We start from the raw sequence: 53,134 nt of genomic DNA, 5'->3' as shown, positions 1-53,134 counted from the left end.
GAATATGGCGTTTATCTGAACAGTCAAGCTGTCTCACTGGCATTTCGCTGAGCTCGCCGGCTCCCGGAACAGCGTCTCGATCAGCGGACATTCCCGCCGATTGCCTTCTGTGCATTGGGCCACCACGTCCTTCAGCACTCGCTCCATGCGTTTCAGGTCGGCGATCTTTTCACGCACGTCGTCGAGATGCGCGGCGGCAACGGCGCTTGCCTCGGCGCAGGGCTGGTCGCGCTCGTCGACGAGGCGCAGCAGTTCACGGACTTCATCGAGGGAGAAGCCGAGCTCGCGCGCCCGCAAGACGAAGCGAAGCCGTCGCTCGTGGGTGCTGTCGTAGCTGCGATAGCCGCTCGCCGTGCGCGGCGGCTCCGGCAGGAGGCCGACCTTCTCGTAATAGCGGACCGTCTCCAGATTGCACCCTGTGCGCTGTGCGAGTTCGGCGCGCTTGAGGCCTTTCACGCCAGCGTGATCGCGCATCCAAAAATACCCCTTGACCCTGTAGTTGCTACAGACCGCACATTAGCGCCTGGATAGGTTTTCGACAAGAAGAGCGAGGTCGAACATGAATGCATCCCGACACGGACCAGCAGACGTTGCACCGACTGCGGCAAACCTGACGACGCCAGAGCGAAGCGAGGCCGGGCGACAGCGCCTGGTCGCCGTCGGCGGCATACTCGGCGCCATCGCCGCCTCGTCCTGTTGCATCATTCCGCTCGTCCTGTTCAGCCTCGGCATCGGCGGCGCCTGGATCGGCAATCTGACGGCGCTTGCGCCCTACAAGCCACTGTTTGTCGCCGCAACGGCGGGCATGCTCGGCTACGGCTTCTACCTTGTCTACTGGAAGCCGCGACAGGCCTGTGCCGATGGGGCTGCCTGCACGCGCGCCGTCCCCAGCCGCCTCGTTCAGATCGCGCTCTGGTTCGCGACCGTACTCGTCGCCGCTGCTTTCGCCTTCGACTACGTCGCGCCGCTGCTGCTTTCCGCCTGACACCAAGAGGAGACTACCCCATGAGGAAGAGTTTGAGCGCTTTCACTTTGATCGCGTCGGTGATGACTGCGCCTGCCGCCTTCGCCGCCGAACGCACTGTGACGTTTGCCGTCGACAACATGACCTGCGCCTCGTGCCCCTACATCGTGAAGACCACGATGGCGGCAATCCCCGGTGTCGCGAAGGTGACCGTCTCCTTCGAGGCGAAGTCCGCGACCGTGACCTTCGACGACGCTAAGACGAGCACCGATGCCATCGCAGCCGCCAGCATGAATGCTGGTTATCCGGCCCACCCGACGCAGCAAGGCAGCTAGATGACTGATCGCGCCGTAATCCGCGCAGGTGCCGTTGGCGCCGTCCTCGCCGCGATCTGCTGCGCGGCGCCGCTCCTCGCCGTCGGCCTGTCTCTGGCGGGTCTTGGCACGTGGCTGACAGGTGTGGGTGCAGTGGTGCTTCCCCTGATCGTCGCGGGCTTCGGCTTCGGCGCGTGGGGGCCCCATCATCGCCGGGCAAGAGCCACGGCCTATGAGACGAAGATTCGCAAGGAAGGCGTGAAGCCATGAACGATTGCTGTGCAACCTCCTCCCGGGACAACCCGGCCGTTTCTCAGCCCGCGACACTGGCGAGCTTTGCCGTTCGACCGGGCGTAACGTTTCCGGATTGGTCGGCGGTCACGTCGCCTGTGGTCAAGAACGCTCTGCAGGCGATGGTCGGGTCCGACCACGTGCTCAATCGCTGGAGCGGTTACGATCCCGCCACCGACAGGGTGCGTGTTGCGTTGCTCCGACTCTACGCCGACCACGGGGGTGCCCCGACCATAAGCGCGCTTGCGGAGCGTACAAAACTCAGTGAGATGGTCATCCGGCCACTGCTCGACGAGCTCCGCCGGCGCGACCTCGTCGTTCTCGATGGCGAGCTGATCGTCGGCGCCTATCCGTTCAGCGATCATAACACCGGCCATCGGGTCACTCTGGACGGACGCACGCTGAATGCAATGTGCGCGGTCGACGCGCTGGGCATCGGTGCCATGACCGATCGCGACACCGCGATCGCCTCGCCCTGCGGCCATTGCGGCGCACTGATCCGGATCACCACGCAGGACCGAGGGCGGGCACTCGCCGACGTCGAGCCACAGTCGGCCGTCATGTGGCAGAGCGTCCGTTATGAAGGCGGCTGCGCCGCGAGCTCGCTCTGCGCGACGACCGCTTTTTTCTGCTCGGACGAGCATCTTTCCGCCTGGCGCGACGAACGTTCCACCGACGAGCCAGGTTTCCGGCTGTCGATCGAGGAAGGACTGGAAGCCGGCCGTGCTCTGTTCGGGCCGAGCCTCGCTGGTCTCGATGTGGCGTCGAAGAGCCTGGTGGTCGCCAACCGACCCTTGCGCACAAACGGTCGCAATGGAGGCGCTTACGATCTCGTCGTCATCGGCGCCGGCTCGGCCGGCTTCTCGGCCTCGATCACGGCCGCCGATCAGGGCGCACAGGTGGCGCTCATCGGCAGTGGCACCATCGGCGGCACCTGCGTCAATGTCGGCTGCGTGCCGTCGAAGACCCTGATCCGCGCGGCCGAGACGCTTCATAACGCTCGCGTGGCGGCACGTTTTGCCGGCATTACTGCTGAAGCCGAACTGACAGACTGGCGCGGAACCGTTCGTCAGAAGGACACGCTCGTGTCTGGGCTGCGCCAGGCCAAATACGCGGACCTGCTCCCCGCGTACAATGGTATCGCCTATCGCGACGGGCCGGCTCGCCTCCTCGACGGCGGTGTCGAAGTTGACGGCGCGCGTATTGCCGCTGGCAAGATCATTATCGCAACCGGCGCGCGGCCGGCAGTTCCTGCTATTCCTGGCCTCGAGACCGTACCGTATCTCACCAGTACGACGGCGCTCGACCTCGAGGAACTGCCGCGATCGCTGCTGGTGATCGGCGGCGGTTATATCGGCGCGGAGCTCGCCCAGATGTTCGCCCGTGCCGGCGTCAAGGTGACCCTCGTCTGCCGGTCCCGACTGCTCCCCGAGGCCGAGCCCGAGATCGGCGCGGCGCTCACGGGGTATTTCGAGGATGAAGGCATCACCGTTATCTCCGGCATCGCTTACCGCGCGATCCGCAAAACCGAGGGCCGAGCGTCACTGACCGTCACGCGTGACGGTCACGATGTCCAGATCGACGCCGATCAGGTGCTGATCACCACGGGCCGCACGCCCAACATCGAAGGCCTTGGGCTGGCCGAGCACGGGATCACCGTCTCGGCGAAGGGCGGCATCGTGGTCGACGACCGCATGCGCACGACCAAGGCTGGCGTCTATGCCGCCGGCGACGTCACCGGCCGCGACCAGTTCGTCTACATGGCCGCCTATGGCGCCAAGCTCGCCGCCAAGAACGCCCTCAATGGCGACAGCCTGCGCTACGATAACAGCGCCATGCCCGCTATCGTCTTCACCGATCCGCAGGTCGCAAGCGTAGGTCTCACCGAGGCGGCGGCGCGTGCGGCCGGGCATGAGATCCGCGTTTCGACGATCGGTCTCGATCAGGTGCCGCGCGCACTCGCCGCCCGCGACACTCGTGGGCTTATCAAGCTCGTGGCCGATGCTGCTGGCGGTCGTTTGCTCGGCGCCCACATCCTCGCGCCGGAAGGTGCCGACAGCATTCAGACCGCGGCTCTCGCGATCCGCCAGGGTCTCACCGTCGATGACCTCGCGGACACGATCTTTCCTTACCTCACCACGGTCGAGGGGCTGAAGCTCGCAGCACTTTCGTTCGGCAAGGACATCGCCAAACTCTCCTGCTGCGCCGGGTGAGCACAATCGGCGTCAAGGGCGTTTCCTGCCGATGATCGGTATGACGTCGGCGGTGCGGTTATCGCGCCGCCGTTCCATAAGCTGGCACAGCGCGCGGACTTGACGATGCTGGGCGAGCACGGTTTCGACGGCGCGCCGCTCCTGTTCGGCCCGGGCCGTCCCCGCCGGCCGATCCGTCGCGTTGCGCCGGGCTCTCGACTCGGCAACTGCATGGCGGAAGGCTTCCAGCACCTCGGAAGCGCGGTTCGCGGTCGCGCGACTGACACCTGCCTCGATGGCCAGATTCACAACCGTCAGCCTGCCATCAGCCACGCGGGGGCACCCATAAAGGAGGCGCGCCATCGCCTCACGAAGCGCCTGTTCCGTGGCTGCACTGACCGGCTTCATGATGTGCGTTCCTTCAACGGCGCGATGAGCCTGCGTTTTCTGTCGTTGTCCAGGCGCAGCGCTTCGCGTTGCAGCGGGGAGAGACGCTTGTCGGCGAGAAGATCCTCCGCCTGTGCAATGGAGGCTTCCCATGGCGGGAGATGTCGCTCGACGAGGCAGGCGTTGGGACATCGGTCGGGCGCGCATCGCGACAGGACCGGCACCGAGGCTGAAGGTTTCTCAGACTCCCGCAGGCAGAGCGCCGTCAATGGGTCGAAGAAGCAGTCGTTCAGATATCCGACATGCAGCGTGCGCGCCAGATGCGCCAGCATCGCCTTCAGGCGCTTGCGATCGGCCAGTTGCCCCGGAAGCGGGCCGAGTTCGCGGCCGACCCGCTCCAGTTCCACGCCGACGCGCTTACCGGCGGGTCCGCCTGGACCGTGACCGCGTCGATGGTTTTCGAAGTAGTCGATGATGTCGTCGAGTTGTCCGAGCGCCAGTTCCTGTTCGACCTCCTGCCTGAAGCCGGATGCGGACGAGCCGGCATAGCCGTTGAACATGGCCACGGAGGCGTGCTTGTACTGGATTTTGCCGGCGACAACCCCGAAGGGCCGGTTCGCGATGTACCAGGCCAGCGTTCGCCTGAACTGACGGGTGTTGAAGCGCCAGACGTCTTCTCCCACTCGGGGGATCACAGGACTATCGTCCGCGCCATATCGCTCATCGAGATGTTCTCGGAATTGGTTGATCTTCTTGGCGATGAGTATCGGCGTCTCGGCATTGTTCGTCTCGCGGTCGTCAAGGGCAAGCCATAGCCGCTCTGTCCCCGCATTCCGGCGGAATCGTTCCGAAAGACGCTCGGCAACCCGGATCGCCTGGACGGCGGCCTCGATGGTGATCCATTCGACCTGTTCGCCGCGAGCGCCGCGATCCTTCCAGGTCACGCCCTCGATCGCCAGCCTTTCTGTTCGCCCGTCCCGGTCGAGATTCCGTTTCAGGCAGCCGGATCGCAGCGACTGCACCTCACCGTCGCGCATGCCCGTCAGATAGCAACACACGATATAGGCGGCCGTCTGCAGGTGCCGTTCTTCCCGCGCCAGGCTGATGGCATCGAAGCGCTCCCGCCACGGTCGCCCCGTGTCGGGATCCGGGGAGATCGGCGTGTCCATCCCGCCCACCTCGAACCCAAGCTCGTCGACAGCATCATGAACCATCGACAACAGGGCCGGATCTTTGTGGACGGTGGTGAGATGCAGCCCGCATTGCATCGTCAGGAGCTTCAGATTGATGACCTCGCCATCAAACCTGCCGCCCCGCGACAATCTGCCGGTCAGCCCCCCGATCGAAAGAGGTCTTTCCCAGACAGGAATGCCTCTTCCTTCCTCGCGACGCTTGTCGATCCAGGAGGCCAGCATTACCGCGGGCCGCGTGTGGCGGGCGCGCGAGCGTGCTGCGAACCGGCTGTTCAGTGCATCGGCTTCAGCCCGGGCAGTGAAGATGTCGTCGCAGAGGTGCTCGACATATTTCAAGGCCCATCGCAGCATTGCGCCGATGACCGGCTCCGGGATGCGCGCGGTCCGGTTTTCCGAACAGCGCGTTCCCTGGCCGGTTGCCCGATAGACCGGTCGGCCGCGCCACGGGGTGAAGGTGATGCCACCGCACGTCAGATAGGGCGCCAGGCGATGAAGCTGGACGATGGGCCTGAGGCACACACCCACGCGCCCCGGCGTGATCGGCCGCGCCCGGTGATGGGTCGCGTATGCATCGATCAAATCCTGATCGACGTTTGCCAGATCGAGCTTGCCGATCCGCGAGCGCACGAAGTCCAGGAACCGGCGCAGCGTCGCAAGCGCAGTATGGCCGGAGACTGGCCGCAACCGCGGCTCACCGTCGGCGCGCCGTTCATTCATCCAGGCATAGATGTATTCCTTCGCAAGCAACCGCTCTGCCGCGCAGGGGATCACGCCGAAGTCGACCGTTCGAAAGGCCTTTCTGGCCATGTTGAACATCGCCGGCGCCATATCCCAGACATCATCGCCGAACCGCGAGAGCGCCGCTCGGTCGGTACCATCCCTGAGAGGCATCGAAGCCAAAACGATGTCGTCATCGACCCTGAGGCGTGAGACGGCACGCTCATCGTTCAAAGGAGAGGTAGTGGTCATGAGCCGTAAGCCTCCGGCGGAAGATAGAGCAACCGCGCCGAGGATTCTGCCGCCTCAACCCGTGCGCCTCCGACGACGGAGGACGGGAACATCGGCAGAATTTGCTCCGTGATCCTGCGGTATGGCCGATCGAATTTCTCGTTCCAGTCGCCAGAAGGCAACGCCTCCCGCAGCTCGTCCATGAACGCCTGGAACGCGATCAGCGCCGGTAGTTTCCGTGCGGTAATGACCGCGTTGGAGCATTCCAGGCACCCCCAGAACGGCGTCGGACAGGCTTCGCCTTCCCGACCGAAAGGGCTGACGCGGAAGTTGCTGCACGCCGCCAGCCAAAGATCCTGCTCTCCGTCCAGGAGCGGGCCGATCTTTTCCGACGGCACCGGCAGCCCGGTCGCGTCGGCTGAGGTTCGCAGCCGGGCTTCATCCGCGGGCACAACGATCCAAGGTCGCAGAGCCGGCGCCATCGCGTCGGTCAGTGCCTCGACTATCGTCTGCTCATGCAGATGCCGAAGGGCGGGGATGTCGGCATAATGGTTGGCCGCCACCGCTACCGTGTGGCCGACGGCAAAGTTCTCCAACTGCCCTCCGGTCCGCTTATACCAGTCAGCCTTCTGGGTCTTGCGCAGCCTGGAGAGATTGAGCGCCAGCGATTTTCCGGCGTCATCGACGATTCCGTACTTCTCGACAAACGCGGCCACGCAGGTCCCCAGCTTTTTCGGCGACGACAGGCGCCCCGGCTTCCAGGTGATCCAGAGCTTGCTCGATCCAGTGTGCTGCCGAGCCTTTTCCGTCAGCTTGATCGCCAGCCGCAGGACGGCTCCGGGCGTCTCCCGTCCGCCATCGCGGACACGCAAGCGCTTCCACTGGGCATGATGCGCGCGCCGCTTTCGATACTCGATCTCGACATAACCCCGGTTGGGATTGCGCAAGCAGTCAGCCTCAAGCCCACGCAGCGCTTCGATCTCCATGCCGGTCGTCAAGGACAGCCAGACGAGGAAGCCGACGACATCGTACCGGGTCAGATGGAAGCCGGCATGCAGTTCCTCGACCGGAGGCGGCTCGAGCCCGCATCTATGAGCGTGGTAGCGCAGATTGTCGAACAGCGCGCCTTCCCCGGCGACTACTCCCGCCGTCACAATCTGTTCGACCACTAGGTCATAGCGACGGCGCAATTCTGGATCACGGCCTACATCCAGAAGTGGGGGAGGCAGAGCCTCGCCCGTCGCTATCCGGTCGCGAGCCTCGATGATCTGGCGCATCGCTGCCTGCAGCAACGTCGAGGCAATCCTCCCACTGTAGGCATCGCGCGGCTTTGAGACGCCGTGCTCGCCGTGACCGATGTATTTCAGGCGCAACAGTGTTTCGGGCGGAAGCCTTTCAGGATTGAGCTCGGCGGCGACGCGCAGCACCCCGATCAGAGCACCGAGCACATTGCGCTGATTGGGTCGCTCGCCGCCGTTCTGCTCCAGCCAGTCCTCATAGGCATTGATTACCGCCGGAGTTAAGTCGTCGAGACGACGAGGTTTTACCGACGCCCCTTCCAGGAACAGCCAGAACCGCCGCAGACGGCGGATAAAGGTGCCTGCGGTTTTCCAGAGTGGTGCCGGCCCCATCCGGTGGAGATACTCCTGCAGGAATGGCGCAACCTCATGGGTCAGCGCCGTCAGCGGCCAGGAAGACAGATTGACGTCGATCCTCCCGGCATCTTCCGTCCGAAGGACGAAGACGAGCGGATTTTGCGGATTTTCCTCTTGAGTGTCGAACAATTCGATTCCAACTGGGAAGGTGGCACGACGACCGCGTTTCATCACAGGGGTCCACCAGCATTAACGCGCAGTTCCCAGGCCTCGACCGCAGCGTCGATCATTTCCTGGCTTTCTTCCATGCAATCCAGGTAGATGTGAGTGCTTTCGATGCGGCTATGGCCCAGCAAACGCTGCAACTTCAGAAGAGGATCGCCAATCAAGCGGCGGTACGCCGCGCCGATATGGGATCGGCGTTCGTCGAGTACCCATCCGATCTGTTCACGCACGAGCAGCGACAGCATATGAACCGCAAAGGTGTGGCGCATCATGTGCGGAGTGACGTCGAGGTCGATCCCGAACCGCCTGCACCGTACGCTTGCCCTCCGGAAGACCACCTCCCAAGCGGCCGGGGGCATGGGCCGCGCCCCTTCCGCCAGCCAAAGACACAATGGTTCGGATGTTTCCGCCCATACCAAGCGGCTGCGTTCGCGCGGCGCCAGCACGTCGACACTGGCTCGAACTGTGTCCTTTTCCAGAAGGAGCCTTCCCCGATCGTGGCTGACGACACGGATCGGATGTTCGATTGACCTATTGCGCGGTTGCGAAAGGCGCATGAGGACATTGGTCCGTTCCAACGCCGCGTATTCATGCAGACGCTTCAGCACGCGCTCGGGCAAGCGGATCTCGCGCCCCTTGCTACCCTTGGCAATGGCCGGCGCCAGTCGGAAAGATCGGCTCCTCAATGCACCGACCGGCTCCGTCCTCGGGAACTCGATCCAGAGCAGACTTGCCGCTTCCTGGAGCCGCAGGCCCGTCGTGACGAGCAATTCGGCGAACAACGCATTGCGCTCGCTGTTGCGGCCCTGCCAGGTGGGATCCTCGCTCCCGTCTGGAAGACGACCACGCAAGCCGATCTCGCGAAACAGGAGATACCGATCCAGGGAAAGGAACCGGATATCGCGTGTCCGTGCGCCGCGCTCGGTGGCAACATTGGCAGCGACCGCTATGGCCCCGCCGCCGTTCGTCCGTCGCCATGATTGCCGATAGGTGAAAGGCGATTTGGCGATCATTCCCTCTTCAAGAGCCCATCGGTAAAGCTTGTCGAGCGCTGCTACCGACCGGTTCCAGCTCGCGGCCGAGATGCGCGCCGGAGGAAGCGCCAGACGTCGCGCCGCATGGAAGGCTGCGACATCGTGCCGATCAGCCGCCCAGAGGGCTCTGTTGTCTCGGCGCTCGGCAAGAAAGCGCATCCAGATCAGGATATCCCAACCATAGGCGCGCAAGCTGTTGGGCGAACGAACCCCCAACGTGGGGCAAGCTCGAAAGAACCGGTTCAGGTCGTGATCGTAGCTGTCGTCATCGCCAAGAATGAACGGCATGCCGTCCACGAGGTTCAGCTTCTCGGCGGCTGCGACTTCATCCACCGACAGCCTGTGGACGACGCCATCAACCGTAACAGACTGCCGCAGCGTCGAAAGATCCGTGAAGAAGAGCTGGGGCATCCTGTTCTCCTCGGCCGCGATTTTCCCGCCGGGACGGGCTCGAGCCCGTCCCGGCGGGAAAATCGCATCGCCTCACCTCAAGCGAAGGGGAATGTCGTCAACGTTGATCGTGTGCTGCGAACGTCACAGCGGTAAGACAGAACACAGAGTCAGGATAATGGCGTCCTTCCCTCTGACGAGATCGACGCAGAGCTCAGCGAAATGCCAGTGAGACAGCTTGACTGTTCAGATAAACGCCATATTCACCGTCGACCTCGAAGACGGTGACCGGCACCATCAGGTCGCGGGAAAGCTGGAAGGCGTGGGCCTGTGCAAGAGAGAGATCGTGCGACATCTGTGAGGCTCCATCTCAGAGCGGGCCAATTCCCGCTTGATGGCTCCTCCAAGGGCCCGAGGACGGGCGCGATCACCGCGACGGCAAAGCCTTAAGCGGCCGCAGCTGGCTAGCGGACCCCTTGGGGGTTGATCGTGGAAGATCCGGAACCGGGCCAGGACGCCATCACCAACAAGTGGGATTGGAATGCTCTCCATGCGGGCCTCTCTGCGAGCCGGCGATTTCATGTCGCACCTCTACCGCGCTGGCCACCGTGCAGTGGCAGGACGTTAACCGGTCTGGACGCGCGCGGCCGGGAACAGTCGTGACCTCGCGGATCCAATCCGTAAACCGTCATCAACACACGAGATTGACTCTGGTCTGCGTCCATTGGACAAGAATGCACGGTTGGAGAGGAAAACAACTCATGGCTGACGAAAACACTACAGAGATCCTAGAGACGACGACGCCGGCCGAGATCGCGCCGGCCAAAAAACGCCGGGGGCCGCAGCCCAAGAAGGTTGTTCTCGAAGCAACCTCGGAGGAACCCGAGGCGACTGCTGTCCCGAAGACCAGGGGGCGCAAAAAACGGACGGCGGACAATACCTCAGAGCAGTCGCAGACAGCGACCAAGACCAAGGCAAAGAACCTCGCCAAGAAACCCGTGAGCGCAACGGCGACAAAGCAATCGGTGGAAAAGCCTGCTCCAGCCCTCGACGAGTTCGCAGATCTTCTGCAGCTTGAAGAAGAGAACGCGCGGCTCCGCAAGGCCTTGGCCGAAAAGCTCAGGGCTGAGAATGCTGATCTGCGCAAGCGGCTTGGTCTTGATTGATAATTCGGCGATGGACCGATCGAATTGCGCGATCGGTCCTCGTCATCGCATTCGTGCTGGTCGATCCAGGAACCAGCAAGGATGCCAGAGCGATTGCTCGGGGTGACGCCACACGATGAAATCACCATGGAAGTATCTGGTTGAACTGGCGTCTCTGGGGCGAGCGGCAAAGGAGCCAGACCGCGCGCCGGAATCCCCGACCGACCAGCCGCGTACGCCACCAGTTGCGCCGGCAGATGCCCCATCGGCACAAAGTCTCCCGGACATCGACACTGCAGAGCCCATGGCGGAAGTGTCGAACGAGACGGCTGCCAATCTCGATTTAGCAATTACAGACTCCGTTTCTGCGCCCGTAGACCAAAGCAGAGAGGCGGGGCCCGTTTCGATTGATCGGTCAACCGATACGTTGCTTCCGGATCGCGCACGTTCCACCCAACCACGTCGCTCTAACGGGCAAATTCGGACTAAATCCAAAAGGGTCAAGAACCTTGTTGTTGAAGGCGACGTCCCGTTCGCGGGCGTGAACTCCGCAGTCCAGCCACCGCCCATGACCTTCCTCAAAGAGGTTACCGCGCTGGATCAGGAAATCATGCAGCTGAGGCATCAGCTTGCGGCAAAGTTGCGATTGCAGAACAGGCAGCTCAAGAAGATGCTCGATCGCTATGACGCATAATGGGCGCTCGCGCTCTTGAACACGGGATACCTGACGATCTCCCCGAATACGAAGATGAGCAACGCCAGGCGACGACCCTCGGCGAGAGTGTAAGCAACTGCAATGAACATTTGCGCGCTTTGCCAAGTACGCTTCATTTAGGCAGCGCAGTTAGTTCGCGGCCGCCAAGCGACAAATACCCAACGCGACGTCGAACGACTTTTCGAACGCGGGTACCGGCAGGAATTCGTAGCGCGAATGGAAGTTGCAGGCGCCAGTAAAGAAGTTCGGCGTCGGGATGCCGCGTGCCGCGAGCACCGCACCATCGGTACCACCCCGCATCGGGATCAGCTTCTTTTCGATCCCAAGCTCGTTCATGGCCTGGAACAGCAGAGTGACGGCCCGATCGTCGCGCGCGAGGCTGGTGGTGATGTTTCGATAGGTGTCGGTGATCTGATAGCGAATGTTACCGGTGGGATAATTTGAGCGGATGCGCTCCGCTCCCTCGGCGATCCCTCGCTTGCGCTGATCAAAGCCCTCGGTGTCGAAGTCGCGGATCAGGCAGGTCAGTGTCGCCTCGCTGTCATTGGCGACGAGATCCTTGAACCAGAAGAAGCCCTGGCGACCGGCGGTGTGTTCAGGCGTGTCGTTGCGCTCGAAGTGCGAGACGAAATCGAGGGCCATCGACAGCGGATTGACCAGCGTTCCCTTGGCCGACATCGGATGGGCGCTGACACCGGTAAAGACGATCTCCGCGCAGGCAGCGTTGAATGTCTCGAGCACCACTTCGCCGAGTTCGCAACAGTCGATCGTATAAGCAAAATCACAAGGAAATCGCGCAAGATCAAGCGCCTTGGCACCACGCAGGCCGATCTCCTCGTCGGGCACGAAGGCGACGAAGACGTCGCCATGCGCTTGGCTGTCCAGCCGACCAAGCAACGTCATGATCACGGCAATGGCCGCTTTGTTGTCAGCGCCAAGCACACTGGTGCCGTCACTGACAATGATGTCTTCGCCCTCCCAGGAACGAATCTCGGGATGCTCGACGACACGGACCCAGATGTCCTCCTTGGCATTGAGGCAAAGATCCTTGCCATCGAAGCGCAGGATCTGCGGGCGGATGACGGGCGACAGTCCGACATCGACGGTGTCGAGATGGGCGATAAAGCCGATCGAAGGAGCGTCGGGCCGACTACCGCGTTTGACACCTGTGACGATGGCATGGGCATCAACGAGAACGTCCTGCAAGCCAAGAGCCCGCATCTCGTCGACAAGCAGGGCGGCGAGTGCCGCCTGTCCCGGCGACGAGGGCAGGGATTGTTCACGGCCATTGCTTTGGCTCTCGATCGCAGCATAGCGGAAGAAGCGGCTGATGAGCTCTTTACGGACGTCCATGGTTATTCCTCGTGCGCAAGATGCGGGCCGTGTCGGCCCGCCTTGTTGTGGCGATGAGCCGGTACAACACCGACTAGACGCAGATGCTGCCGACACCTTCCGAGATCTGGATCTCAGTGCCGAGCCCGGCCGACTGCTCCGCGAGCCGGGCCAAGATGCGCTCGGCGCTTGTCCCCGTCGCCAGATGCGGTGCCAAACGACGTTCAAGCACGCCGTCCTCTAGTGCCGCGTCGCCGCCGATGACCACCGGATGCAGTCTGATCTCGACGAGACGGTTGTCGGCATCGAAGGTCGTGGCCGCCACCACGCTTTCCCAGACCTCCGGCGCCGTCCAGGTCGACTTCTCTGAGCGCACATGGAAGATGAAGTTGCCGAGGCTGTAGAAGATCGGCCGGCCCCGGTAGATCTCGATCGGCTGCAGCACCGGCGCACCGTGGCTGACGAACATCGACGCCCCGGCGTCGATGCAGGCCTTGGCGACACCGCTCACCCAGTCCGGAACCTGATACCAGTCGGATGCCCAATGATGATGATGCAGATAGGCGACCACCAGCGATCTATCCTTCGCCGCATTCGCGATGGCGGCAAGGTTCCTGTGAAGATCCGCCTCATTGATGCTGACGCTGCGTCCGCATTTGTCGGAGCGCTTGAACACAGCGCGGGCAAGGGCGACCTCCGTGTCTGGGTCCAGATGCGGGCGATCATCTGGTTGGCTGTCATTGGCAAGATCGATCGCGGTATAACCAACCCGGTCACGGATCGCTTCCAGCTGTTCGAACGTTTTGCCATCCACCTCGATCCTCTGGCTGATACCGAGCCGGTTGACGCCCGGACGTGCTGGACGATTGTTCTCACCATCCGCGGCATACATGAAGTCGGGACCGGGACCGCCGTCCATCGCAACGACGGCAACCGGCCGGCCCGCGATCGTCGCACGGCTCGCCCGCGAGACTTCTTGCTGATCGCGACCAAGACCGGCATGAAGGAAGCCGCGTTTTTCGACCTCTTCCAGCGTCGAGAGCACGCCGGAGGGACCGAGGTCGAACGCATGGTTGTTCGAAAGCGACAGCGCCTCAATGCCGATGTCCTGGAGGCAATCGAGCACGAGCGGATCGCTGCAGCCAAAGAACGAACCTTTGAGCGGCCAGCCGCCGTAACGTCCAAGGATGGTGCTTTCGAAATTGGTGAATGCGAGGTCGGCCTCACGAAGCACAGACTGAACCTTGCGGAAGGCCGGAACGGTGATGTCGCGGATGTCGTGCTTGATCAGCGATTGGCCAGTCAGGGCAAAAGTGAAGTGTTCTTTCATGGAAGGACTTTCTGGGGCGATGCGCGCCAGCCGTTTTGGATGTCTGATGGTTGCGCGTTGGATCCGCGCGTCGAGAGCTGCCACGCACCTCAGCATGTGAAGCGCTGAGGGCGAGCGGCAATCAGGGTGCGTGTGTAGGCATTGTCGGAGCGTGAGAAGATGAAGTCCGAGGGCCCAAAATCCTCGATCCGACCGTTCCTGAAGATATAGACGGCGCTGCACATGGCCTGGACGATGGCGAGATCATGGGAGATAAACACCATGGTCATATCTCGCTCAGCGATGGTCTCCTTCAATAGCGTGACGATCTCGGCCTGCACCGAGACATCGAGGGCCGAGGTCGGCTCATCGGCGACGATGATCTGAGGGTTTGCAAGAAGCGCCCGGGCGATACAGACGCGCTGTTTCTGGCCGCCGGAGAGCTGATGCGGATGGCGGGAAAGCAGGCTGCGGGCAAGCCCCAGCCGATCCATCATCGCGCCCGCCGCGTCGGCCGACCTGTCCCGGGAGCCCACCCCAGCGCCAAAGTGGATGCTTTCCTCAAGCGTCTCTGCGATGGTCAAACGCGGGTTCAGCGAGACGGACGGATCCTGGAAGATCATCTGCACCCGGCCGAGTAGGCCGCTGCGCCGACCGCTTGTCGCAGCTTCGAAAGAATGACCGCCGATCGTGATCCGGCCTTCATGCGCCGTGTCGAGACCGGCAAGGATGCGGCCGAAGGTTGTCTTGCCGCTGCCGCTCTCGCCGACGATCCCAGTAATCGTCCCGCGCGGCAGGCGGATGCCGATATCGCGCAGACCAAAGCTTGGCCGTTTCGGCCCCCAAAGAGATCCCAAACCGAACCCGCGTGGTGAGAACTCCTTGGCGATGCCTTCGGCCACAAGAAGTGGACGCCCCGCGTTGCCGGCGGCACGAGAACCGCCCTGATCATCAGCGTCTCCCGCCCTGTCTTCAGAATTCGCCACCTTTTCCGGTATGCGAAGCCGTGGAACGGCTGCCAGCAGCTTCTTCGTGTAGTCGTGGTTCGGCCGATCGAGGATGGCAGCGGTTTGATCCGATTCCACCACCTGGCCATTCTTCATAACGAGTACCCGGTCGGTGATCTCGGAGATCACCCCCATGTCGTGGGTAACGAGGATAGCGGAAACACCGGTCTCATTGACGAGGGTCCTAAGGAGTTCAAGGACCTGCTTCTGCACGGTGGCATCGAGTGCCGAGGTCGGCTCGTCGGCAACGATGATGTCGGGCGAGCCAGCAAGCGCGATAGCGATCACGATGCGCTGCCTTTGGCCGCCGGAGAACTGATGCGGGTAGTTTCGGTATCGCTGCTCAGGCTCGGGAATGCCGACACGAGCAAGCAGATCGACTGCCCGGGCGCGGGCTTCACGTCTCGAAAGCGATGGGTCGAGCGTCAGGCAGGTTTCCTCAACCTGACCTCCGATGCTCATCAACGGATCAAGGGAAGCGGTGTGATCCTGAAAAATCGCCGAGATTCGCGTTCCCCGTAACCCCTCGCGCTCCTCGGTCGTCATCGCGTCCAGGACCTTGCCGTCGAAGGTGATAGCTCCCGATGTCTGTTGGAACTCCGGCGCAAGCAGGCCGAGGATGGCGTTGCCGACGGTCGACTTGCCAGCACCTGACTCGCCGATGATGCCGAGGATCTCACCACGCCAGAGGCCGAAGCTGATGTCGCTCAGGATCGTCGTCGGCCCAGCCCTCGAAACATACCGCAGGCTGAAGTTCTCGACCCGCAGCAAGGGCGGCTGTGAGGCCAAGGCGGCCGGTGACTGCCTGGGGGATGTCGTCAGGTGATCTACTGTCATCGCGTCTGGTTCCTTGGATCGAGGCTGCGGCGGACGTCCTCGCCGACGAGATTGATGGATGCGATCAGGCCGAACAGGGCGAGGCCGGGAAACAGGCTGATCCAGTACTGACCGGTCATCAGGTACTGAAAGCCGTTGGCAACGGCGGAGCCGAGCGACGGCTTGTCGATCGGAACGCCAAGGCCGAGGAAGGACAGCGTCGCCTCCAGCGCCACGGCATGGCCGACCTCGATCGGGATCAGGGTGATCGCCGGCGCGATACTGTTTGGCAGCAGGTGACGAAAAAGGATCCGGAATGTCGGCAGCCGCATCAGCCGGGCGGCATCCATGTAGGGCTTCTTGACCTCGCTGAGTGCGACGCTCCGGGCGATACGCGCATAGGTGGCCCATTGCACAATGACCAGCGCCAGGATGATCCGGTCGATGCCAGGTCCAAGCGTGACGATAGCAATCAGCGCAATCAGGATGGTCGGCAGGCTGAGCTGCAGGTCGACGAGCCGCATGATCACGACATCGACCCATTTGCCGAAGTAGGCGGCACTGACACCGGCGGTCAGCCCGATCAGGGCGGCGATCGCGCTGCTGACGATCGACACCACCAGGCTGATGCGCAGGCCATAGAGGATAGTGCTGAAGATATCGCGGCCGAGACCGTCGGTTCCAAGCAGATAGAGATATCCTCCGCTGCCCATTGTTCCCGGTGGCGAGGACGCCTCCCAACCGAAGATCTGCAGCGGATCGTAGGGGTTCTGTGGCGCGATCAGGGGAGCGGCAATGGCAACCAGGATGTAGCTGGCCAGCAGCAGCTTGGACGCGGTCAGCACCGGTCCGTATCGACGCTTCTTAAAGGCGCTCAAGATTTGGGCTTTCATGACGGATCACTTTCATGAGGACAGGCGCACGCGCGGATCGAGCACGGCGTAGAAGAGGTCGACGAGGGCGTTGAGCACGACGAAGACGACAGCAATGAATGTCAGCGTCGCCATCACCACCGGACGGTCGAGCAGCTGGATCGAGTCGATAAGAAGCTTGCCGACTCCCGGCCACGAGAAGATCGATTCCACCACCACGGCAAAGGCAAGCATGCCGCCGAACTGCAGGCCGATGATCGTCACGATCGGCACGCTGATATTCGGAAGCGTGTGGCGGAGGAGGATGCGCCGCGAAGACAGCCCTTTGGCGCGGCAAAACCGGGTGAAATCCTGGCTCTCGACCTCAATCGTGCCCGACCGCGACAGCCGCGCAATCAGCGCGATATTCGGGATCGCAAGCGCCAAGGCCGGGAGCACGAGGTGCCACAATCCGTTGGCCGTGAGCCAACTCCAGTCCTCACCGAGGAGGCGCACGGTCGAGCCGCGGCCACCAGACGGGAACCAGCCGGTCAGGATGGCGCCGACGAGGATCAGCATCATCGCCAGCCAGAAGGACGGGATGCTGAGTGCCGAGACGCTACCGTTCAACAGAATCCGATCAAACACTGTACCGCTCCGGCGGCCGGCGAGAAGTCCAAGCGCCGTCCCGAGGGGTGCCGCGATCAGCATGGCGATCGAAGCAAGTTCCAGCGTCGCCGGCAGCTTGCGCATTACCAGTTCGAACGCCGGCTGATGATAGATGTAGGAGGTGCCGAAGTTGCCGCTGACGACATTGCCGACGAAGACGAGGTACTGGCGCCAGATCGGCTGATCGAGACCGAGCGCGATCGTGGCTAGCCGAATGTCCTCAGGCGTGGCGGTTTCGATGTTGACGACGTTGAAGACCGGATTGCCGACGCTGTGGATGCCAATAAAACCGATCAGCGACATGGCGATGAGAAGGAGGAAGGCCTGACACAGCCTTCCGAATGCGACCGAGATCATGCCCATGAGCACTTACTCCTTCGAAGCCAAGGTCTGCATCGCCGTCGTCCAGCCGCGCGGATGCATGACGTAGGATCCAACGCGCGGGCCGTAACCGACGATGTGGTGGAAGTGGTAGAGCGGGATGATTGGCTGGTCGGCCATGACAAGCTCGGTGGCTTCGGCAAGTGCCGCGTTGCGCTCCGGGCCGACCGCAATGCTCTCGGCCTCAGCCAACTTGGCATCGAAGGGAACGTTCTGATAGTTGCCGAAATTCAGCGCACCGGTCCCGCGTTCCTTGTTCGGCGAGGCGAGCAGTGCGCGAAGGATAATGTCGACGGCCTCGCCGGAGGTGCCGCCATACCAGATGGCATAGTCACCGGCGGCCCGTTTGGTGTTGAACACCGAGAACGGTGCGGCCGATGGCTGGGCGGTGACGCCGATGCGGGCCCAGCTTTGCGCGATCGCCTGCAGGCTCTCGGCATCACCGGGGTAACGGCCGGCCGGACCGGCAAGCACCAGGTTGAAGCCTTGAGGATATCCGGCCTTGGCCATTAGAGCCTTTGCCCGCTCGAAGTCGGGTCCCTCGGGCAAGAGCTTGGCCGAGGTGCCGGGGAGGCCGGTCGGGAATACCTGTGATGCGGCCGTGCCGTAGCCGGCAAGGATGTTGTCGACGAGAATTCCGCGGTCGGTTGCGAGCGCCAGCGCCCGCCGGACCAGCGGGTTCTTGAACGGATTGGCGATCGGCGCGCCCGATTTGTCCGTCACTCCAGGAAGAATGTCCCGGTCCACATCGACCTGAACGAAATTGATGCGAGCGGCACCGATACTGGCGATCCAGGCACCACGGTCCTTTAACCCGTCGACATCGCGGGCCGGAATGGCGTCGGCAACATCGACCTCGCCGGTGCGAAGCGCCGCCACCCGCGCAGCCGGGTTCTCGATCACGCGGAAGGCAACCTTCAGCCAGGCTGGCTTGCCGCCCCAATAGGCGTCGTTGCGGGTGAGTCTGAGATTCTCACCGGAGCTCCAGCTTTCGAAGCGATAGGGACCAGTACCCATAGGCGCAGACCCGGCATTGAGCTTCTCCGTGGTCTCGAAGCCTTCCGCCGGCTTGTTCATCATGAAGATCGAGGAGAAAGAAAGTGGCAGGTTCGCAGCTCCGCCGTTTGTCTCGATGACAACCGTGAGGGGATCAACAACCGAGATCGCCTTGATGCCGCTCACCGACGAGCGGAAGCCACCGCTCGGTGGCTTCAGGAAATCCCGGATGCGCTCGATCGAATAGACGACGTCGTCCGCATCAAACACCGAGCCGTCATGAAAACGGATCCCGTCGCGGAGCTTGAATTCCCATTTTGTGTTGGAGAGCGCCCGCCAGGAGATAGCAAGACCGGGCTTCAGCTCGAGTCCTTCGTCCTGATAGACGAGCCGCTCGTAGATATGAGAGAGCAGCGAGGTGTTCTCGTTGAGATTGGCGTAATGCGGATCGAGCGTCATCAGCTTGTAAGACGTGGCGATGCGCAGTTCACCTTCTTCCTGCGCCAGGGCCGTCACGGGCAGCGCGCTCCAAAGCGGGACCGAAAGCAGAAGCGCCGGCAGGAGGCGCGAGTAAAGGTGTCTTCCCAGTTTCATGTGCGGTTCCTTCTTGTTTTTTTGACAGAGTCAGGGGGTCGCGCCGGAAGGCTCCGGCGCGGGGAAATCAACCGTTATTCCAGGCGGAGTTGCTCAGCTGTTTTGCAACGTTGCCCGGGGTTCGCACGAAGCAAGGCGGCCCGGAGGATCAACAGCCGCGTCGATCGCGATGAGATTGGCCATCGCCGCGCGTATTTGTGGCCATGGATCGTCCATACAGGTGGGGGAGGGCTGACCTCGATGCAGGATCGCGTCGACTTGGGCAATGATTCCTGCGATCGACACCGCTGATGTCTGCCATAAGGCCTGTGCGGCCAGTTCCTCTGCCAGCGCGGCCTGATCCTCTGCTTCGAGAGCCTCGTTGTAGGCGCGGGAGCCGTCATGCTGTTCTGAAGCGGACAGGCCATCCGAGAAGAGTGAGGTTTCGAGCTGCTGCTGATGCACAGTCGATTCGCTCAGACGGTCCCAGGCGGAACGCCAATGATGCCAGGCCACAAGCGCGGGATCGTCGGCGCAATGGCTAAACCCTGGATTCTGAAGGGTCGCAACCTCTGGATATGTGGGAAACGACGCCGCCACCAAAGAATGAAAATCTCCTCGGGTGACCGGAGACAAAGTTCTGCTATTGTCGGAATCAGCCATGATCCGAGCTCCCTATAGCTTGGTTGTGGTAAGGCTGCATTCGGTGTTCGCGCACCGGATGTAGCCGTCAGTTCCCATGATGCAACGATCGAGGCGAACTGCAGTCTGAAGTAACGCCTAGGTAGCACACGAGTCCGACTTGATCAATTCGAAATCACATGATGCCAATGAAATCACCGGCGCACAGATACGAGCTGCGCGAGCACTCCTCCGTTGGAGCGCAAAAGAGCTCGCGAAAGCGGCTGGGGTTGGCGTTGCAACCGTAAGCCGTGCAGAGGTTGAAGACGGAACCACATCACTTACGAATGCCAACTTGACGGCTATTCGGCGGGCTTTTGAGGTCGCCGGCATCGAGTTTATCGACGAGAATGGCGGTGGAGTGGGAGTTCGTTTCAAAAAGTAGTCACGGAAATCGGGCAAGCATATGCGCCGCGCCGCACAATGGGACTCGAGCGAAAGCCGGTGGCCGTTCGTTTTAATTCAACAGTGAACAATCGCGTGCGGGGACTATGAATTTTCACAGCCTCTGTCATGAATATGCTGTCTGTGAATTCGAACGCTCAGACGCCGGGTCTCTTCTTGCTCACGCGGGAAGAGACCTTTTCTTTTAGAGCGCCCTGTTCACAACTTGTGCAGCCACACTCACCAGGAGCGCAGCGAGGGTAACCGCGGCGCCGTAGCGCGCAAATTTTATGCGGCGCCGTCGAGCGCCAGTCCAGTCATATCCCATCGGTCACCTCCCTGCGACGTGCTGGTCCCCTTCGGCTGCAGACCGCTGGACAAAATCGCCGCTCATTGCGGGTGCCTCATTCCCTTTCAGACAGGATAATGCGCAGCGCCCGAATGACGTCGGCCGCATCGATCAACGCATCCCTGATGTCTTCAGTGGATAGATCTCGCGCGCGGGCAGAGGCTATTCCCAAATCCATCAACACGTCATTGGCGCGCCTGCTTTCTCCGACTTCCGCCTGTTCGCGCATTTCCCGGATTGTATCGACCGATCGGTCGAGGAGCCGGCTTACTTCCGAAGGCGTTAGTCTCTCGACTTCGTTGGCGGCTCTGATCAGTTCTGAGATGAACGCGTTTGTGTGAGACATTCTGGCCTGTGTAAACAATAGTCCTTGCATTTGAGCGCGCGTCTGTTTCGCACGTCAACTCTTCCCTCGAAAGCAACGTCCCGCAATCGGCTCGGCTTCCCGAGGCTCGCTCCATTTCCAGTCTGGGCCGGGCTTATTGCGATAACTCTCGATGGCCTAAAAAAGAAGCCCTGCCATTGAGGCAGGGCTAGGATTGCATCCAGATGGCTCACTGGACGCGGGGAAACCTGCATCGATCATTAGAGAATGCTACCGAACAAGGGACACGGAAGGGAAGGTCTGATTTCTCGATTCCGGTACGGTTCGGTAAATAATCTGACGTGGTCCGAACGGGGGCGCCAAGCGCCGAACCATGATTAGCTCATCGCGCATCCCATCATGGCCGAGGAACCCGTCTGGGATACAGCCGACCTCGACAAATCCATGGCGTTCATAAAAGCGTATAGCTGCCGAATTTTCCGCGCTCACGGCAAGCTCAAGCTGAATAACTCCGTGAGCGAGTGCGTGGTCTACGACCTCCTGCAAGAGGTTCGCGGCAATCCCAGTGCCGCGTTTACCCTTCCTGACATAAACACTGACAAGCTTTGCACGGTGGGCCATTTTTCTTGCATGCTCAAACCTGAGCCCCATCATGCCGACGGGCTGCCCACCAAGAAATGCGGCGAACACCGGCTGGCTCAAATGTTGACGCCATTGGCGGTCGGAGAGCCGAGCCCAATCCGCAAACACGCTCGCATACGAAAATGGTTCGTGAGAAAGCGCCTCCAGGCGTAAGCGCCGAAACAGATCGACGTCCTTGACTGACAGTCGCCTGACGACCAATTCATCTGCAATCGGCATATTGACCTCCACGATAGCGCAAGAAACGGTATGCCGCGGACGCTGTTCGAACGAGCTGTCGCCTCAATGAACCTCTCTTAAGTGCACTGTCACTCACGAACGCGACCACTGCCATTCGGGAGATCCAGCGGAGATGAACCCACCGTCCATCTGCTCGGAAAGACGTGCCCAGGCCGGGTCCATCGTAAAGCTCGCGAGATCGCCGACCGCCTGCACCAAAGGCATCTCAGCATAACGCGACAGGAGCGTTTCGACCCTGCCGGAATCCCGAATCTCGGCCAACGGGTCGCCGCGAGCAGGCTTCAAAACGCGATGGCCCCAAAGTCCGGGTCGCGCGTCGCGGCGCAGTTCAGCCAAAAGCCCTGACTGACCTGATTGCGCGAATCCTAAGGCTGCAAGATAGCGCATGAGGGGGTAGTAGATGACCTGGCGGCATCCTCCAAGAACTCGTACGCCGGGCAAGATCGAGGTCACCAGAAACACGGTGTAGAGGCTTGGCACCAGTTCGCGTTGCCGAAGAGCACCTGCGATACTTTCGCGCCGATACGCAATTTCGAAGTTCGACGAGTTGCTCGCCCTAAGCACCTTACCCTGCAGGCGAAGCGGAACAATTCTGCCTCTTTCCATTCCCCAGAAGAAATCGGTCGTTCGACGAATCCATCCCAACCAAGACCCCGCATTGAACTGATCAATAGCGTTTAGGAAGCTCTCGGCCAGCGCAGCGTTTCCAATGAACGCGGTCGAAAACCACGAGCCGGCATCATCGAGATGATCTGCAACCAGATCCGCTATGTCGAAATCATCAAGCTGAAGCAGATTGACGGAAAAGGGGAGGTTACGGCGCCACAGCATCTGATTGGCCTGCCTGATCGCATCGGCAGCTGTCTCAAATTCATCTGAAGGCAACGCAGCGAGGAGATCCGCGGCAAAGCTGTTTTGGGTCGGCTCGCCTCGGGAGTTTGAAAGGGCAAAGCGAATGGGACCGTTTGATCCGCGGATGCTGAACGAGTCCATTCGACTTCGGGGGAGCCCAAAGACGTTCAGGGGCTCACCCGCCAACCAAAGCCAGCCGGGGCCCTTCTTTGCCTTTTCAGCGAAACTGACAGTCGACGCGTGGTACGTGATGTACCACTCCCGCTGTTGCACCTTGAGACCCAGCAGACTGAACACATGCGTGTAGAAGGCGTCCGGCTCGATGAGCAAAAGGCAATGCGGGCCCGTCTGAAGGGTAGGCGACCTCCACATTTGATTACCGGCGCTTCGGGCTTCTCCAACACCGAAGCCGGACCTGAGAGCAGTCCGCTCGATACATCTGCACAGCAGTGTCATAGCATGGTGACGCACGGAACATCCCGCGTGAAACTCCCCAGCATCGAAGGCCGCTGCCGCGTAATCCTTCAGCGGCCGCTCCCAGTATGGGACGAGATGCGGCATCAGCTCGGACAATACCCGGCGCACGTCAGCTACACTGCAGTATCGGCCATCGGGTAGGGGATCCGTCATCTTAAGATGCCAACCGTCTTGGCGCGATTGGCGTCATCGTGTTCGCACTGCGCCAGCTGAGATCAGGAGCCAATGGCTCGACGTCGGTATCGACAATTGCGACCGGCAAACGCTCATAGCAGTAACCAGGAGGGATCGCTGGTTTCAGCATCAACGAAAGAAGCTCCAGTATAGCCGCCCGTGAGTTGGACGAGACGATGGTGTAGAAGTTGCCGCTGTTCCAGGTGAGCACCGAATAGCGAAAAAACATTCTGAGAGCGGAAACCGTTGTCAAAAGATCGACCTGCAGGCCCGTCATGGTGTTCAAGACCTCGTCCTTTTTCTTTGATATGTCACCAGTCGAAAAGTATCGGGTCTTGAAGAGCTCGTCTTTTTGGCGCTCGCGTTCCTCGTATACGTCGCGTTCCACATGCGCGAGCTTCTGGACCTGGACGAGGATACCACCCGGGCGGATGCGGGGTGCGACGAAGTCCAACTGCTTGATGCGGTCGCGATCGTACATCTGGAACGTCGTGTCCTCGAAAAGAACATCAAATCCGTCCCTGAACGCGAAAAGTTCCGAGTCGCTCGCGTATCTCTCATCGGTGAGCTCAAAGAATGGGCCATGGAAGAAGTGTGCGTGTTCACTTCCGCGGTTTTCATCGAACGACAACCGATTGGCCGCCGTTGGGCTGCAGCAGAGCGCCTCAATGCGACCATTGCCCAAGGTCGCGAGCGTACGCGCGAGGCATCCGGTTCCCGTCCCAAGTGTATAGATTGTCGTGCGCGCGGCGCTTCGCGCCCAGATCCGCAGAGCAAAGGAGAGTATGGCGGCCCCGAGGCGGCTTTCCTCTTCCAGCCTGTAGGGGATGCTAGCGAAGTAATGGCTGTCGAAGTGCCCCCAAAGGCGTCGATGCGTATCCGATAGAACCGTAGCCTCCAGGTCGAAGTCGAGCAGGCTCAAGTCAAGTTTTGGTTCGGCAAGGTCTGGCGCTCCGGACGCGCCGCTGGCGGTTTTTTCGAAGAAGCCCGCAAACGATGTGAGCCGCGGCGCTTTGCGCCAATGTTCAATTGTTGGCCGATCCACCATAGCCATCTCCCATTGCCGCGGCGTAGATCAACAATTCGCTTAAACCGAAACGCTTGTTCCGTTGCCGCTCATGAGTTTCTATTTGTGAACCTGGGCGAGGGGACCGGCAATCTACCGAAATCGTTAGGCTAAACCTTCGGGGCTTGCAGAGATGTCTGGGTGAAGAGGAGCCGCATTCGGTCAGAGTTTGATCAACTCCAGGAAGCTCGCTTTGGCAACAGCGTGATGGCTTGTTAAGGCACCAAGCTTGAGCCTTGCGGTACGAAGATACAGCTTGACTGCACTCTCTGAGATTCCGAGATCCGCTGCTATTTGTTTGGAGATGCGCCCACTCGCGAGCAGTTGGAGACACTGACTTTCCCGCCCGGAGAGCTTGCTGATACGGTGGGACGTCCGAAAATCGAGAGCAAACACCGCCTCATGCATGTAGTGGGAGAGGATCTGCATCTCGTGGACGTTTGAATCGCGCAGGCGCGTCCATTCCCTTCTCGGAAGGGTGGAAGTCACGGAGAAGAGACTGCGTTCGCCATTCGCGCCTCGGATCGGGATCGTCAAACCTTGGGAGCCAACCCCATAAAGGCGCGCTTCTTTAAGCAATCTGCGAACCGGCTTCGACCGCCAATCGAGTGCAGACCAATCCACCGGAAGAAAGCCCCGCCGCACCACGTCGATAACCGGGTCTATGCCGAAGTAGCCCCTTTCGAGATAGGCCGAGGTCCACGAATCTGGATAGGTCGTGCAGAAATACGGATACGTGCTCGAGACTGCTCCCGCGCAGACCACGAGGAACGTCATGTGCATCACGGCGTATCTCGCGCAAAGTTTTTCCAATGCGAGGCAAAGTTCTTCGCGATGCTTCACAGCCTGCAACGTTCTCAAGGACGAAGACAGTCTGTGATGGTCGACTATGGGAAGAAGAGTTCGCTTGTCCGCCATCGTCTGTTTTGCCTTGAATCCAAAGCCCAGATCCTAGCGGCAGTATTTCGGCGGCGGAATTGTTGGAATAACCAATGCGTCCACGAACCCAGACGCTAAATCGCGTAATTGGGGCGCTACCACTCCGCCCGCTGCGGTCGGAGTTATAAAGTCAAAGCAACAAGGTAAATTGCGATTGTCAGGCCACGTTCGCGGGTGATCTCAACAAGAGATATCACCCTTATTCAATCGCCTTCTGCTGTCCCGCCGCGTATCTGTCGGACAACCTGACATTCATCGCCATAGTATTCTATCACGATTTCAAGGCAGCGCACACGCTCGGCCATGATGGCTTCGGCTATCATCGTAGTCGGGTCTTTTGGCCGCGCAGGAGATGTTCGGCCGACAGCCTCCAGGCAGCAAGCGTTACATCATCCTGCGTCATGGCTCCGACGGTCCAGCTCCCATTTCATCCGACAATCGATCTTCAATCCGCTCGTCGACAACATAGGCACCCCCAGCGGGAAAACCATCGCAAAGAGGAACGCTAGCCATCGCCTTAATTTGGTGAGCGAGCTCAGCAAGCCTTTGAACAATGTCTTCCAGTTCAGAGGGTGAATGACTTTCCCCAGACGTGTCCGCGATACGATCGTCCAAACAGCCGCCGCCTCTCATAATCTGACGAGTATATTTCTAGAATCAAATATACCACAACATCGCAAGGGTCCCGTCAGGCGTACACAGCTTGCGGCTTGCTCTGTCCTGCCGACAGCCACGAGGGGTTGAACGATTGCTGCCCAAATGCCACACTCCGCGGCACTTTGTTGCTTCGTCTGCTCTACATTTGAAATAATTGACAACGAAAAAGCCAATGCCATTGGTCATCTTGTTAGCGCATGCTAATTCGCAGACATGCCGAGATCTGATCAAGATAATGTCGCGAGCGCCGCAGAGCTCATCGCGCAGTTCAAAATTGCACAGCATCAAATGTTTGGACTCGTCGACGAATATGAGACGGAACAATTTCATTCGGTCGAGAAGGATACAACTCGCCTATTGGCGTCGATCGCGCGATTTGAACCCGTCGATGCCAAAGAGTTTCGGACACTCGCTCGGTTCTATCTCGATCTCCTCGAAGATGAGGACGGCGGCTACAACAAACACCTCCATGATTGCTTACGCCAACTAATCGATCGTCATGTCACTAGGTACGTGGACAGCGAGACGGGCGAGGGGGGCTGATCTGACGACATCAGGAGGCACAGACGCGACAGCTGTCGTCGAAAGTACGGACTGGCCCTGTAAAGCAGTCTTCGTGAACCAGTGGACACTCGATGGACGACGATAAAAAACGAACCTTCTTTGTGGAACTAGTCGATGCTGGTGCCACAGATTCAGGAATTTTCACTTGGGATATAGCCCAGGATCTCGTCTATGCAGACTCTGCGCTAGCCGAGCTTTTCGGACTGGCTGCCGAGGAGACGAAGCGCGGATTGCCACTCAAACTCTACCTTGAGCGTGTGCATCCGGACGACAAAGCCTACGTTGCCAGACAAATGACCGAAACCATCATCGGCGAACGCGCCCAGCAGTCGAGTTTCCGGGTAAGAACACGAAGTGGTCGGTATGTGTCGATAGTTGCGTTTGGTCGGTGTTTCCGCGATCGCAAGGACACACCAGTGCTCTATTCAGGCATTGTTGTTCTTGAAAGCGCTTCCTCGGCAAACGAGCTTAGAAGGCACTGACCTAAATGCTCATTGTTCCTGCCAGCTGACAGGGCAACCAACGAAACGGGGTCAAAACCGAGCGAGCATTTTTCTAAGCTGCGCATTCTGTGCGTGAATCTCGGCTGCCAAGAGTTCTCGAAGACGCTTGTTTTCCGCGTCAAGCGTGGCCAGCTCTTCCGTCGCGACTTTCCAATGCGCCATTGCACGGACGCGGTGAATGTGAGTGGCCAGGGCGGATCGTTTGTGATGCGGGGTGACGAAGAGATTTCGGAGCGCCGAGAAGATCGAGATGAACCGCTGCAGGCTGCAGGCTGATCGGAAACCCAGCATGGTGCGTTCTCGTTTTCTGAGCGGCAGATGAGAATTTTCCGCTCGATTGTTGAGACCCTTGTGGGCCCGGTGCTCGACAGCCGGCATAACGTCACGCTTGGCCGCGCCATACGAACGGAGCTTGTCGGTGATGATCCGCTTGGGCGGCATGCCTGCTTTCTTCAGTAGCCTGATCAGCAATTGCTTCGCGGCTTTCGTATCGCGCCGGCTTTGAACGATCTCGTCGAGAACATAACCGTCCTGGTCAACGGCACGCCAAAGCCAGTATTTGCGGCCAGCGACGGAAACCACCACCTCGTCCAGATGCCAGACGTCGCGGTGCGACGGCCGCCGGCGACGGATTTGCTTCGCGTAGGCCGGTCCGAATTTCCGACCCCATCGCCGGATCGTTTCATACGAGACGACGATCCCGCGCTCCAGTAGCAATTCCTCGACCATGCGCAGGCTCAGCGGGAACCGAAAGCACAACCAGACCGCATGGGCGATGATCTGTTGCGGGAAACGGTGACGCTTGTAGCTAATGGTTGAATTCTTCATCCCACCATCTCTACGTCCCACTCACTGACAGCAGGTTTATGTGACAACACCGTTCGTCAATATCACCACCGACTCGAAGCGCTATAGAGGCACGGCGCTCAGCGCGCACGGCTAGGCCGACGGCCACGATCTGGCGGACTAGACGTTTCAGAGGCAAACGGCGGCTTCATAAAGGTTTCACTACTGAACTGGCCGACGTCTGGTAAAGTACCCTTGTTTAACTGGGATGGTTTGATGGCAACGGGCGACCGGCAGACGCATTGGCAAGGCGTATACACTACCAAGTCTGATATCGAAGTCAGTTGGTACGAGGACACTCCGGAGCTATCGCTGACCCTGCTGCGGGAGGCTGGACTTACCCAGGGAATGTCAGTAATCGACATTGGCGGTGGTGCGTCGAGGTTGGTAGATGCGCTGGTGGCCGCCGGTCAGGCCCACGTTAGCGTCCTTGATCTTTCTAGCGCAGCGCTCGGCAGAGCAAAGTCTCGGCTGGCAGACACGGCTCATGTGCAATGGATTGTATCGGATGTGACCTCATGGACACCGGACCGGGAGTATGATCTCTGGCACGACCGGGCAGCTTTTCATTTCCTGACAACGGTCGTCGATCAGCAAGCCTATGTTCGCGTGATTGCACGAGCCCTCAGAGAGGTTGGCAAAGCTGTGATCGGCACCTTCGCTTTGGATGGCCCGGAAAAATGCAGCGGTCTTCCTGTTACCCGATATGATGCGGAGAGCTTGCAAGCTGTTCTTGGCGAACAGTTTAGGCTCGTTGCGACGCGGCGACATGAACACGTAACCCCATGGGGAACAGTGCAGAAATTCCAATTCAGCACTTTTGAAAAGGTCGGAGATCCAGGCACACCGCCACCGGCTTTAATCCCATAAGCTCGTTCGTTTCAGCAACGTTCCCGCCGATCCAACGGCAGTACGGGTCCTGTGGGTAGAGCTCGGCTCCAATTTCCGAGGCGATCTCCCGGCTTGTCGACCGGTCACGGGCGGCACCTGCGCTCCCAACGACGTGTGGACTCGGTGCGATCACGTTGGTCAATGCGTGACGATCAGAGAGCCGCCCCGCACGGCCCCTTTCGTTTGATGTTTCGAGTGCTTGCAGTAGGTGCTCGGCGACGTCCAGCCACCGCAGCCAGAGTGCCCAGGTTCCTTCTTGTCGTCTTGCGCGGTGGCCATGGGCGAACTCTCCGGCTGGTCTCTGCGAGCTACGGCTTGCAAAGGCGGGAAGATCAAGGCGCTATCCGATCCTGATCCTATGGTCGTCAAGGAAGGCGTAGGGCGGGATTGGAAGGTTGCGCGGTGCGGGGCCTTTTCGGACCGGTCCCGAAGCATCGTAGATCGATCCGTGACAGGGACAGAACCAGCCGCCGTAGGGACCGCGCGGATCGCTGTCTTTCTGGCCAAGCGGGATACAGCCAAGGTGGGTATGGGCAATGTCACGGTTGAGGCCTGGCGGTTGAGAGTAAGCTAAGGTTTGTGAAAGATGTTCGGTTCCGTCATTCACGTCGGATCGTAGACGCCTGAGAACTCCGGATCGGCATAATATCGAAGCTTTATGACCCAGGCGGGCCGCTGCCCCTGCCGGAGCGGGATTATCCTGTCTTTAGGTGGCCGCATGATTTCATCGGTATTGATCAGATCACGAGCCGAGATTTACTCGGACGACGAGTTTTTCGCTTCGCTCCAGGACCTGGTGGCATACTGCGCATCGGTCTTGCCTATCGAGCGCGTGATCAGGTGGGCGGTTTCGAAATCGTCACGAACCATTGCCCCCTCCGAAGCGTCCTTTACACCGAAGACATTGATGCCGAACGCGATCTTTCTGACTTTTGGGAACGCATGCAGAACTCACGTCGCCTAAGCTTCGACGCCGTGATTTGTCGATTGGTAGAACACTGCCTTTCCTGTCTTCACGCCGGCGGCCGAGTTACGGACGTTCGGCCTGGCGCTTCGTGCGCCGTTTCAATTCGGTCGATAGGGTCGTGCGGTGATAGGGCGACAGTTTGCGCCATGCCTTGATTTCATCGGTCGTCCGGCCGCAGCCCAGGCACCACTTGTTGCGCGGGTCGAAGCGACAGACATCGGTGCAGGGCGAATCGTTCTTCATGACAACCTTATTTGAGATAGGCGCGGACGACGTCGATTAGCTCGGCCGCGCCTTCATCTCGTTCTTTCTGGGTGAGCCCCTCAGCGGCAAGGTGCATACGGATGTGGTCTTCAATCACCTCGCCCATGAGGCCGTTCATCGCACCCCTTGCTCCGGCGATCGACTGCATGACCTCGACGCAGCCCTTCTCCTCATCGAGCATCCGCTCGATGCCTTCCATCTGCCCGCGAATTCGGCGCACGCGGTTGATCAGCTTTTGCTTCGCGCGAATGGTGTGGGTCATGCGGGTGCTCCTCGGATGCGGCGGTTGACAGTTAGGCCGCGCGGGCTTCGACCTCCACCGTCACATGCGACAAATCATGGATGGCGGCAAGCTTTGAGCGGTAGTAAGACGGCGTTTGGGGGTGATCGGCGACAATCGAGACGATCGCGCCATGGTGGCCAGGTCCGAGCTGCCAGATGTGAAGATCAACGATCTCCGCACCATCCTTGACGATGATCTCCTGAATTTCCTCCGGCAGGTCGTCGCCCTGGGGAATGTAGTCGAGAAGCACGCCGCCTGCGTCGCGGATCAACCCCCACGACCAGCGGGCGATCACGATGGCTCCAACGATGCCGATTGCCGGATCGAGCCAGAGCCAGCCGTAGAGGCTGCCGAAGACCAGCGCGCCGATCGCCAGAACGGAGGTCAGGGCATCGGCCAGCACATGGACATAGGCGGCGCGAAGGTTCTGATCCTTCCCGGCCGCGTGCGCGTGGCCGTGGTCATGCCCGTGATGGTGGTCGTCCTTGAGAAGCCACGCGCAGACAAGGTTCACGATCAGGCCGACGACAGCCACCAATATGGCTTCCTTGAAATTGATTGCGACGGGTGATTGGAAGCGCAGGAAACTTTCCCAGCCGATCAACAGCGCTATCAGCGCCAGCACCACGGCACTCGCAAAGCCTGCGAGGTCTCCGAGCTTGCCGGTGCCAAAGGAAAAGCGGCGGTTACCGGCGTGCTTGCGGGCGTAGAGATAGGCCAGCGCAGCGATGAGGAGGGCAGCGGAATGGGTGGACATATGCCAGCCGTCCGCCGTGAGAACCATCGACCCGAACATATTACCGGCGACGATCTCCACCACCATCATGGTCGCGGTGATCGCGATCACCAGCCACGTGCGCCGCTCGTTCCGCTCGTGGTCGTCGCCCAAGAAAAAATGCTCATGGGCGGCGTCGAGTGAACGGCCGTGGTTGTGGTCGTGTGGGTGGGTGTGGTTGTGCGCATGCCCGTGGTCATGATCGTGGGATAAATTCATCGCCGAAACTCCATTCTATTACTATAGTGGGGTATACTATAGTGTTAAGTTAGGCAACACGCTCCCATGAATGTTTCAGGCCACGAAAGTCACGGATCTGTCCGACGTTTGAGTACATGGTAATCACGCGGCGAGAATGGATGTTTCGCGCCGTAGCGGCCTGAGATCGAGGCCGTATTTCGTATCCTGACCTTCCTAAGAAAGAGACAGAACATGTTCAATTCACAAGCACCGTCGCTCGACGATCTCCCGACCTCGGCCCAGCTTTTTCGCTCGACCGTTTTTGCCGCACTGGCGGCCGGAGCGATCCTGATTACCGTCGTCCTGCCGTCCGAGTATGCCATCGACCCGACCGGGGCGGGCTCCGCGCTGGGCCTCACAGAAATGGGCGAGATCAAGACCCAGCTTGCCGAGGAGGCCGAGCGCGACAGGCAGCTTGGCCAAGACAACGCCATCTCACCGGCATCTGACGCTGTTCCTCAGCAAGGTTCAAGCCTGTTCGAGCGCATTGTCCGCGAGTTCGGGATTTCGAGCGCTTACGCTCAAGAAGTCCGCCAGGACGAATTGTCTGTAACTCTTCAGCCGGGTGAAGGCGCGGAGGTCAAGCTCGTGATGTTGGAGGGCGCGAAAGCCAACTATGCATGGACCGCCAACGGCTCGCAGGTTAACTTCGATACTCACGGAGACGGCGGCGGCGAAAACATCAGCTACGAAAAGGGGCGTGGCGCGGCTGAGGACAGCGGCGTGCTGGAAGCGGCGTTCGATGGCAATCATGGTTGGTTCTGGCGAAATCGCACCAGCGCACCCGTTACCGTCACCTTGAAGACCGACGGAGCCTACTCCGAGATCAAGCGCATGATGTAAGCGAGACAAGCCCGTTGCCAGCGAGATGCTGGCAACGGGCGCCTGCCAAGGATAGGTCGGGCGCTGGATTCTGAGGAACTAAAACTGGAGGCCGACAACGCGCTAACGTCGAGCCGCTTGCATTGCTCCGAGGGCAGGACCCTTTGCATCAATGGATGCAACAGAGCGCACTGAAGCACCAAGCTGCATACTGGACGAAGTTGCAGGCATATGCAGGCGATGAATCTCCATTGATCAGACTGCCGCCGGGCCCGAACTTGCGGTCCACGGGCGCATCAATTTCTCATCAAGCGGTAGAATCATGACCAACACGGATCCTGTCGGTCGGTATTCGAACGATAGGGTACCGCCGAAACTCTCCACACGCTGCCGCAGCCCCTCTATTCCCATCCCTCCTACCGTTTTACCAGGTGGGGAAAGCCCGTTTTGATGGCCCTTGTCGTGTACTCGTACGAAGAGTGAGCCCTCTACAAAACGGCATTCGACTTTCTGGCCATTTGAATCCGCATGCTTGTAGGCGTTGTTCAGACCCTCCTGCAGAAAGCGGAAGACGCAGGTCTTGATGGGCGTGGGAAGCCTGAGGTCGACGCGGACGATGTCCACCGCTACGATCGTGCCCGTTCTCGCTTCGTGCAGGCGGATTGCGCGGCCAATCACCTGTTCCAGGTCAAGGCGCTCGATGTCGGGAAGCAGGAGAGCCTTGGCGATCATCCGGATTTCGCCCAAGGCGTCATCCAGAGTTTTTCCAATGATCTGAAGGGTGGATTCGCGATCTGCCTTCGTCTTCGATCTCCTCGCGGCGTCAATTTGCAGGACGGCAAAACCAATCAACTGGGCCGGACCATCGTGGAGATCAGCGCCGATCTGCCGGGCCAGCTTTTCGTTCGAATCCGTCAATCTCACGGTGGCGAGGCGAGCTCTGTCGCTGAGGACGCGGACCTGGTCAGAAACCCGTTCTGCCTCTGCTGCCCGTTGAAGCAGCTTGTTTCGCTGGATTTCAATGGTCATGCTACCGCGCCGAACGATGCCGAAGAGACAGAGCAGGATCAAGGCAGACGCGCCTGCGACGATCAGCCAACTGCTGAGACGTACCTCAAACATTTCCTGCTTCAGCGGGCCGCTCTCCTCCTGGATCTCTGCTACTGCGACGATCGTCCCGCCATCCGCGGCTCGAACTGGACTATAGATCTCGAGATAGGGCGTCGTGAATAAGCGGGTTGTGTGTTCGGCGGCGTGCAAATCGGTAAAGTCCGACACAACGTTGCCTTTCCGAGCCTGGACAAGCCCTGAAGGTGGATCGAAACGTTTGCCGATAAGCTCGGATGAGGTCGAATAGACTATGGTGCCATCAGCGCGCCATAACTCGAGATGCGGGAACCGCGAACGGAACTCCTGGTCAGAGAACACCTGATCCAGGGTCTCCATCGATGATCTCGAGAGAATCCTGCCGGTGGCCAGTTCCTCCGCGAACGGTGAAAGGATACTCTGCATGAACAATGCAGACGCGGCGGCACGATTATTCAAGGTGTTTTTCGAGACCTGCTCGGTGATCAACAGCCCCGCTATCCCTGCGGCGACCACTATGAGAATGCCGCTCGCGACGACGAACTGGAAGGCCAGTGTCTGCTCGCCGAACCAGTTCCGCCACCAGCCGGGTTCTCGCCCGCCTCGCAGCATTTTTCGTTCCGGCGGGCTTAGCGTGTCCTTCGTCGTCTCATGCATCATCCGCCCTACCCCCTAAGTCCGGTGCGGCCATTGAACCACGGCTGGCATCACTTGAGAATGTGAATTTTAGCATCGGCGAAATCAACCGCGACGAGCTGTTTTTGGAGCAAGTAAACCTCCACCTCCGGTGGAGGGCTGGACGCGTTCTACATTGTGGTTGAGAGACCTCCGTGTTTGGACCGCTGGGCTGGCCGAGACATAGAACGGAGGTTTTATGGATGAACGATCGCAATCCCACGCGACGTGGGACTGCGAATACCACGTTGTCTTTTCAAGTAAGCACCGAACGAAACGCTGAATAGCCCCGAGATTTGTAGACGGCTTCTTTCCTAAATTTGAGGTAGCAGGCCTATATGGGCAAAGCCAATTTCAGCGACGATTTCAAGCGTGACGCGGTGCGTCGTGATTGCACGTGTCGCGCCGAAAATGTTGTGCACTTTCGCCTACGTCAATATCGCCATAGCCGACGTGAAGGTTCGGTCAAATAATCCCGCCCGCCGACGATTCGATCCTGTAGTCAAGTTGCCGCAGACACGCGGTGGTTCGCCTTCCGTAAGTGCTAACCAGTTCACCGTCGCGACATCATTTCATGAACGCCACTACCCCCGGCAGCTGAACTCACCGTAGAACCGGTGCTTAGGATTGCTTTACCGAATTCTGACCCAACTCGGGGGCAGTTGGAGCGCTGACAGCCTCACGTCGCTTCTTCCTATTGGCAATCTCTTCGAGCGAACGGGCTATCCCCGTCAGCGGGGTCGAGAGATCCGGGATCGGAAGCAAGGCCAGAAGCAGCGCTGCTATCCAGAACAGATTATTGTGGGTAAACATCGCAATCAGAGACAATACGGCCACAATTTCGTACTGCGCCTTTTGCCCCTTGTGTGCAAGGTGCTCAGGAAGATGATGCAATCTTAAGTAGAATGCGCCAAAAAGGAAGATGATCACCACCAAGAAGATGGCCACCCCATAGAATAAAAAATCTATCTCCCCCGGGGCCCTAACGAAGCCTGGCAAGTCGTGCGTAGCGGCAGGGTTCATTGTAGGGAGATGCTCATCCATTATCTGGCTCATCTTTTGCACCGCCCACTATCTAACTACCCTTCTGCGCCATCCGCAACCCGCAAGAATCTCTCGCTTCCGAGAAGATGTGGCGTTCTCAGTGACCAGTGAAATGCGCAATGGCGAGCGGCCGCGATTACCAAAACCTCCAAGAAAGCTGGGCAACGATCTACCTAGCGCCGAACATAAAGAAGCTCGCCAGCAACGTGTTCGCAGACGATATGGAATTCCTTGAGCTGCTGGATTTCAACTCCGTCTTTCTTGTGAAGCATGGAAAGGGCGGATCAACCGTCATTAAAATCGGGAAGCCTTGGTATTGGGTGCATGGACACGTCCACCACTTCCTTGACTATTTCGAAGGTCAAGCCCGCGTCCTTTGTAACGTCAGAGGTAACGTCAGAGGTATTCCAGTGAGCGGGGTCGAAACGGTTTTCCACCGGGGTTCCTAATCGAAATCTAGATGACGTGGAACTTAAAATGGGTACTTCGCTCTCGTGATCCAAAGCAATCCCCTAATCATAGTGAAGTGGCAGGCCCCGACCGTGGGCGTTTACACCCTTGCCGTCCGCTATGCAGAGGTGTTGACCCCGGCTGACCGCGCGACGATCGAGCAAATTGCGGTCAAGTGGGGCTTCGTGATCGACAACAACCTTTGGACACCTCCGGAATCGAACGAAGGTATTCCCGGGTTTCGAAATGAGCTGGCGAGAGCCGGGTACGGCTCCAAATTCGAAGAGGAATAACGTCGTGCCTCAGGGGCGCGTTTAGCTGTGCACCGCGTCCGTATACACGTACTCACCGAGCGTTAGACCGGGGATTTTGCTCATGCCCTTGGCTTCTGACTGGGTGGCGCTCTCCATGATGGTTCAGCTTCCGTCGGCATCATTGAGCGCCCAGTCTGCGGTCGAGGGATTGTTGAGCCAGCCGCAACGTCGCTCAGTGAGCGCTGCAAAGGGACAGAGTATGGATGCAAGAGAGAATGAAGCCAGAATTTTCATAATTTCGTCTCCCGATCGACGAAAAGTGCGCATTCTAGAAAGATCGCCAACGCTGTTCCCGGCCCTCGAGTGAGTTGGTTCAGCGGCTGCTTAACGCAGACCGTTCCGCCATGAAGGAACGGTGGCCAGACATCAGTGGAAAGCGCCGGCGGAAGTGATACTATGTTGGCTTGGCTGAACCATGGGAGGTGGGAATGCGTAACTTGTTACTCGCCCTTGCAGCTAGCGTCTCATTTCTTTCCAATGCTGTGGCAGCAGACCCGGTTGTCTTCCACACCGCTCATTTTCAGGACGACATTGTTATCAGCCTGGGAGTCGTCTCTAATCATGCGGCTGAACGATTGGGATATGACTTCGACGTGACCATATCACTCTCGCAGAAGCATGCGGCAAGCGATGATATTTATAGAGATCCGGCCAGACATAAGGCTCTCGTAAAGTGCGGTGACCCCGCCAAGGTCTACGTGAGAGGGATAGATTATCCGATCCCGACGTCTGGTGCTGTAAATGGTGCGGACTGGAAGGACGACCTCTGGAGAGCTGTCTGCACACCACCTGTCTCGTAGGTTACTTCCGAAGGGACAATGCGACCCGCTTCGTGCGCCAAATGCCAGATATCAATCGTTAACCGCCGCCCAGGGAGCGCGACTTCATTCTGTGCCATCCAGAGCGCCGGAGGAACAGGTTTACGTAACTGGTTGACCAGCGCCGACGAGATCACAAGCGGAGAATTTAAAGCCTTCGTAAGCGCCTCAAGACGCTGCGCGACATTTACCGCGTCCCCTATGACCGTGAATTCGCTGTGACATCCACTGTCGAGGACGCCGCCGACGACGGTACCATAGTGCAATCCTATGCCAGCGTTGAGGGCAGGATTGCCGTCTACTAGGCTCTGGTGCTTCCAGTCGTTCAGCGCATCGACTAGATCGAGAGCGCACTTCAGGGCTCGATCCGCGTCATCTTCCATTGGCGTAGGTTGACCGAACACCGCCATGACGCCGTCGCCGATAAATTTGTCAACTGTCCCGCCGTGCGCGAAAATGGTTCCGGAAACCAGATGGCGGTATTGCGCCAGCACTGTCGCCAATTCGCGGGCGGGGGCCGTCTCGGCAAAACTGGTAAAGTCACGCAGATCGACAAACATGATCACAGCATTGCGCCGTTCGAGTTCGAGGGCCGAGCTTCCTTCCTGAAGGTCGGCGACCACAAGCGGTGAGAAGAACCGAGAAAGATTGAGGCGCCGCCTGTCTGCCAACAGAGCCTCCTTCCGCGTTCGGTCGTGATCTTTGGCAAGCAGATAGATTGCAAAGGCGGTGAAGCCATAGCTTACCGTCAGTCCCAGATCCTGATTGAAAAAGGAAGCGACAAACGAAACTGTGTCCGCCGTGTGGTGTCTGGCTGCTGTAACTGCCAGCATCCCGATCCAAGCCACAAGCACGATGCAGGAAAAGACAAGGACCAGCCGACGGTCAAGCTTCAGGCCAACATGATTGAGGAGAATAAATGCGACCACGAGACTGGTCGTGGTCACGTTGTGGTTTTCGGTAACTGGGCCGCCAAGAATATGAGCGTAAAGGAGCAACGCGACCAGCAACGCGTCCAGAATAACAAACAGCGTTTTCAGCCAGGACCGGCCAGGCAGGAAGCGGGCACTCGCCACAGATGCGATGCTGATGACCAAATAGCAAATGACGACCGCTAAATGTGTGCCTTCGGCCCCTTCGTCGCCGCCTAGCAAGAGATTGACGAGCAGGATGGTGAAGGCGACGAACCGCAGAAGGATCGAACGGATTTCCCGCTCGAAGTCCCAGTCAGCGCTGAGTGAAGACGTCATGTTCTTCTCTGAACGAACGGATCGGTTTCGTAATCTCACGGTCAGTCGAGTCCGCTCGCTCTCGCTGCCGTGAGGAAGAGGGCGCGGTCAAGGTGCCGACCGCGCCCTCGTTTGTTCGTTACTTGACCTGCGTAACGGTCAGCTTTCCATTAACGCGCTCGGCGATGAACTCAACGCTCGCACCTTCCTTGAGCTTGTCCATCAGCGTGTCGTCCTGGACGCGGAAGACCATCGTCATCGCTGGCATCTCTAGGTCTTTCAGTTCCTCATGAATGAGCGTGACTTTCTTCGCCTTCACGTCCAGCTTCTTGACAGTTCCCTTGGTGAACTCCGCTGCGAATGCCCCGTAGGCGGTGCCAAGGGTGAGAGCGGAGGCAAGCGCAAGTTTGATGAGCGTTCTCATTGTTTGGTTCCTTTCAAGATAGATTACTTGGCCGCGACGCTGACGTCGCCGTGCATTCCGGCGTCGTAGTGACCGGGTACCAGGCACGCGATCTTGAACGTGCCGTCGTTGGTGAACTTCCAGATGATTTCACCTGATTTTCCTGCAGCCAGTCGGATGGCGTTCGGATCGTCGTGTTCCATGTCCGGAAATTTCTCCATCACCGCTTTGTGCTCCATGATCTTGTCTTCCTGATCGAGCACGAATTCATGATCGAGTTCGCCCGCGTTCTGAATGGCGAACCGGACGGTCTGGCCCTTGCGAACCTTGAAGGTCGATGGCGTAAAGATCATCTTGCCGTCGTCAGTCTCCTTCATGGTGACACGGATCGTCTGCGTGGCCTTCGCCTTATCGCCGGGTTCGCCGACAGCCATCGCCTCACCGTGTCCACCCGCGTGCGAGCCCGAGGCCAATGCCGGGGAGCCGAGTGCAGCAATGAGCATTCCGAAAATTACAGCTTTCATGGTGTATTCCTTCATTTGATTGGTGTTTGGCGTGCGGGATCAACCGTGGTTCTTGTGTTTCGGTGTGATCTGGGTCTTCGCGTCTTTGGCCTTGGTCGTATCGGGGAGATCGCCCGTCCACTCCCAGGCCTGGGTTCCGGGTGGGTTTTCGTACCAACCGGGATCGGAGTAATCGTCCGCGTTGATTCCCTCGCGGACTTTGACAACGGAAAACATGCCGCCCATCTCGATCGGACCATGCGGCCCCCAGCCGGTCATCATCGGGACGGTGTTAGCGGGGATTTCCATCTCCATCTCGCCCATGTCGGCCATGCCTGCGGTGCCCATCGGCATGTACTCGGGGCGGAGCTTTCTGATCTTCTTGGCGACTTCTTCTTTGTCGACACCAATGAAAGTCGGGATATCGTGGCCCATGGCGTTCATCGTGTGGTGCGACTTGTGGCAATGGATCGCCCAGTCCCCTACGTATTTGGCATCGAACTCGTAGGCCCGCATTGCACCGACGGGAATGTCGATCGAGACCTCCGGCCACCGGGCCTCCGGCCGAACCCAGCCGCCATCGGTGCAGGTCACTTCGAAGTCGTACCCGTGCATGTGGATCGGGTGGTTGGTCATCGTCAGGTTGCCGACACGCACCCGCACCCGGTCGTTCTTGGAAACAACCAGTGGGCTGATGTCGGGGAAGACGCGGCTGTTCCAGCACCACATGTTGAAATCCGTCATTTCCATAATGCGCGGAACGTATGAGCCGGGATCTATGTCATAGGCGTTGAGCAGGAACACGAAGTCCCGATCGACCGGCATGAACTTCGGGTCCTTCGGATGAATGACGAAGAAGCCCATCATGCCCATCGCCATCTGAACCATTTCGTCGGAGTGCGGGTGGTACATGAAGGTCCCGGACTTTACGAGATCGAACTCGTAGACGAAAGTTTTGCCGACCGGGATATGCGGCTGCGACAGGCCGCCAACGCCGTCCATACCCGAAGGCAGGATCATGCCGTGCCAATGGATGGTGGTGTGTTCCGGCAGCTTGTTGGTGACGAAGATGCGCACCCGGTCGCCTTCGACCGCCTCGATCGTCGGACCGGGAGACTGGCCGTTGTAACCCCAGAGATAGGCGGTCATGCCGTCGGCCATCTCGCGTTCCACCGGTTCGGCGACCAGGTGAAACTCCTTGACGCCGTTGTTCATACGGTGCGGCAGCGTCCAGCCATTAAGTGTGACGACTGGCGTATAGTCTGGGCCCGAGCTGGGCCGGACAGGCGTTTGGGTCTCTGCCGTTTCCATGACGGCAGCTTCGGGGAGCCCCATGTTCGAGGTTTTTGCCCAGGCGGCGGTCGAAACGAGCGCGGCGCTTGCGCCGAGTATCTGTCTTCTGTTGAACATTGTCCGTTCCTTCCTCAATGACCGCCACCGCCGCTTTCGGCGGCTGCCGCGACTTCAGTTCCGCCGGAACCAGATCCTTCGCCACCGCCGTAGATAGCGGGGGCGAGATTGGCTTCGGCTAACCAGAACTCACGCTTTGCATTGACCGCCAGGATGATCGAGTTGATCTTCTCTCGGCTGTCGGCGAGTAATTCGAAGGTGTTGGAGATCATGCCGTTGTACGTGAGGAGCGATTCTTCCTCGATCTTGGTTCGAAGCGGCACGACACTGTTACTGTAGTGGCGAGCGATGTCGTAATTGGAACGGTAGGCTTGATAAGCAGACCGCGCCTCGGAGCGAACGTTCACTGACTTCTCGGCAAGCAGATTAGCCGACCGCATGTAGGCCAACTCGGCCTTGCGCATTCGAGCTTTGCCGGTGTCGAAGATCGGGATGACGAATTCAAGTTCGGCCTGTCCCGTCGTCTCGTGCTGTACGTCGCCGTCCTCTACTTCTCGTTCTGTCTCGAATCCTGCGAGGATTTCAAGATCGGTGACGTATCGCGTTGCTTCCGTCAGCTTGAAGGACTTCGCCGTCGCTTCGAGGTCAAGCTTGGCCATTTGCAGATCGACACGGCGCTGCAACGCCTCGGCCTCAATGAGGTCACGCTTCATCAAGCCGTTCGGCAACTGCGGCAACCGGTTGGGAACCTGGTAGTCTACGTCGGCACCCCAGAGCCCCATCAGCCGGGTCAGTTCTTCCTTGGCGAGGCGGGCTGCAAGCCGTGCCTGAGCGGACTGGCCAGCCAACTCAGCGTAGAACACGTGCTCCCTGGCTTGCGCTTCCTTCGTCATTGCGCCCGTTTCGCCGAGCTTTCCGGCAAGGTCAGATGCGGCGTCCGCCGCAGCCTGAGCTTGATTGAGCTGGGCCACGGTTTCCCAGGAGCCAACAGCATTGATCCAGGCGCGACGCGTGTCGGCCGCTAGCTGCAGCGTGCGCAAAGCGGCGTTGAGTTGGGCCTGACGGAAGCGGGTGTCGGCAATCTCGACATTGCGCTTATGCATTGCCAGCGCCAGGATATTCGTTGCAATCATTCCCTCAACGGATTTGAATGCTTCAAGGGCAGGGGCACCGACCCCGTTGAATCCGACGGAGACCGTAGGATTGATCAGCATCGTTGATTGCCAGGCATCTGCCGATGAATCACCGAGATCGGCGTAAGCCGCCTGGAGCCCCTTGTTGTTCAACAGGGCCACTTGAACGGCCGTCTCGACGTTGATGGTTTTCTTAGCCATCAACGTCCTCACGCGATCGGACACCACCTGAGCCTGTTGTTGGTTTTGAATCCAGACGGACTGCTTACCGGTCGCCTCGGTGGTTTTCACCTCGACAGTCGAAAACCCTGCATTGTTTGCCGCGTACTCGTTCGCAGATACGCAACCGCCGAGAAGCAGCGGTAGCGCCAGAGTTGCCGCCATCTTGAACTTCAATCCGGTCATGACGCATCTCCTTCAGGAGCTTGCGCGTCATTCTGATTACGCCACGGCTTGGGATCGACCGGCGCGCGGTGCGTGTAGCCCGTAACCGGACTGTGGTAGTGAACAGGGCGGACTTCGGCCGGGGAAGTGGCGAGGTTGCCCGAAGCAATTACGTCAGGAGGCAATGTGGCTGCGCATCCACTCAGAAAGAGCGGCAGGGCGGCCACCAAAAACATACGTCTCATGGTGTGATCCGAATAGGAGAATGCAGCGACGCAGCGAGCAAATCACGCTCACAAACGCACGATTGACACGTAGGGGTGTCTCTAATTCAGATGTTCGGGGGCCGGTGCAGTGCCGGAAGCTGGCCAATGACGTGGACGTCGTCAATGAATTCGCGAATGGGAGCAACGCGTGGCCCACCGACCATATCGATGTGCGCGACAATCGCCATGCTGACGCAGAAGCCTTTACAGCATTCTTGCTTCGAAATTTTCTCTGCATCATCGGGAGAGGAGGCGTGATCACCGTGAGAATGCTGGTCGCTTGCCATCTCGTGATGATCGCCGGGCTGCACAATTTCCGGATTTGGTGAAGCGCCGTGCATCGCAGCTGAGGCAGTTGGCAGCGAATAACCCACCAGTGACAATACAATCACCAAGCGAAGCAGAACCAGCATTTTTTGCAATGTGATTCGAAACATACCCATGCCCGAGGACTACCATCGGCTGTTAAGTTGTCAATTGTCACGTTTTACTAATAGACGATTCGCGTCGTTTCTGTGGCGCCGGACGACCCGACTTTTGTCGAAACAGCGCTTGGGACCCTTGTAGGGATTCCAACGATGGTAAGGTCAAGAGCATACGCCTGGGAAGTGCAAGCGCCCGCGAAAAGGAGCCGGCTTAGATGCTTTACGCAATTTGGCTGATTTTGTTGGCCAGACTGCGGAGTTGATTGCAAGCCCCAACGAACCTAGAAACGCAGGATGGCAAAGCTATGGGGCTCATATCTGATTGGTTTGATGAAGCTAGCGATCGTGTTGTCCCTGGCCGCATTCCCCTTCGACACTGCTGAACAAACCCCATACTTTGCTGCTTTCAAAAGTGCTTCTTTTGTCGCTACCGCGCACGACTGCGTGAATGGGGAAGAAAAGGAGAGCGATCACCATAACGGCGAGCATGGAAGCCGAACATGCTGCGGAGAGATGTGCTCAGCTCTCGCGGTCCTGACCGACATCGCGAAGCTCGCTGACGAGATACCAGCAACCATCCATCCGCTCGTAGTCTGGTCTGAGCCGGATTCCTGCTTTCCCCCTGACTTCTATCGCCCACCAATCGCCTGACTTTGTGAAATCGCGCCGCAGTCGCAGAGTGTAACCGTGCACAGATCACTTGGCACACGCTGCTGGAGACTTCACAAATCTGGGTTCAGAGATGAACCGGGTGCTCGCATTCACCCTGGGCGTAATTGTAAATCCAATAAGCGTCCAAGAGCCGCTTGCTGGGGACTTTTACTCCGCTTGGGGCTGGGTGGTTCCGCGCGTTTATCGACCGAACTCACCCTTGCTCCTCGTTCGGTTGGGCATTCAGGGGGCGCGAACCTTCGCTGAAAAGCGGTCGTTGCCTCGTTTGCCCGGCGTCGGAGCAACTCATCAGGAGTTCCGTACATGTCCGCTATCAATTTCACCGATGTCGTTTTCCAAACGCCGCGCCGAGTCTTTAACAGCATCTGGGATGGATTGCTCGGCGCGATTACCCAGACTCGGTCGATGCACCGCGTCGGGAAATTCATCTACCGTAAGTTCACCCGCCACACGGTTTGTATCCAAAGTCACGACACGCAGTTCATGCGAAATCCACCGCTGTTGGACGTCTTGGCAAGGCTTTTGTTCGCGTACCAGATTGGGTCGACCGTCAAACTGGCGTCAATTGGATGCAGTACAGGCGCGGAACTATATTCGGCCTCGTATGTGCTGCGCCGAGCACGGCCAGACTTAAGGATCCTGGCGACTGGCGTGGATATTTCGAGCGAGGTCGTCAAAGCTGCCGAACGAGGCATCTATTGTCCAGGCCAGTCCGCCGCAATCGAAGGCGTGTATCTGGAAGGGCGACCAGAAGTCTTCTGGGAAGATATCGATGCTCTTCACGAGGTGCTTGAAGTTCAGCATGGCGGAACGCTCCGGGTGCGGGATTGGCTTCGCAAGGACACCACATGGCTTACAGCCGATGCAACGGAAACTGGGTTCCCTGACACCCTCGGACCGCACAATATCGTTCTTGCAAACAATGTGATGGGTCCGATGGACGATCTGCTCGCCGAAGTCTGCTTACGGAACGTAATGAGCTTAGTCGAGCCCGGGGGATACCTTGTTCTCGATGGTATCGACCTCGATCTGAAGACACGGGTTTTGGCAGCGGCTGATTTCAAGCCGGTCCTGCTGCGTCAGGAAGACGTATGGACGGCTGATGGGTCGAAGGACGGATGGCCCTGGGTCCGTTGGGGACGCGAACCTTTGGATTGGACTGAACCATGCTGGGAGCTACGATACTCGATAATCTTCCAGCGTGCCCGAGTATGAAGCGCGGGAAAAGGATAGGCGAGGGGTATGCGCTTTGGCGTATTCCCCTTACGTATCAACCAATCGCTCTGCCAAGTCTTCGCATCTTGATGGAGGACCCAGTCCGTTGAATGTTGACAGGTCGGTAGGCCAGCCAAACCAGCCGTTGGATGAAGACGGTGAAGCTTTACCGGCAAGGTGAGCTGTCGTTGTAGAGTTCGGCGAACTGGCTCTCCGTGACGGTTCAATCGCCGAACCATCGCCGCTATATGTTGGTCTTTTCCTGTGATCGATCTCACTGCCTACATCGGACTTTTTCTGGTTGCATTCGGTGCGGCAACGGTTTTGCCGTTTCAATCGGAGCCCGTGCTCGTCGGCCTTCTTCTATCCGGCAAATTCTCCGTGGCGGGATTGATCGCCGTCGCTAGCCTCGGGAATGTTTTGGGAGCTGTTACGAACTGGGTTGTCGGTCGGTTCATTGATCGGTTCCATGATGCAAAATGGTTTCCGGTCAGGGCGGACTCACTGGAACGAGCCAGCGGATGGTACCGACGCTATGGACGTTGGTCGCTCCTTCTGTCGTGGATGCCCCTTTTCGGCGATGCGTTGACCGTGACGGCTGGTGTATTGCGCGAACCGCTATGGTCTTTTGTGGTGCTTGTAACCCTGGCGAAGACGGGCCGATATCTGGCTCTGACAGCAGCGACGTTAGGTACCCAAGCCGTCCTCGGGTTGTGATCGGGCAGGGCTTTCGCCGCGAGTTTTCGGGAACATTCTCGTCGCAGATACGTTTTTGAGGCGAATGGGAACCTGCCTCCATGCCAACCTGGAGTATAATCTTCCGCTGGGTCAAAGTCGCGGCGCTGTGCATTGTGGTGGTGAACCTCCATGTTGCGGCAGTCGCTGGCAACGGCGGTAAATCTCTCAGCTGTCCGACGGTCACAGAAACAACCTATGGCGTTGGATCGGTATCTCATCATGGTGCATGCTGTGCCAATACGCATTGCTGCCCCGTTCGACCGGCGCCGCCATGTGCTGAACCGCCCGCTGCTCTCGCCCAGCTGCCCACGGCTTATCTGGACCAGCCACGCCCATTCCTCATCGTGCGCGGGCTCGACCCGCCGCCGAAGTCTTCAGCCTCCTGAGATGAAACACGATTGACGTTCAAACCAACAGGAGAATCCAATGAGAACCGTCCTCAAATTCGCGGTTGCCGCAGCGGTCGTACCGTTCGTCGCTCTTTCCGCAAGCACAAACGCCAAAGCTCAAATGCCGATGCCGGATGCATGCAAAACCGAAGCCTCTGCCATGAAAGACATGAACATGTCGGGTGGTGGAATGCAGATGGGCGAAATGGCGGATCACCAGAAGGCGACAATGGAAAGCATGCAGAAAATGCACCCGGCGATGATGCAGGCCATGATGGCGAAAGACCCGGACGTAGCGTTTGTTTGCGGCATGATCGCCCACCACATGGGTGCGATCAGCATGTCCGAAGTCGAGTTGAAGTACGGCGATGACGAGCAGGCCAAATCAATGGCGCAAAAGATCATCGACGCACAGAAGAAAGAAATCGAAGAGATGACGATCTGGGTGAAAGATCACGCCAAGTGACCTCCAGTTTCATTCGAAAGGACACAAGTCATGCATCACCATCAATCGTCAGATATGAAGTCGTGCATCCAGGAGTGCCTTGCCTGCTACCAGGAATGCCTTTCTACAGCCATGAACCACTGCCTTGAAATGGGCGGTGAACATACTCAGCCCAAGCATTTCACGCTGATGATGGCTTGCGCAGAAATCTGCAGGACGTCGGCACATTTCATGCTTATCGGGTCGAAGCACCACAAGCATGTGTGCCGTGAGTGCGCCGAGATCTGCACCCAGTGTGCTGAAGATTGCGAGCGGATAGGTGACATGCAAAATTGCGTGGATGCGTGCCGCCGTTGCGCGGAAGGCTGCCGTAGAATGGCAGGATAGAAGTCAGTCCCGAGGGTGCCGTCCATGGGCACCCTCGGGAGAATGTTCTTTCCTGACGGCTGTCTCAGGGCGCGACAACGCTCGGCTGAAATTGGGCTGCGGCTTCCTCGGACATCCGGCGAAGGCACCAACGTGCGTAGGCCCCCCCAAACATCATGCCAATCAGCTTGCCAAGGATGGAGCTTGGATAATTGAAGTTGATAAAAATTCGCAGTCGGCAAAAACCTTTGGCTGGCATGATTTCGAATCCGACTTGATGTGCGCCGATAACGGCTAGACGTGTTCGGCCGAAGGTTCGCCAGGTTTTCCGGTGGGGTGGACGACGATCGACGATGACTTCTTCCACTGACAAAGGAAGGCCGAGGAGACTTCCGTGCATCTTGATCACGGAGCCAGTCGCTCGCCCTGCGCGTTCATCGAGTTCGTAGATCATCCTTGCGCCCAGCATCATCATGGAAGGTTCTCGCATGTGGCTCCCAATACGCGCGGGATCATCCATATAGTCGAACAAAGCTTCGGCTGACGTTGAAACATCCTTGAGGACTTGTGCTGAATGGTCGTACAGGATCACTTTCGCACCACCTTATATGTCCACGGCTCTCAACCTGAGAGCATTCCCGATCACGCTCACCGAGGAGAGCGCCATGGCCGCCGCCGCGATAATTGGCGACAGAAGAAGCCCGAAAGCAGGATAAAGGACGCCTGCGGCAACGGGCACGCCTGCAGCGTTGTAGATGAAGGCGAAGAACAGGTTCTGCCGAATGTTCTTCATCGTGGCATGGCTCAGTTGCCGGGCCTGGACAATGCCCTGAAGATCGCCCTTGAGCAGCGTCACCCTAGCGCTCTCTATCGCCACATCCGTTCCCGTTCCCATAGCAATGCCGACATCAGCCGCCGCAAGGGCAGGGGCGTCGTTTACGCCGTCTCCGGCCATGGCGACGATCCGGCCTTCCTTGCGCAGACGCGCAACGATCTCACTCTTGTGCTCAGGCAGGATTTCCGCCTCGACCTCCGTGATGCCGAGTTTCCGCGCGACGGCATTGGCGGTCGTCTTGTTGTCTCCTGTCAGCATCACAACCCTGACGCCTTCCTTCAACAGGGCTTGAACGGCGGCGGGTGTGGTTGCCTTGATGGGATCGGAAATAGCGAACAAGCCGCCGCCGCGCCCATCGATGGCCGTAAAGATCACGGTTGCCCCCTCGGCACGAAGAGCTTCCGCCTTGTCGGTCAGAGACGACACGTCCACGTTCTCTTCAGCCATGATGCGGTGACTTCCGATGATGATCTTGCGTCCGTCAACAGAGCCGGTCACCCCTTTGCCAACCGGGCTGTCGAAGTCCTCCGCCGTGCCGAGAGGTAGCCTGCGTTCAGTGGCGGCGTCGACGATTGCGGCAGCGAGCGGGTGCTCGCTTGCCCGTTCCAAGGTCGCGGCGATCCGAAGCAGGTCGGACTCGATCATTCCCTCGGTCGTGGCAATAGTTGTGACCTTCGGCTTGCCCTCCGTCAGGGTCCCGGTCTTGTCGACCACCAGCGTGTCGACTTTCTCGAAGCGCTCCAGCGCCTCCGCGTTCTTGATCAGCACACCGAGCTGTGCGCCACGCCCAACACCAACCATGATCGACATCGGGGTGGCAAGACCAAGGGCGCAGGGGCAGGCGATGATGAGCACCGCTACTGCAGCTACAAGCCCGTGTGCGAAACGCGGCTCCGGCCCCAGGGAGATCCATGTAGCGAATGCGATGACGGCTATCAGGATAACGACCGGCACGAACCAACCAGAGACTTCATCCGCCAGGCGCTGGATAGGGGCGCGTGAGCGCTGGGTGCGCGGCGGCCGCGACCATCCGCACGATCTGCGACAGCATGGTATCGCGTCCCACTTTCCCTGCTTCCATGACGAAGCCGCCCGTCTGGTTCATCGTGCCCCCTATCAGGTTGGCCCCGAGCTCCTTGGTGACGGGCATCGACTCTCCTGTGATCATCGATTCATCGACCGAACTGCGACCTTCGGCGAGGGTGCCGTCGACCGGGATCTTTTCGCCCGGCCGGACACGGAGCCGGTCACCGACCGCAACGGCTTCGAGCGCGACGTCCTCGTCTGTTCCATCGCTGCGGATGCGGAGGGCCGTCTTTGGTGCGAGGTCCAACAATGCCCGGATTGCGCCGCCCGTCTGTTCGCGGGCTTGCAATTCAAGAACCTGTCCGGTGAAGGTTGGTGAGGTGACCACCCATTTCCAGGGCGAGCACTGGCATTGTCAGAACCAGCCCGATCCAGAACCTTCGCTTCATATCGATCAGCTCGGCGCTAGGCCCCGTTTCGGCGGTCACCACTTCCGGTTCGAGCGTCATGCCGCAGATTGGGCAATTGCCTGGACCGATTTGCCTTACCTGCGGATGCATCGGGCAGGTATAGATCGCGCCGTCGGCCTGGCCGGGCACCGCAGCATCTGGCGCCCTTTCTTGCGTTGGTTGTCCGTCGTGATGATGGACCGAATGCTTCTGTTCGTTATTCATCGAACTGAACTCCATCGTGGCCGGTGTTTCGTTGGTGAGGCGTGAGGCACCCGTATTTGCTCAAAAAAGTGGCTGAGCACCCCAACCCGCGTTCGGGGATCTGCTCACGTTGCATCTTCGTAGCTTACGAACGACATCATCCCAGCCGCCATATGATAAAGGTGATGACAATGGAGAGGCCACCGACCGGGATTGTCGGCATCGAACGCTATGACAACGCTTCCCATCGGGGGAATAAGAACTGTATCTCTCATCGCGCCGGAGAGCGGATTCCCATTGATGCTAATCACCTGGAAATGATGACCATGCAGGTGCATCGGATGCGCCATCATCGACATGTTGTGCATCGCCACTTCGACTCTTTCCCCTTGCTTCACATGCAGACCGTCGCCTCCATTTATCTGCCACTTGTAGCCTGCCATGCTGCCAGCGAGCGTCAGTGCGAAACGCTGATCTGCTGGACGTGCGGGAAGGGCATTGGCGGGCCTTAGCAGTTTCTCAAGATCGAAGCCGATCACCGGTCCTTTGGCGCCTCCTTTGGTGGAATGCTTGACCACGTTTGCGCCGGGGGAGGCGAGGATGATGCCGGTGCGTTCTTCGGAGCCTTCGCGCAAGGCAAGGATCGAATACGCTCCGCCGCTTGTCGGCAGCTCAAGCCGTATGTCCAGGCGTTGCCCCATCGAGATAGGGAAGCGGTTGGCCGATAGCGGCCGTATCGCTTGACCGTCTACGGCTACCAGTTGCCCAAGCAAAACGCCCGTATCAATGGTGAACGCCGTGGCCGTGGCTCCGTTTATGATGCGGAGACGAACCCTGCCGCCTTTCTCGGTCGCGACAACCTCTGGGTCGTCCAGCGTGCGGTCATTGGCAAGGTATGCGTCATACTCAATATCGTTGAGGTCCATGGCCGCCATCATGGTTCCAGACATGTGCCCTGCATCCATGGTGGAACCTGCCATGCCCTGCATCATGCTGCCATGGTTCATGGCCGTGTCGTCGTGCTTGGAGCCGGAACCTTGCAGATTGGCGAGCAGTTCCTCGGCGGGTGTGAACGAGAAATCGTGCAAGAGGATGACCACCTCCTGTTCGTCACTTTTTGCATCTTCGGCTGTCCTGACGATCAGCGGCGCGGCCAGGAGGTTCTGCTCCTGGAGTGTGTGAGCGTGCATCCAGTGCGTTCCTCCGCTCCCCACAGGGAAAGTGTAACGCCGCGTTTCGTTCGGCTGTATTAGGGCCGCCGGATTGTCCGGCACACCATCCATCCTCCAAGGGGGCGTCAGGCCATGCCAGTGAATGAGCGTGGGATCATCGATGTTGTTGGAAAGGGTCACGTCAAATTGACTACCCGCTTCCAATGTGATGCCCGTTGTCCCGTCAGCTTGAACGAGCCCGAAGACGTTGGCAGCTTTCCCATTTACGTCGATCACCCGCTTCGCAATCGAAAGCGAGCGGGTTCCGATGCCCGATGACGCAGTCAGTTTATCTGTGGTCACCTGCGGCCAAGCACTCGTAGGAAACCAAGCGGGAGCCGAACCGACAACCGCTGCACCCGTCACCATTCTTGCTAAGAATTCACGTCGTTTCATCTGTTTGACTTTCTTTCCCGTGTCGGCATTGCCGACGGCATGGTCGCCCTGAGGAGATCACGGGCAACCGACGATCATTTCGCCGCTGGTGCAATGTTCAGGCGAGGGATCGGGGAGGGCCAAGAGCAGGTTGAAAGGTGAGGCCGGTAAGGGACTGCTGTGGATCCAACTGCCGCTGAGCACTGGAATCCAGGTGGAAAACAACAGGAGTCGGAAGTAGGACGCTGCACAAGCTGCAGATGCTCTTGCAGCACCCCTTATGAAGGGCAGGATGGGCATCGTGGTTGCGGGCGAAATCGTTTTGCGATGTTTCGATATGCGCAGTTTGAGTGGAATTGTTTTGGCATAGACCAGAAGCGCCCTCGGCCATCGGTGCGAAGAGAACCATAATTGTGACCAAAACGGCCAGCAACTCTCGTCCGCATCTTCGAGTGGTTTGGCTTACGGCGATCATGTTCTCGCTCGAACCTAATTCATCTATTCAAGCACAGTGCCGTGCCGTTGCAAGAGTTACATTGATCCTGATCAAATGGGCGCTCGACTTCCGGTACGGAGATTTTGGTGAGAACGAGCCCTTTTGGGGGGATGGAGGAAAGCATGAGCGTCCATGCGAACGCGACCAAATTGGTGTCTCCTATGCTCGTGACGATTGCATTCGTTGCCGCAATCTCTGTGGCGACTGCGCAAACCGCCCCAAAGAGCGACGTTCCACAAAGGCAGCAAGGCATGAAGGCAATGGCAGATGCGGCTAAGACCATCAACGCCATGTTCAAGGACACGCTGCCGTACGACGCAAAGAGGTTCAAGGCTGCCGCCGAGACCATCCGGGCTCATTCGGGAGCTGCGCTGTCTTCACTGTTCGACGATCCAGTTACATCGCCAGGCTCGAAAGCCAGTGCAAGCATCGAACCCGAGCGCCAGCAATTCGACAAGCTGGCAAACGACCTGAGCATTTACGCGTCCACACTGTCCATCACAGCGGATCGAAACCCCGACAAGCTCGGCGCTGGAACGCGCATGCAGGCGGGCGACGCCATGGGGGGCGGACCGCTTGCAAGGAAGGTCGACGCCGCGAGGGACGCGGGATCAATGCCCGCTGAACATGCTTTCCACCTGATGCTTCAAGCGTGTACATCGTGTCACGCCAAGTTCCGGATCGAGGGCGAGTAGCTCATCGTTGGAACGGAACCCGGCGGCATTCTTTCCCTATAATCCAAATGCAAGCACATTTCGATTACGGGCTCATAGAACCTGACGCCAGCTCAATGATGAATCTACAATCCCTGATAAAATCCCGCACGTCCAAAAACGGAATTTCGCGTTCGACATAAGCGAAAGATGTCGGGATAGCGCCTCTGTCTGCCACTATCGTTTATCTTTTATTAATGAGTGAATTGCAAATTTAGGTTGAGCTTGGTCGCCTGTTTGGTCTGTCGCTGGCTCCTGTCCAAGACGACCCAGCCTTGGATCAGCAGACCCGCTAAGTGCGTTTCGCTGGCCGCTATCTGGATTTGTTCGGAATGACAATGATATCCCTTGCCGTACGGCTCAGGAGCCGCGCGCACTTTTCCCTGAAGAGAAACGTCAACGGAAAAAATGGGATCATTGGCACCGCCGCGCGGCGCAGAAACCAGGCAAGGCAACGGATTGGCATTCTGACCGCTAGTTTTTTCGCGGTCTTTCTGGTGATCGGCGCTCGTCTCGTCCAATACGGTCTTGTGAAACCTCTCGAGACAGCATCGATCAACGATCGCGTCAGCGCTGTCGCGTCACGGCCAGACATTGTCGACCGCAACGGCGAACTGCTGGCAACCGATCTCAACATGGTATCGCTCTATGCGGAGCCTCGAAAGACCGTCGATGCAGATGAAGTCGTCGAGAAGCTGGCGACTGTCATTCCCAATCTCGATTGGCGCGATATGCACAGGAAACTCCAATCCGACTCCGCGTTCCAGTGGCTGAGACGTCAACTCAGCCCCCAGCAGCAGGCGGATATTCTGGCACTCGGCATTCCCGGCATAGGATTTCGGCCGGAGAAAAGGCGATTCTATCCCGGCGGCCCCACCGCAGCGCATATTCTCGGCCACGTGAATGTCGACAACCAGGGCCTCGCGGGCATGGAGCGCTACATTGACCAAGAGGGCCTTGCCGATCTTCGCGCGGCAGGAATGACGAGTGAGACGCCGCTCGAACCGATAAGGCTGTCGATCGACCTTCGTATTCAAAATATCGTTCGCGAGGCCATCGCACGGGCGATGAGCGCCTATCAGGCTGAAGCAGCTGGTGCCGTGGTTCTGGATGTGGAGACTGGCGAGGTTCTCGCCATGGCTTCCGGTGCCTGACTACGACCCGAACGAACCCTCCCGAACGTTGCCGAACGGCAAGGTCGACAAAGACTATGAAAACGGCTGGTTCAACCGGATGAGCAATGCGACGTTCGAGATGGGCTCGACGTTCAAGAGCTTTACACTTGCCATGGGCCTGGACGCCGGCAAGATCAACCTCAACTCGGTCGTGGACGCATCTCGTCCCATCCGTATAGGCGGCTTCACTATCAAGGACTTTCGCGGAAAATATCGGCCGCTGACTATCCCGGAGGTCTTTCAATACTCCTCCAACATCGGCACCGCAGCGGTTGCCGACATGGTGGGTATCGCGGGCCATCAAGCATTTCTGACCAGGCTCGGACTTCTGTCCAAGATGGAAACGGAGCTACCGGGAGTGGCCACCCCCACACAACCGCGCACCTGGAAGAAAATCAATTCGGTCACGATTTCGTTCGGTCATGGTGTTGCAACGACACCGCTGCAAACCGCGGTTGCCGCAGCCGCCCTCCTGAA

At 59.0% G+C, this 53,134-nt stretch carries 53 protein-coding genes and 5 pseudogenes (1 of these 58 only partly in view); 21 read left to right on the top strand and 37 right to left on the bottom strand.

All coding sequences use genetic code 11. The features are described 5' to 3' along the window. Window positions 1-33: 33 nt before the first annotated feature. Window positions 34-474 (bottom strand): helix-turn-helix domain-containing protein, encoded by a 441-nt coding sequence (locus BLJAPNOD_RS26705; RefSeq protein ID WP_012092599.1) that lies wholly within the window; start codon window positions 472-474, stop codon window positions 34-36. 85 nt (window positions 475-559) lie between these two features. Here BLJAPNOD_RS26705 and BLJAPNOD_RS26700 point away from each other — a divergent pair, with 85 nt between their 5' ends. Genes BLJAPNOD_RS26700 through merBA form a run of 4 tightly spaced genes read left to right on the top strand, consistent with a single transcriptional unit; the run spans window position 560 to window position 3,782 of the window. After that, entirely contained in the window at window positions 560-985 is a 426-nt protein-coding gene (locus BLJAPNOD_RS26700) for a mercuric transporter MerT family protein (RefSeq protein WP_012092600.1), read from the top strand. 20 nt (window positions 986-1,005) lie between these two features. After that, window positions 1,006-1,299, top strand: a complete 294-nt coding sequence (locus BLJAPNOD_RS26695) for a cation transporter (protein WP_012092601.1) — start codon at window positions 1,006-1,008, stop codon at window positions 1,297-1,299. Next, on the top strand, window positions 1,300-1,548 hold the full coding sequence (locus tag BLJAPNOD_RS26690; protein WP_012092602.1) for a hypothetical protein: 249 nt from the start codon (window positions 1,300-1,302) through the stop codon (window positions 1,546-1,548). Further along, the gene (gene merBA / locus BLJAPNOD_RS26685; RefSeq protein WP_012092603.1) at window positions 1,545-3,782 is read left to right on the top strand and encodes a bifunctional organomercurial lyase/mercury(II) reductase MerBA; all 2,238 of its coding nucleotides are present in this window, start codon (window positions 1,545-1,547) and stop codon (window positions 3,780-3,782) included. Before BLJAPNOD_RS26690 ends, merBA begins: the two co-directional genes overlap by 4 nt. Window positions 3,783-3,794: 12 nt before the next feature. On the opposite strand, the gene BLJAPNOD_RS26680 is transcribed toward merBA, so the two are convergent. The 4 genes from BLJAPNOD_RS26680 to BLJAPNOD_RS26665 are packed head-to-tail and all read right to left on the bottom strand — an operon-like array spanning window position 3,795 to window position 9,335. Further along, the gene (locus tag BLJAPNOD_RS26680; RefSeq protein WP_012092604.1) at window positions 3,795-4,169 is read right to left on the bottom strand and encodes a hypothetical protein; all 375 of its coding nucleotides are present in this window, start codon (window positions 4,167-4,169) and stop codon (window positions 3,795-3,797) included. Next, window positions 4,166-6,310, bottom strand: coding sequence for a hypothetical protein (locus BLJAPNOD_RS26675; RefSeq protein WP_015647726.1), 2,145 nt, complete (start codon window positions 6,308-6,310; stop codon window positions 4,166-4,168). Before BLJAPNOD_RS26675 ends, BLJAPNOD_RS26680 begins: the two co-directional genes overlap by 4 nt. After that, window positions 6,307-8,073: a hypothetical protein gene (locus BLJAPNOD_RS26670; RefSeq protein WP_018429582.1), complete on the bottom strand. Its 1,767-nt coding sequence runs from the start codon at window positions 8,071-8,073 to the stop codon at window positions 6,307-6,309. The genes BLJAPNOD_RS26675 and BLJAPNOD_RS26670 overlap by 4 nt, the downstream gene beginning before the upstream one ends. 41 nt (window positions 8,074-8,114) lie before the next feature. Beyond that, on the bottom strand, window positions 8,115-9,335 hold the full coding sequence (locus BLJAPNOD_RS26665; protein WP_244611112.1) for a tyrosine-type recombinase/integrase: 1,221 nt from the start codon (window positions 9,333-9,335) through the stop codon (window positions 8,115-8,117). Between BLJAPNOD_RS26665 and BLJAPNOD_RS36180 the strand changes: the two genes are divergently transcribed. Further along, entirely contained in the window at window positions 9,228-9,689 is a 462-nt protein-coding gene (locus tag BLJAPNOD_RS36180) for a hypothetical protein (RefSeq protein ID WP_244611114.1), read from the top strand. The two genes, BLJAPNOD_RS26665 and BLJAPNOD_RS36180, sit on opposite strands and share 108 nt — an antisense overlap. 58 nt (window positions 9,690-9,747) lie before the next feature. Here BLJAPNOD_RS36180 and BLJAPNOD_RS35700 read toward each other — a convergent pair whose 3' ends face one another. Then, window positions 9,748-9,888: a hypothetical protein gene (locus BLJAPNOD_RS35700; RefSeq protein WP_173238115.1), complete on the bottom strand. Its 141-nt coding sequence runs from the start codon at window positions 9,886-9,888 to the stop codon at window positions 9,748-9,750. A 406-nt stretch (window positions 9,889-10,294) separates the two neighbouring features. Here BLJAPNOD_RS35700 and BLJAPNOD_RS26660 point away from each other — a divergent pair, with 406 nt between their 5' ends. After that, window positions 10,295-10,699, top strand: a complete 405-nt coding sequence (locus BLJAPNOD_RS26660) for a SyrB-like regulator (protein WP_115422081.1) — start codon at window positions 10,295-10,297, stop codon at window positions 10,697-10,699. A 115-nt stretch (window positions 10,700-10,814) separates the two neighbouring features. After that, entirely contained in the window at window positions 10,815-11,372 is a 558-nt protein-coding gene (locus BLJAPNOD_RS26655) for a hypothetical protein (protein ID WP_147294592.1), read from the top strand. A 150-nt stretch (window positions 11,373-11,522) separates the two neighbouring features. On the opposite strand, the gene pepT is transcribed toward BLJAPNOD_RS26655, so the two are convergent. The 7 genes from pepT to BLJAPNOD_RS26620 form a co-directional block, all read right to left on the bottom strand. Beyond that, the gene (pepT, locus tag BLJAPNOD_RS26650) at window positions 11,523-12,746 is read right to left on the bottom strand and encodes a peptidase T (protein WP_115422079.1); all 1,224 of its coding nucleotides are present in this window, start codon (window positions 12,744-12,746) and stop codon (window positions 11,523-11,525) included. A 73-nt stretch (window positions 12,747-12,819) separates the two neighbouring features. After that, window positions 12,820-14,055: a CapA family protein gene (locus BLJAPNOD_RS26645; RefSeq protein WP_115422078.1), complete on the bottom strand. Its 1,236-nt coding sequence runs from the start codon at window positions 14,053-14,055 to the stop codon at window positions 12,820-12,822. Window positions 14,056-14,144: 89 nt separating this feature from the next. Next, window positions 14,145-15,878, bottom strand: a complete 1,734-nt coding sequence (locus BLJAPNOD_RS26640; protein WP_115422077.1) for an ABC transporter ATP-binding protein — start codon at window positions 15,876-15,878, stop codon at window positions 14,145-14,147. Then, window positions 15,875-16,750, bottom strand: coding sequence for an ABC transporter permease (locus BLJAPNOD_RS26635; RefSeq protein WP_115422076.1), 876 nt, complete (start codon window positions 16,748-16,750; stop codon window positions 15,875-15,877). The genes BLJAPNOD_RS26640 and BLJAPNOD_RS26635 overlap by 4 nt, the downstream gene beginning before the upstream one ends. Window positions 16,751-16,762: 12 nt before the next feature. Beyond that, window positions 16,763-17,740 carry an ABC transporter permease gene (locus tag BLJAPNOD_RS26630; RefSeq protein WP_115422075.1) on the bottom strand — a complete coding sequence of 326 codons (978 nt, stop codon included), beginning with the start codon at window positions 17,738-17,740 and terminating at the stop codon, window positions 16,763-16,765. Window positions 17,741-17,746: 6 nt separating this feature from the next. Continuing rightward, window positions 17,747-19,348 (bottom strand): ABC transporter substrate-binding protein, encoded by a 1,602-nt coding sequence (locus BLJAPNOD_RS26625; RefSeq protein WP_115422074.1) that lies wholly within the window; start codon window positions 19,346-19,348, stop codon window positions 17,747-17,749. Between the two features lie 93 nt (window positions 19,349-19,441). Further along, window positions 19,442-19,990: a hypothetical protein gene (locus BLJAPNOD_RS26620; RefSeq protein WP_115422073.1), complete on the bottom strand. Its 549-nt coding sequence runs from the start codon at window positions 19,988-19,990 to the stop codon at window positions 19,442-19,444. A 139-nt stretch (window positions 19,991-20,129) separates the two neighbouring features. Between BLJAPNOD_RS26620 and BLJAPNOD_RS26615 the strand changes: the two genes are divergently transcribed. Then, window positions 20,130-20,393: a helix-turn-helix domain-containing protein gene (locus tag BLJAPNOD_RS26615; RefSeq protein WP_115422072.1), complete on the top strand. Its 264-nt coding sequence runs from the start codon at window positions 20,130-20,132 to the stop codon at window positions 20,391-20,393. A gap of 403 nt (window positions 20,394-20,796) precedes the next feature. On the opposite strand, the gene BLJAPNOD_RS26610 is transcribed toward BLJAPNOD_RS26615, so the two are convergent. From BLJAPNOD_RS26610 to BLJAPNOD_RS26590, 5 genes and pseudogenes are all read right to left on the bottom strand, one after another. Continuing rightward, window positions 20,797-21,087, bottom strand: coding sequence for a hypothetical protein (locus tag BLJAPNOD_RS26610; RefSeq protein ID WP_115422101.1), 291 nt, complete (start codon window positions 21,085-21,087; stop codon window positions 20,797-20,799). Window positions 21,088-21,426: 339 nt separating this feature from the next. Continuing rightward, a pseudogene (locus tag BLJAPNOD_RS26605) lies at window positions 21,427-21,927 on the bottom strand (GNAT family N-acetyltransferase); the annotation flags it as partial. Between the two features lie 93 nt (window positions 21,928-22,020). Continuing rightward, entirely contained in the window at window positions 22,021-23,256 is a 1,236-nt protein-coding gene (locus BLJAPNOD_RS26600) for a hypothetical protein (RefSeq protein ID WP_173238134.1), read from the bottom strand. A 175-nt stretch (window positions 23,257-23,431) separates the two neighbouring features. Further along, window positions 23,432-24,499: a class I SAM-dependent methyltransferase gene (locus BLJAPNOD_RS26595; protein ID WP_173238131.1), complete on the bottom strand. Its 1,068-nt coding sequence runs from the start codon at window positions 24,497-24,499 to the stop codon at window positions 23,432-23,434. A gap of 180 nt (window positions 24,500-24,679) precedes the next feature. Further along, on the bottom strand, window positions 24,680-25,408 hold the full coding sequence (locus BLJAPNOD_RS26590; RefSeq protein WP_115422099.1) for a LuxR family transcriptional regulator: 729 nt from the start codon (window positions 25,406-25,408) through the stop codon (window positions 24,680-24,682). A 918-nt stretch (window positions 25,409-26,326) separates the two neighbouring features. Between BLJAPNOD_RS26590 and BLJAPNOD_RS26585 the strand changes: the two genes are divergently transcribed. Then, complete coding sequence (locus BLJAPNOD_RS26585) at window positions 26,327-26,656, top strand: hypothetical protein (protein ID WP_115422069.1); 330 nt, start codon at window positions 26,327-26,329, stop codon at window positions 26,654-26,656. Window positions 26,657-26,748: 92 nt separating this feature from the next. Then, entirely contained in the window at window positions 26,749-27,159 is a 411-nt protein-coding gene (locus BLJAPNOD_RS26580; protein ID WP_115422068.1) for a PAS domain-containing protein, read from the top strand. 168 nt (window positions 27,160-27,327) lie between these two features. Here BLJAPNOD_RS26580 and BLJAPNOD_RS26575 read toward each other — a convergent pair. Further along, window positions 27,328-28,008: pseudogene (locus tag BLJAPNOD_RS26575) on the bottom strand (IS6 family transposase); the annotation flags it as partial. Window positions 28,009-28,242: 234 nt separating this feature from the next. On the opposite strand from BLJAPNOD_RS26575, the gene BLJAPNOD_RS26570 reads away from it, so the two are divergent. Next, window positions 28,243-28,896 carry a class I SAM-dependent methyltransferase gene (locus tag BLJAPNOD_RS26570; RefSeq protein ID WP_115422067.1) on the top strand — a complete coding sequence of 218 codons (654 nt, stop codon included), beginning with the start codon at window positions 28,243-28,245 and terminating at the stop codon, window positions 28,894-28,896. Between the two features lie 361 nt (window positions 28,897-29,257). Here the strand turns inward: BLJAPNOD_RS26570 and BLJAPNOD_RS36175 are convergent. From BLJAPNOD_RS36175 to dmeF, 4 genes and pseudogenes are all read right to left on the bottom strand, one after another. Continuing rightward, window positions 29,258-29,446: pseudogene (locus tag BLJAPNOD_RS36175) on the bottom strand (Rieske 2Fe-2S domain-containing protein); the annotation flags it as partial. 501 nt (window positions 29,447-29,947) lie between these two features. Continuing rightward, a complete protein-coding gene (locus BLJAPNOD_RS26560; RefSeq protein WP_115422065.1) occupies window positions 29,948-30,127 on the bottom strand; it encodes a DUF1289 domain-containing protein in 180 nt (59 codons plus the stop codon). 7 nt (window positions 30,128-30,134) lie between these two features. Next, window positions 30,135-30,410: a metal/formaldehyde-sensitive transcriptional repressor gene (locus BLJAPNOD_RS26555; RefSeq protein WP_115422064.1), complete on the bottom strand. Its 276-nt coding sequence runs from the start codon at window positions 30,408-30,410 to the stop codon at window positions 30,135-30,137. Window positions 30,411-30,441: 31 nt separating this feature from the next. Next, window positions 30,442-31,425 carry a CDF family Co(II)/Ni(II) efflux transporter DmeF gene (gene dmeF, locus BLJAPNOD_RS26550; protein WP_115422063.1) on the bottom strand — a complete coding sequence of 328 codons (984 nt, stop codon included), beginning with the start codon at window positions 31,423-31,425 and terminating at the stop codon, window positions 30,442-30,444. A 213-nt stretch (window positions 31,426-31,638) separates the two neighbouring features. Here dmeF and BLJAPNOD_RS26545 point away from each other — a divergent pair, with 213 nt between their 5' ends. Continuing rightward, on the top strand, window positions 31,639-32,289 hold the full coding sequence (locus BLJAPNOD_RS26545; protein ID WP_115422062.1) for a transmembrane anchor protein: 651 nt from the start codon (window positions 31,639-31,641) through the stop codon (window positions 32,287-32,289). A 234-nt stretch (window positions 32,290-32,523) separates the two neighbouring features. Here the strand turns inward: BLJAPNOD_RS26545 and BLJAPNOD_RS26540 are convergent, their stop codons facing one another. Continuing rightward, the gene (locus BLJAPNOD_RS26540; protein WP_115422061.1) at window positions 32,524-34,014 is read right to left on the bottom strand and encodes a histidine kinase; all 1,491 of its coding nucleotides are present in this window, start codon (window positions 34,012-34,014) and stop codon (window positions 32,524-32,526) included. A 636-nt stretch (window positions 34,015-34,650) separates the two neighbouring features. After that, entirely contained in the window at window positions 34,651-35,073 is a 423-nt protein-coding gene (locus BLJAPNOD_RS26530) for a hypothetical protein (RefSeq protein WP_199566040.1), read from the bottom strand. Window positions 35,074-35,192: 119 nt separating this feature from the next. On the opposite strand from BLJAPNOD_RS26530, the gene BLJAPNOD_RS26525 reads away from it, so the two are divergent. Both BLJAPNOD_RS26525 and BLJAPNOD_RS26520 read left to right on the top strand, forming a co-directional pair. Then, a complete protein-coding gene (locus tag BLJAPNOD_RS26525) occupies window positions 35,193-35,522 on the top strand; it encodes a hypothetical protein (protein ID WP_115422060.1) in 330 nt (109 codons plus the stop codon). Between the two features lie 93 nt (window positions 35,523-35,615). After that, on the top strand, window positions 35,616-35,816 hold the full coding sequence (locus BLJAPNOD_RS26520) for a hypothetical protein (RefSeq protein WP_115422059.1): 201 nt from the start codon (window positions 35,616-35,618) through the stop codon (window positions 35,814-35,816). Between the two features lie 123 nt (window positions 35,817-35,939). On the opposite strand, the gene BLJAPNOD_RS36170 is transcribed toward BLJAPNOD_RS26520, so the two are convergent. From BLJAPNOD_RS36170 to BLJAPNOD_RS26475, 8 genes are all read right to left on the bottom strand, one after another. Next, window positions 35,940-36,071 (bottom strand): DUF4087 domain-containing protein, encoded by a 132-nt coding sequence (locus tag BLJAPNOD_RS36170; RefSeq protein WP_237244030.1) that lies wholly within the window; start codon window positions 36,069-36,071, stop codon window positions 35,940-35,942. Window positions 36,072-36,549: 478 nt separating this feature from the next. Then, complete coding sequence (locus BLJAPNOD_RS26505; protein WP_115422057.1) at window positions 36,550-37,905, bottom strand: adenylate/guanylate cyclase domain-containing protein; 1,356 nt, start codon at window positions 37,903-37,905, stop codon at window positions 36,550-36,552. 118 nt (window positions 37,906-38,023) lie between these two features. Then, window positions 38,024-38,308 (bottom strand): copper-binding protein, encoded by a 285-nt coding sequence (locus BLJAPNOD_RS26500; protein ID WP_115422056.1) that lies wholly within the window; start codon window positions 38,306-38,308, stop codon window positions 38,024-38,026. A gap of 23 nt (window positions 38,309-38,331) precedes the next feature. After that, a complete protein-coding gene (locus BLJAPNOD_RS26495) occupies window positions 38,332-38,811 on the bottom strand; it encodes a plastocyanin/azurin family copper-binding protein (protein WP_115422055.1) in 480 nt (159 codons plus the stop codon). A gap of 39 nt (window positions 38,812-38,850) precedes the next feature. Then, on the bottom strand, window positions 38,851-40,200 hold the full coding sequence (locus tag BLJAPNOD_RS26490) for a copper oxidase (RefSeq protein ID WP_115422054.1): 1,350 nt from the start codon (window positions 40,198-40,200) through the stop codon (window positions 38,851-38,853). A 14-nt stretch (window positions 40,201-40,214) separates the two neighbouring features. Next, the gene (locus BLJAPNOD_RS26485) at window positions 40,215-41,678 is read right to left on the bottom strand and encodes a TolC family protein (protein ID WP_115422053.1); all 1,464 of its coding nucleotides are present in this window, start codon (window positions 41,676-41,678) and stop codon (window positions 40,215-40,217) included. Continuing rightward, a complete protein-coding gene (locus BLJAPNOD_RS36165) occupies window positions 41,675-41,902 on the bottom strand; it encodes a hypothetical protein (protein ID WP_082366910.1) in 228 nt (75 codons plus the stop codon). Before BLJAPNOD_RS36165 ends, BLJAPNOD_RS26485 begins: the two co-directional genes overlap by 4 nt. Window positions 41,903-41,988: 86 nt before the next feature. After that, entirely contained in the window at window positions 41,989-42,366 is a 378-nt protein-coding gene (locus BLJAPNOD_RS26475; protein WP_115422052.1) for a hypothetical protein, read from the bottom strand. 276 nt (window positions 42,367-42,642) lie between these two features. Between BLJAPNOD_RS26475 and BLJAPNOD_RS26470 the strand changes: the two genes are divergently transcribed. From BLJAPNOD_RS26470 to BLJAPNOD_RS36160, 5 genes are all read left to right on the top strand, one after another. Next, window positions 42,643-42,999 (top strand): hypothetical protein, encoded by a 357-nt coding sequence (locus tag BLJAPNOD_RS26470; protein WP_147294591.1) that lies wholly within the window; start codon window positions 42,643-42,645, stop codon window positions 42,997-42,999. Between the two features lie 324 nt (window positions 43,000-43,323). Further along, window positions 43,324-44,235: a CheR family methyltransferase gene (locus BLJAPNOD_RS26465; RefSeq protein ID WP_115422050.1), complete on the top strand. Its 912-nt coding sequence runs from the start codon at window positions 43,324-43,326 to the stop codon at window positions 44,233-44,235. Window positions 44,236-44,499: 264 nt separating this feature from the next. Then, a complete protein-coding gene (locus BLJAPNOD_RS26460) occupies window positions 44,500-44,952 on the top strand; it encodes a YqaA family protein (RefSeq protein WP_115422049.1) in 453 nt (150 codons plus the stop codon). Window positions 44,953-45,399: 447 nt separating this feature from the next. Then, the gene (locus BLJAPNOD_RS26455) at window positions 45,400-45,828 is read left to right on the top strand and encodes a DUF305 domain-containing protein (RefSeq protein WP_115422048.1); all 429 of its coding nucleotides are present in this window, start codon (window positions 45,400-45,402) and stop codon (window positions 45,826-45,828) included. Between the two features lie 30 nt (window positions 45,829-45,858). Continuing rightward, window positions 45,859-46,194: a four-helix bundle copper-binding protein gene (locus tag BLJAPNOD_RS36160; RefSeq protein WP_115422047.1), complete on the top strand. Its 336-nt coding sequence runs from the start codon at window positions 45,859-45,861 to the stop codon at window positions 46,192-46,194. Between the two features lie 64 nt (window positions 46,195-46,258). Here BLJAPNOD_RS36160 and BLJAPNOD_RS26445 read toward each other — a convergent pair whose 3' ends face one another. The 3 genes and pseudogenes from BLJAPNOD_RS26445 to BLJAPNOD_RS26435 all read right to left on the bottom strand — a co-directional run bounded on the left by BLJAPNOD_RS26445 (window position 46,259) and on the right by BLJAPNOD_RS26435 (window position 50,294). Further along, window positions 46,259-46,765 carry an SRPBCC family protein gene (locus BLJAPNOD_RS26445; RefSeq protein WP_244611109.1) on the bottom strand — a complete coding sequence of 169 codons (507 nt, stop codon included), beginning with the start codon at window positions 46,763-46,765 and terminating at the stop codon, window positions 46,259-46,261. Window positions 46,766-46,777: 12 nt separating this feature from the next. After that, a pseudogene (locus BLJAPNOD_RS26440) lies at window positions 46,778-48,594 on the bottom strand (copper-translocating P-type ATPase). 218 nt (window positions 48,595-48,812) lie between these two features. Next, window positions 48,813-50,294 carry a multicopper oxidase family protein gene (locus BLJAPNOD_RS26435; RefSeq protein WP_115422046.1) on the bottom strand — a complete coding sequence of 494 codons (1,482 nt, stop codon included), beginning with the start codon at window positions 50,292-50,294 and terminating at the stop codon, window positions 48,813-48,815. A 597-nt stretch (window positions 50,295-50,891) separates the two neighbouring features. Here BLJAPNOD_RS26435 and BLJAPNOD_RS26425 point away from each other — a divergent pair. After that, complete coding sequence (locus tag BLJAPNOD_RS26425) at window positions 50,892-51,464, top strand: cytochrome c (protein WP_115422095.1); 573 nt, start codon at window positions 50,892-50,894, stop codon at window positions 51,462-51,464. 212 nt (window positions 51,465-51,676) lie between these two features. On the opposite strand, the gene BLJAPNOD_RS36155 is transcribed toward BLJAPNOD_RS26425, so the two are convergent. Then, a complete protein-coding gene (locus tag BLJAPNOD_RS36155; protein ID WP_244611113.1) occupies window positions 51,677-52,003 on the bottom strand; it encodes a hypothetical protein in 327 nt (108 codons plus the stop codon). Between BLJAPNOD_RS36155 and BLJAPNOD_RS26420 the strand changes: the two are divergent. Beyond that, window positions 51,980-53,134 (top strand): annotated as a pseudogene (locus tag BLJAPNOD_RS26420) (penicillin-binding protein 2) (it continues 445 nt past the right edge of the window). The gene BLJAPNOD_RS36155 and the pseudogene BLJAPNOD_RS26420 sit on opposite strands and share 24 nt — an antisense overlap.

It is taken from the genome of Ensifer sp. M14 (genome assembly GCF_003355565.1).
Taxonomy (GTDB): Bacteria; Pseudomonadota; Alphaproteobacteria; order Rhizobiales; family Rhizobiaceae; genus Ensifer.
Note: the sequence above shows the minus strand (reverse complement) of the source record. Positions and strands in the feature narration are given on the sequence as shown.

Excerpts from the sequence above, each read along its gene's own strand:
- BLJAPNOD_RS26705 (WP_012092599.1), bottom strand. The coding sequence starts at position 474 with ATGCGCGATCACGCTGGCGTGAAAGGCCTCAAGCGCGCCGAACTCGCA.
- BLJAPNOD_RS26700 (WP_012092600.1), top strand. The coding sequence starts at position 560 with ATGAATGCATCCCGACACGGACCAGCAGACGTTGCACCGACTGCGGCA.
- BLJAPNOD_RS26695 (WP_012092601.1), top strand. The coding sequence starts at position 1,006 with ATGAGGAAGAGTTTGAGCGCTTTCACTTTGATCGCGTCGGTGATGACT.
- BLJAPNOD_RS26690 (WP_012092602.1), top strand. The coding sequence starts at position 1,300 with ATGACTGATCGCGCCGTAATCCGCGCAGGTGCCGTTGGCGCCGTCCTC.
- merBA (WP_012092603.1), top strand. The coding sequence starts at position 1,545 with ATGAACGATTGCTGTGCAACCTCCTCCCGGGACAACCCGGCCGTTTCT.
- BLJAPNOD_RS26680 (WP_012092604.1), bottom strand. The coding sequence starts at position 4,169 with ATGAAGCCGGTCAGTGCAGCCACGGAACAGGCGCTTCGTGAGGCGATG.
- BLJAPNOD_RS26675 (WP_015647726.1), bottom strand. The coding sequence starts at position 6,310 with ATGACCACTACCTCTCCTTTGAACGATGAGCGTGCCGTCTCACGCCTC.
- BLJAPNOD_RS36180 (WP_244611114.1), top strand. The coding sequence starts at position 9,228 with ATGGAAGGCTGCGACATCGTGCCGATCAGCCGCCCAGAGGGCTCTGTT.
- BLJAPNOD_RS35700 (WP_173238115.1), bottom strand. The coding sequence starts at position 9,888 with ATGTCGCACGATCTCTCTCTTGCACAGGCCCACGCCTTCCAGCTTTCC.
- BLJAPNOD_RS26660 (WP_115422081.1), top strand. The coding sequence starts at position 10,295 with ATGGCTGACGAAAACACTACAGAGATCCTAGAGACGACGACGCCGGCC.
- BLJAPNOD_RS26655 (WP_147294592.1), top strand. The coding sequence starts at position 10,815 with ATGAAATCACCATGGAAGTATCTGGTTGAACTGGCGTCTCTGGGGCGA.
- pepT (WP_115422079.1), bottom strand. The coding sequence starts at position 12,746 with ATGGACGTCCGTAAAGAGCTCATCAGCCGCTTCTTCCGCTATGCTGCG.
- BLJAPNOD_RS26645 (WP_115422078.1), bottom strand. The coding sequence starts at position 14,055 with ATGAAAGAACACTTCACTTTTGCCCTGACTGGCCAATCGCTGATCAAG.
- BLJAPNOD_RS26640 (WP_115422077.1), bottom strand. The coding sequence starts at position 15,878 with ATGACAGTAGATCACCTGACGACATCCCCCAGGCAGTCACCGGCCGCC.
- BLJAPNOD_RS26635 (WP_115422076.1), bottom strand. The coding sequence starts at position 16,750 with ATGAAAGCCCAAATCTTGAGCGCCTTTAAGAAGCGTCGATACGGACCG.
- BLJAPNOD_RS26630 (WP_115422075.1), bottom strand. The coding sequence starts at position 17,740 with ATGGGCATGATCTCGGTCGCATTCGGAAGGCTGTGTCAGGCCTTCCTC.
- BLJAPNOD_RS26625 (WP_115422074.1), bottom strand. The coding sequence starts at position 19,348 with ATGAAACTGGGAAGACACCTTTACTCGCGCCTCCTGCCGGCGCTTCTG.
- BLJAPNOD_RS26620 (WP_115422073.1), bottom strand. The coding sequence starts at position 19,990 with ATGGCTGATTCCGACAATAGCAGAACTTTGTCTCCGGTCACCCGAGGA.
- BLJAPNOD_RS26610 (WP_115422101.1), bottom strand. The coding sequence starts at position 21,087 with ATGTCTCACACAAACGCGTTCATCTCAGAACTGATCAGAGCCGCCAAC.
- BLJAPNOD_RS26600 (WP_173238134.1), bottom strand. The coding sequence starts at position 23,256 with ATGACACTGCTGTGCAGATGTATCGAGCGGACTGCTCTCAGGTCCGGC.
- BLJAPNOD_RS26595 (WP_173238131.1), bottom strand. The coding sequence starts at position 24,499 with ATGGTGGATCGGCCAACAATTGAACATTGGCGCAAAGCGCCGCGGCTC.
- BLJAPNOD_RS26585 (WP_115422069.1), top strand. The coding sequence starts at position 26,327 with ATGCCGAGATCTGATCAAGATAATGTCGCGAGCGCCGCAGAGCTCATC.
- BLJAPNOD_RS26580 (WP_115422068.1), top strand. The coding sequence starts at position 26,749 with ATGGACGACGATAAAAAACGAACCTTCTTTGTGGAACTAGTCGATGCT.
- BLJAPNOD_RS26570 (WP_115422067.1), top strand. The coding sequence starts at position 28,243 with ATGGCAACGGGCGACCGGCAGACGCATTGGCAAGGCGTATACACTACC.
- BLJAPNOD_RS26560 (WP_115422065.1), bottom strand. The coding sequence starts at position 30,127 with ATGAAGAACGATTCGCCCTGCACCGATGTCTGTCGCTTCGACCCGCGC.
- BLJAPNOD_RS26555 (WP_115422064.1), bottom strand. The coding sequence starts at position 30,410 with ATGACCCACACCATTCGCGCGAAGCAAAAGCTGATCAACCGCGTGCGC.
- dmeF (WP_115422063.1), bottom strand. The coding sequence starts at position 31,425 with ATGAATTTATCCCACGATCATGACCACGGGCATGCGCACAACCACACC.
- BLJAPNOD_RS26545 (WP_115422062.1), top strand. The coding sequence starts at position 31,639 with ATGTTCAATTCACAAGCACCGTCGCTCGACGATCTCCCGACCTCGGCC.
- BLJAPNOD_RS26540 (WP_115422061.1), bottom strand. The coding sequence starts at position 34,014 with ATGATGCATGAGACGACGAAGGACACGCTAAGCCCGCCGGAACGAAAA.
- BLJAPNOD_RS26530 (WP_199566040.1), bottom strand. The coding sequence starts at position 35,073 with ATGGATGAGCATCTCCCTACAATGAACCCTGCCGCTACGCACGACTTG.
- BLJAPNOD_RS26525 (WP_115422060.1), top strand. The coding sequence starts at position 35,193 with ATGGCGAGCGGCCGCGATTACCAAAACCTCCAAGAAAGCTGGGCAACG.
- BLJAPNOD_RS36170 (WP_237244030.1), bottom strand. The coding sequence starts at position 36,071 with ATGAAAATTCTGGCTTCATTCTCTCTTGCATCCATACTCTGTCCCTTT.
- BLJAPNOD_RS26505 (WP_115422057.1), bottom strand. The coding sequence starts at position 37,905 with ATGACGTCTTCACTCAGCGCTGACTGGGACTTCGAGCGGGAAATCCGT.
- BLJAPNOD_RS26500 (WP_115422056.1), bottom strand. The coding sequence starts at position 38,308 with ATGAGAACGCTCATCAAACTTGCGCTTGCCTCCGCTCTCACCCTTGGC.
- BLJAPNOD_RS26495 (WP_115422055.1), bottom strand. The coding sequence starts at position 38,811 with ATGAAAGCTGTAATTTTCGGAATGCTCATTGCTGCACTCGGCTCCCCG.
- BLJAPNOD_RS26490 (WP_115422054.1), bottom strand. The coding sequence starts at position 40,200 with ATGTTCAACAGAAGACAGATACTCGGCGCAAGCGCCGCGCTCGTTTCG.
- BLJAPNOD_RS26485 (WP_115422053.1), bottom strand. The coding sequence starts at position 41,678 with ATGACCGGATTGAAGTTCAAGATGGCGGCAACTCTGGCGCTACCGCTG.
- BLJAPNOD_RS36165 (WP_082366910.1), bottom strand. The coding sequence starts at position 41,902 with ATGAGACGTATGTTTTTGGTGGCCGCCCTGCCGCTCTTTCTGAGTGGA.
- BLJAPNOD_RS26475 (WP_115422052.1), bottom strand. The coding sequence starts at position 42,366 with ATGGGTATGTTTCGAATCACATTGCAAAAAATGCTGGTTCTGCTTCGC.
- BLJAPNOD_RS26470 (WP_147294591.1), top strand. The coding sequence starts at position 42,643 with ATGGCAAAGCTATGGGGCTCATATCTGATTGGTTTGATGAAGCTAGCG.
- BLJAPNOD_RS26465 (WP_115422050.1), top strand. The coding sequence starts at position 43,324 with ATGTCCGCTATCAATTTCACCGATGTCGTTTTCCAAACGCCGCGCCGA.
- BLJAPNOD_RS26455 (WP_115422048.1), top strand. The coding sequence starts at position 45,400 with ATGAGAACCGTCCTCAAATTCGCGGTTGCCGCAGCGGTCGTACCGTTC.
- BLJAPNOD_RS36160 (WP_115422047.1), top strand. The coding sequence starts at position 45,859 with ATGCATCACCATCAATCGTCAGATATGAAGTCGTGCATCCAGGAGTGC.
- BLJAPNOD_RS26435 (WP_115422046.1), bottom strand. The coding sequence starts at position 50,294 with ATGAAACGACGTGAATTCTTAGCAAGAATGGTGACGGGTGCAGCGGTT.
- BLJAPNOD_RS26425 (WP_115422095.1), top strand. The coding sequence starts at position 50,892 with ATGAGCGTCCATGCGAACGCGACCAAATTGGTGTCTCCTATGCTCGTG.